The following is a 53,965-nucleotide window of genomic DNA, read 5'->3' on the forward strand; positions in this document are numbered from 1 at the left end:
CCCCCATTGATCATTCGGATCAAGAAGGACGCTACTCCTGCCCATGAGCCACCGTCAGTCGGGGTGCCCGGCCCACCGCTTGCCCTGGTGGGGGTGGGTGGCGGTGACCACGGCGAACGTCCGATGACCGTCGCGAGCAGCTGCCGGCATCGGTGGCCGGCTACACCCGCCAGTCCGCGGGCCCGCCTGCGGCCACCGGCTCCGACGGCCCGCCGGGGCGCTGCCGGCGGCGGCCGGCCCAGAACGGGAGGGAGACCAGCAGCGCGACCAGTGCGGTGCCGACGCCCGCCGCCCAGTGGAGGGGGGTGTCCGCGTCGAGGGGTTCCCAGATCGGGGCCTGCCGGTCGGACGGGTCGGCGGTCACCGTCAGCTGGCGGCCGACATGGAGGTTGCAGGCGTCGAGCGGGTGGCGGATGGCGGTGCCGTCGGGTCGGCTCACCTCGCAGGTGGGGAGGTGGGTGCCGTTGCGCGGGTGGACGGCGGTGACGGTGACGGTGATCTGCTGCCCGTGGTCGGCCAGTGACCCGGTCCGGACCGCCGCCATCCCGGCGAAGCTCAGCCAGAGCGCCAGCCCGCCGGCGACGAACGCCGCCACCCCTCCCCGGGGGGTGCGGTAGTTCAGCGCGACCACCAGGATCAGCGCGGTCGGCGTGACGGCGTGCAGCAGCTCGACGGCCTCCGAGCCGCCGAACAGGTAGGTCAGCACACCGATCGGCGCCGCGCAGCAGAGCAGGGTGAGCAGCGCGTACAGCGACCCGCGCCAGGGCCGGCCGGTACCGGTCTTCTCGTTCATCGCGTCCTTCGTGTCGATCTTGACGCGGGGACCCTACCGGCGGCGCGGCCGGGCTGTCAGCCGAGATACGCGGGGGCGACGGCGGAGCGCACCAGGACGGCGGGGGCGCCGGTGCCGTCGGCGGGGACGGTCCACAGGTCGGAGCCGTAGTCGCCGGGGAGCGAGTACATCAGCGTGTGCCCGTCGGACCAGAGTGCCTGGTCGTCGATGTTGCGCTGCTCGACGGTCGCGGTCTCGGTCATGGTGGCGAGGTCGAGCACGTACAGCCGCCAGGGCGCGGCCGGGTCGGCGCCGGCCACCCGCTTCTTGTAGGCGACCCGGGTGCCGTCCGGGGAGAGTGACGGGCATTCGACGTTCTGGTGCAGGGTGGTCAGGGTGCGGGCGGCGAGGTCGCCCTGGACCAGGTAGGTCTGGCCACCGGTGGCGACCGTCGCGTAGAAGCGGTTGTCGTCGGTGGCGAAGGTGACGCCCCAGACGTTGAGGTCGGACGCCTGGACGGGGTGGCCGTCCTTCAGTACCTGGAAGGTCTCCAGGTTGTCGTAGAACTGCCAGTTGCGGGTGTCGACGATCGCGGTGCGGGTGGAGAAGTCGGTGCCCGCGTAGGAGTCGCCGCTGACGAACACCGTCCAGCCGGCCAGGTGTCCGGACGGGGAGACCCGGGCGCGGGTGGGGATGCCGGGCGCGGGGAAGCGCTTGATCTCGTGCAACGAGGCGTCCAGCACGGACGCGTGGTAGGTGTCGTCGAGCGCGCCGTGTTCGGCCTGCAGGCAGATGCCGGTGCCGGCGGCGGCGTGGAAGCGCAGGCATTTCACACCGGACGCGGTGCGGGCGCCGTCCGGGTGGTCGGCGGGCACGGCGGCGACCTCGTCGCGGTGCGGGCCCCAGGCCAGGTTGCGCAGCAGCAGTTGACGGCCCGCCGACTCCAGCGTCACCGCCCCCTCGCGCACTGGTGGCCCGCCGGCCTGCTCCTGGTTGCGCCGGTCCGCCCGGCCGGCGGCGTACCGGACGGCGAACGTCCCGATGCCGGCGAGCAGCACCACGGCGGCCACCAGCACCACCAGCTTCCGCCGCAACTGGGCGTCCCCGACCGGGGGTTCGGGCGCCTCGGAGTCCGGGTCGACGGCAACGGGAGCGGTCATGCGAGGTGCCCTCCGGACGGGGGTTCGGGAACGGCGGTCGGACGGAGCAGGCGGGTGGCGGCAACGGCCGCGACGGCGAGGGCCAGGGCGGTGCCGGTGAGGGCGGCGCGCGGGCCCCACAGCGTCCAGGCGGCGCCGAAGGCAAGCGAGCAGACGAAGCGGGCGAGCGCCTGGCCGGTGCCGACCAGGGCCTGCCCGGCGCCCTGCTGCCCGTCGGGGACGGTCGCGGCGGTGGCGGCGGCGAGCACCCCGTCGGTGGCGGCGTAGAAGGTGCCGTGCAGCAGCAGGACCAGCACGGCGGCGCTCGCGCCGCGCAGCGGGGAGAGCACCACGCCGTACCCGGCGAGCAGCACGGCGTGGCCGGCCAGGAACAGGGTGCGGCGGCCGATCCGGTCGGCGATCATGCCGAGCGGGACGGCGAGGGTGAGGAAGACGGCGGCGGTGCCGAGCGGCAGCAGCGGGAACAGGTGGGCGGGCAGGCCGAGTCGGCGTTGCAGCAGCAGGTACAGGAAGGAGTCGCTGACGGTGGTGAGGCCGAGCAGTACGGCGGCCAGGGTGAGCCGGCGCAGCGCGGGGCGTCGCAGCAGCGCGAGCGCGTCCCGCAGGGTGGGGCGCGCCCCCGACTCGACAACAGCAGTGGTGGCCCGTCCCGGCACGAACAGCACCAGCAGCAGCACGCCGAGCACCGCGACGCAGCCGGAGACGGTGAACACCGCGCTGTAGCCGGCGCGTTCGGCCCGGTCGTCGGCGATCCGCAGCACCGCGAAGGCGAGCAGCGGGCCGAGCAGTGCGCCGGTGGTGTCCATCGCGCGGTGCACGCCGAACGCCCGGCCGCGGTGCTCGGGCGCGGTGGCCAGCGAGATCATCGCGTCCCGGGGTGCGGTGCGCAGCCCCTTGCCGGTGCGGTCGATGGCGAGGACGCCGCCGATCAGCGGCACGGTGTGGACGAGCAGCAGCAGTGGCTTGCACAGCGCGGACAGGCCGTAGCCGATCCCGGCGACGAGCTTGTGGCCGCGCGGGCTGCGGTCGGCGAGGTGGCCGCCGAGCAGCCGGACCAGCGCGCCGACGCCGTTGTTGATGCCGTCGAGCAGGCCGAAGCCGAGCGGGGACAGGCCGAGCGCGGCGACCACGTACAGCGGCAGGACGGCGCTGACCATCTCGGAGGAGACGTCGGTGACCAGGCTGACCGCGCCGAGCGCGAGCACGGTGCCGGGGACGGCGGCGCGCCGCCCCGGGCGGGTGCCCGGGGCGGCGGCCGTCTTGGTGGAGCGGGCGTCCGCGAGGTACATCCGGCGTCAGTTCCAGATGCCGGTGATGTCGGAGGCGGAGGCGGCGTTGCCCGCGTGGGCGCTCAGGCCGGCCAGGTCCTCCAGGGTGCGCAGCACGTTGTAGTGGTTGTAGGTGGTGGCGCTGGTGGAGCCGGGGATGACGTGCTGGCCGTAGACCACGGTGGGGATGCGGTTGCCGGACAGGCTGTTGTCCTCGTCGAAGGTGACCACCAGCAGGCTGTTGTGGGTCTGCGCCCAGGTGGCGTACGCGCTGAGGTTGTTCTTGATCCAGGTGTCGCCGGTGGAGACCGAGCAGTCGTGCATGTCGCTGCACAAGTTCGGCACCACGAAGGAGACCTTCGGCAGCGTGGTGTAGTCGGTGGGGAACTGGGCGAACGTGTAGGCGGTGTTGGTCGGCACGTTGGAGAAGCCGAACCACGGGTTGTGCTTCTGCGCGTACTTGCCGCTGGAGCAGACCGTGGAGCCCTGGCTGGGCAGGGTCTCGTTGTAGGAGCCCCAGCTCTTTCCGGCGGCGATCAGCTCGGAGGCCAGGTTGGGCGCGGTCATCGAGCCGACCTTGACGCAACTGTCGTCGGTGCGGCCCTGGTTGGAGCCGGAGAACAGCATGTAGTAGTTCGGCTCGGACGGGTGGGTCAGGCCGTAGGACTGGGTGAGGTTGGCGCCGCCGGCCACCAGCGTGCCGTTCAGGTACGGGGCGCTGGAGCTGCCGATCACCTGGCTGTAGGCGTGGTTCTCCATCACCACCACGATGACGTGGTCGGGCGCGGGCAGCGCGGCGGCCTGCGCGGTGGATCCGGTGGCGGCCCACAGGCCGAGCGAGGCGGCGGCCAGGGCGACGGTGCTTCCGATCGCGGTCAGGCGGCGCTTGGTGCGGCGGCTGAGCGGTGCGGCAGTCATGGCGAGGTCCCTCCGGGGCAAGGAACGTGCGGGACAGGGCTGTTGGAGCACGCTTGGTGGAACACGCGTTGGAGCTCGGAGCTCGGAGCTCGGAGCTCGGAGCTTGGAGCTTGGAGCGCCGGAAACGCTAGGGGTGAGCGGTGACCGGCACGCCTTTTGACAGGTTAAGAACAAGCGAACGCTTGGTCGGCCCACAAGCCCGCACGGGCACTTTTCGGCCAGCGGAGAAGCGGCGCGGCTCACACCTGTCCCGATTGACCCGCCTCGGACCGACATGGTGGGATCTTTCCGGCCCGGCGCGCACGACCGGCGCGGTGAACAAGCAGGTGAACGAGCAGGTGAACGAGCAACGGGAGGGCCGGGCGTGACAGCCACTCCCCGTGTCGTACTCGGGCTCGGGCTGCGCCGCGGCACCCCCGCCGCCGAACTGCTCCGCACCGCCGACGCGGCGCTCGCCGCCTGCGGCCTCGACCGCTCTGCCGTCGCCCTGGTCGCCACCTTGGAGAGCAAGCTCGCCGAGCCCGGACTGTGCGCCGCCGCAAGGGAGTTGGACGTCCCCGTGGTCGGCCACCCGGCCGCCGCGCTGGCCGCCGTCCCGGTGACCGGCTCCGCCCGGGTGGCCGCCGCGGTCGGCACCCCGAGCGTCGCGGAGGCCGCCGCGCTGACCTCGGCCGGGCCCGGCGGCCGCCTGCTCGCGCCGCGCACCGCGACCGCGACCGCCACCGCGGCCCTCGCCGTACCCGCCCAGGAGGCCACCAGGTGAACACCGAGCCCGATCTGCGCCATCACGGCGACGCCGAAGTCCGCTCCGCCGGCCTGGTCGACCTCGCGGTGAACGTCCGCACCGGCACCCCGCCGCCCTGGCTGCGCGCGCACCTCGCCGCCACCCTCGACACCCTGGCCGCCTACCCGGACGGCACCGCGGCCCGCTCCGCCGTCGCCGCCCGGCACGGCCGCCCCGTCGCCGAGGTGCTGCTCACTTCCGGCGCGGCAGAGGCGTTCGTGCTGCTCGCCCGGGTGCTGCGGCCGCGCCACGCGGTGGTGGTGCACCCGCAGTTCACCGAACCGGAGGCGGCGCTGCGGGACGCCGGGCACACCGTCCACCGCGTCCTCCTCACGCCGAAGCAGGGCTTCCGCCTGCTGCCCGGGGCCGTTCCCGAGGACGCCGACCTGGTGGTGATCGGCAACCCCACCAACCCCACCTCCATCCTGCACCCGGCCACCGACCTGGCCGAACTCGCCCGGCCCGGGCGGACCCTGGTGCTCGACGAGGCGTTCATGGACACCGACCCGGGCGAGACCCAGACCCTCGCCGGGGCCCGCGGCCTGCCCGGCCGGGTGGTGGTGCTGCGCAGCCTCACCAAGACCTGGGGCCTGGCCGGCCTGCGAATCGGCTACCTGCTCGCCCCCGCCGACCTGGTCACGGAACTCGCCGCCGCCCAGCCGCTGTGGCCGGTCTCCACGCCCGCGCTCGCCGCCGCCGAACTCTGCTCCGCCCCCGCCGCCCTCGCCGAGGCCGACGCCGCCGCCCGCGCCACCGCCCTGGACCGCGAGCACCTGCTGAAGGGCCTCGCCGCACTCCCGGACGTCCGGGTGCACGGCGACCCCGCCGCCTCCTTCGTCCTCATCCAGCTCCCGGACGCCGCCGCCGTCCGCGACCGCCTGCGCACCGCCGGCTTCGCCGTCCGCCGCGGCGACACCTTCCCCGGCCTCGGCCCCGACTGGCTGCGCCTGGCCGTCCGCGACCGGGACACCACCGACCGCTTCCTCACCGCCCTGGCGGCCGCGATCTCCCGCTGACGGTCAGTGCACCTCCACCCGGTCGCCGACCTCCACGGTGCCCGGGGTGAGCACCTGCGCGTACACCCCCAGGCACGGCAACGGGCCCATGCCGGGCAGCGGTTCGACCCGGTTCAGCCGGGCCGGGCGACGCAGCGCCTCCGGGTCGGCGGGCAGCTCGCCGTGCGCGAGGGTCGGGACGGCGCAGCGCGGGCTGGCGGCGATCAGCCGCAGCCGCAGGTCCGGGCCGACGGTGAGCTCGCGGCCGACCCAGGCGTTCTCGTCGAACGGCTCCCCGTCCGTCTCCAGGACCAGATTGGGCCGGTAACGGACCGCCGGCGTGCCCGCCAGGCTGGCGGTGGTGATCAGGTGCAGCGGCGCGAAGTCGAAGAAGCTGCCGGGGGCGGCGGCCTTGCCGAAGTCCTGGACGGTGTACTCCACTTCGGCCTCGATACCGTCCGCCAGCACCTGCTCGGGCACCGAGCGCAGCAGCACGGAGCCGGCCGGCCGCTCGGTGATCAGCCGGACGGGGCGGCCCAGCAGCGCGCTGATCCCGGCCTCGTCCAGCTCGCCGCCGTCGGGGCCGGTGATCCGTACCCCGTCGTCCTTGGTCTCGGCACTCATCGTCAGCAACTGCCGCCAGGCACGCGGCTGTTTGGCGCTGGCGATCCGGCCGGTGGTGACGTCCAGCAGGGCGCGGCGGCGGTCGCCCTCGATGCCGCGTTCGTCGATCCGGGCCCGGACGATCTCCTCGCCGAGCATCGACTTCACGGGGTGGCGGTACAGCGCGGCGACCTTCAACGGGTGATCTCCTCGGCCCAGTCGGTGAGTTGTACGAAGTCCTCGGGCCGCAGCCCGTACCGGTGATCGATCTTCAGGGTGAGGGCCGGCCCGGGATGACGGTCGGCGATCCACGCCGCGTCCTGTGGCTCGATCTCGTCGTCCACCCAGGCGAACGGCCGCCCCGCCGCCCAGGCCACCAACTGCCGGGTCTTCCAGTGCAAGCCGTCCGGATCGCCGCGGTGCATCGACTCCCAGTCGACGTACGGCAGTTGCGGCAGCCCGAGCAGCGGCGACAGGTGCTCGTTCGCCTCCGCCCGCCACGTGGTCGCCCACACCAGGCGGTACGGCAGCGCCAACAGGGACGGGCCGTGGCCGGGATGCAACCACACCCGCAGCGGCTTCGGATTGCGCACGCCCATCTCGCGCTGCCGCTGCCGCCAGGACTGCGACTCCACCCGGTGCGTCAGGTACCCCTCGGGCCGCCGGTACGGACTCCCGACGTACGGCGCGATCGGTCCGTCGACGTCCAGCATCAACAAGGGACGGTCCGTCATGCGTTCCTCCTCGGCGGCCGATGCCGGATTCTCCCCCACCCGCACACCCTCCGGCCAGCGCTTTTGCCCTTGGGGCGGCACGGCCCGGCGACCTTCAGCGGCCGAGCTCCCCGGCCCAGGCGGTGAGTCGGGCGAAGTGCTCGGGCCGCAGCCCGGACCGGTGGTCGATCTTCATCGTCAGTGCCTCGCCGGGGTGATTGGCGGCGATCCACTCGGTGTCCTGGGGTCCGATCTCGTCATCGACCCAGACGAAAGGCCGCTGGTCGGCCCAGCAGACCAGTTGCCGGGTCTTCCAGTGCAGGCCGTCGGGGTCCTTGTGGTGCATCGACTCCCAGCTCACGTAGGGCAGTTGCGGCAGGCCGAGGAGCGGCGCCAGGTGCTCGTCCGCCTCCGCCTGCCAGGCGGTGGCCCACACCAGGTCGTACGGCAGGGCGAGCAGGGACGGACCGTGGGCGGGGTTCAGCCAGACCCGCAAGGGCTTCGGGTCGGTCACGCCCTTGTCGAGCTGCCGCTGCCGCCAGGTCTGCGACGGCACCCGGTGCGTCCGGTAGCCCCAGGGGCGGAAGAAGCGGTCGAACGGGGCGATCGGCCCGTCGACATCCAGCATCAGCAGCGGACGGTCTGTCATGTGCTCCCCCTCGGTCGGCCCGTGCCGGATTCTCTCCCGCACCCGGGCCGTCCGACCACCGCTTCGGACCAAGAGGGCCGGGTCCCAGGGCACCCGCAGTCAGGAATGCTGCTCCGCCTGCCAGTTGCGGGCGGCGGCGATGCGGCGGGTGGCGCTGGGGTGGGTGGCGAGGAGGAGTTCCAGGGCGCGTGGCGGGTTGGGGTCGGAGACGTTGGCGACCGCGAGGCGGCGTTGCATGGCGATGAACTGCTCGGTGTCGCCGGTGAGTTCAAGGGCGTGGCGGTCGGCGCGGGTCTCGATCCGGCGGCTGACCGCGCACTGGGCGGGGAGGCTGAGCGCGCCGAGCAGGGCGGCGAGGGCCGCGAACAGGGGCAGCGAACGCGGGTCCTGCGGGGTGGCGGCGCCCGCCGCGTCCAGCAGGGGCTGCCAGGCCAGCAGCGCGGCCAGCACCGGCACCACGACGGCCGCGCCGAGCGCACCGAGCACGGTGCCGGTGGCGACGTCGCGGTGCTTGACGTGGCCGAGTTCATGCGCGGCGACGAGTTCGACCTCGCGTGCCTCGGCGGTCTCCAGCAGGGTGTCGTAGACCACGATCCGCCGGGTCGGGCCGAAGCCGGACACGTACGCGTTCAGCGCGGTGGTGCGGCGGGACGCGTCGGCGACCAGCACGTCGCGCACCGCGATGGCGTCGCGGTGGGCCAACTCCAGCAGAGCGGTGCGCAGTTCGCCGTCCGGCATCGGGGAGAAACGGTTGAACAGCGGCTCGAACACCAGCGGGTGCAGGAACGACATCGCCACCGTCAGCAGCGCCGCGGCCAGCGCGCCCGGTACCCACCAGCCCGTCGGCGAGTGCCCGATCAGCGCGTACAGGCCGAGCGCAAGCGGCAGGAACAGTGCCAGCGTCACCGCCGTCCCGCGCGCCGCGTCCACCGCCCAGCCCTTCCAGCCCTGGGTGACCAGGCCGAAACCGGCGCGGGCGGTACGGACCTTGGCCGAGAACGGCAGCGTCACGGCCCGTCCGAGCAGCACCAGCGCGGCGCTCCCGCCGAGCACCTCGGCCGCCCAGCTGCCACCGAACCAGCCGCCGACCGCCGTCACCAGCCCCGCCCCGGCCGCCGTGAACCCGAGCACGGCCGACAGCGCCAGCGAGGCGAGCTGCCCGCCGAGCGCCCACGGCAGCTGCGCCCGCCGCAACGCCCGGCCGCGAGCCACCTCCTGCGGGGTGAAGTCACCGGACGGAACGGGGGTCGGTGTGTCGGCCATGCCCCCAGCGTAGTGACCGGGCGCGCCGTCGGACCCCTGCGCCCGGCGCCTGCCACCCGCCGAGCGGCCCGGCCGACCGTCAGGCCGCCGGCGCCGCCAGCGCCGCCAGCGCCGCCGCGAGCCACCCGAACACGGGCGTCAGCGGCGGCGGCACCGGCCAACCGTTGATCCGGGCGAGCAGCTCCCAGTAGCGCTCGACCCGGGGGTCGCCCGCCACCTCCAGCCTGGTAAGCAGCCAGGTCCGCAGCGCGGCGTCGTCCGGCCGTTCGAAAACCTCCGCGTAGCGGGCCGTCAGCCCGGCCACCACCCGCGCGGCCTGCGCCGAGCCCGGTTCGACGCCGGACTCCAGCGCCGCGCCGACCGCCTCCCGGACGTGCTCGGTCAGCTCGTGGTGCAGCCCGGTGGTGTCGCCGGCGGCGCGTTCCGTGGCCTGGTAGGCGGCCATCCGCCGCAGCGAGGCGCGGAACTCCTCGTCCCGGGTCAGTTCGGCGAGCTCCACCCACGCGGTCACCTGCGCGGCGCTGGGTTCTTCCGGCAGCTCAGGCACCGCCGTCCGGAGCAGTTCCACCAGTTCGGGGTTGGCGTCCACCGCGCCGAACGTGTCGTCGACGAACTCCTCGATCATGCGGCGGCGTTCCTCGTCGGGCAGCCTCGCCAGTCGGTGCATCAACGCGATCTCCTCTCCTTCGCTTCCCTGTTCGGCGACCGCGCGGAGCACGGCCCGGCGCAGTCGCAGGGCGCGGATCTGCACGTCCAGGGCGTCGGCGTGGGCCCGCGCCACCTCGCCGACCGTGGTCTCCCGGTCCAGCACCCGGCGGATCGTGCCCAGGTCGAGCCCCAACTCGCGCAGTGTGCGGACCAGTTCGAGCCTCGCCACGGCCCGCGCCCCGTACCGCCGGTACCCGGCCGCGCTGCGGTCGGTGGACGGCACCAGCCCGATGTCCGAGTAGAACCTGATGGTCTTCACCGTCAGCCCGCACCGCCGCGCCAGTGCCCCGATCGTCACGAGCTCCTCGCCGTCCATGACCCCAACTCTGCGGTCTCCCCCCACAGGAGACTCAAGCCGAATATCCCGTCGGCCGGAACGGGCGGTCCGGCCTACGATGGCCCGATGGTGGGCGAAGAGAGTCTGCGGACTGCACTGGACTTCCGTCGCGGGTTCGCCCGCCGGCAGGCCGACGAAGTAACCGAACTGCCGGGCGGGTTCGCGGTGTTGAGCGAGCGATACCGGTACTCGCACGAGCACAACCAGCTGATCCTGGACGCCCCGCCGAGCGGGGTGGACGCGGCGGGCCTGGCCGAGGAGGTGCTCGGGCACCTGGAGCACCGGCGGATCGCGGTGTTCGACGACGCGTCCGCGCAGGCGCTGGCCCCGGGCCTGGTCGCGGCGGGGTACCGGCACGAGGTCGAGCTGGTGATGGTCCACCAGGGCCCGGTGCCCGCTCCCGGCGGCGCCGAACAGGTCGAACTGGCGGAGCTGGCGCCGATGCTGGAGCGCCAGTGGCGCTGCTGGCTGCCGTCGGCCCCGGACGATTCGATCGCGCAGCTGGTGTCGCGGCGCACGGCCCGCGAGGCCGGCGCGGAGCGGGTGCTGACCCTGGCCGCGCAGGACGAGGACGGCGAGTTCGGCTCCTGGGCGGACCTGTACCAGGACGCGGCGGGCACCGCGCAGGTCGAGGATCTGGCGACGGCGGAGCACCATCAGCGCCGCGGCCTCGCGGACCGGGTGCTGACCACCGCCCTGCACCTGGCCGCCGAGCAGGCCCCAGACGGCCTGCGCTTCCTGGTCGCGGACGCCGAGGACTGGCCGCAGGCGTGGTACGCCCGGCGCGGATTCGTGCCGGTGGGCCGCACCCACGGCTTCGTCAAGATGTGACCGAAAAACACGACGGCGCCCGCCGAACCCCCGAGCAAGGGTTCAGCGGGCGCCGTTGCGTGACGCGTGGCGGATCAGACCTGGCCGGCCTTCTCCAGGGCCTCGCAGCAGGTGTTGATCATCAGGCGGGTGACCACGTACGGGTCGACGTTCGCGTTCGGGCGGCGGTCCTCGATGTAGCCCTTCTGCTCCACCTCGACCTGCCACGGGATGCGGACCGACGCGCCGCGGTCGGAGACGCCGTACGAGTAGACGTTCCACGGGGCGGTCTCGTGCTTGCCGGTCAGGCGGGACTGGATGTCGTCACCGTACTGGTTGACGTGCTCCAGCACCTTCTCCTGGGAGGCGCCGAGCGACTCGCAGGCGGTGATGATGGCGTCGTAGCCCTCGCGCATCGCCTTGGTGGAGAAGTTGGTGTGCGCACCCGCGCCGTTCCAGTCGCCACGGGCCGGCTTGGCGTCCAGGGTGGCGTCGATGCCGAACTCCTCGGCGGTGCGGTAGAGCAGGTAGCGGGCGATCCACATGTCGTCGGAGACGGTCAGCGCGTCGACCGGGCCGATCTGGAACTCCCACTGGCCGGGCATGACCTCGGCGTTGATGCCGCAGATCGCCAGGCCGGCGTCGATGCAGCGGTCGAGGTGCAGCTCGACGATCTCGCGGCCGAAGACCTCCTCGGCACCCACGCCGCAGTAGTAGCCGCCCTGCGGGGCCGGGTAACCGCCCTCGGGGAAGCCGAGCGGGCGGGAGCCCTTGAAGAAGGTGTACTCCTGCTCGATGCCGAAGATCGACTCCTGGGCGGCGTACTTCTCGGCGACCTCGCGCAGCAGGGCGCGGTTGTTGGAGGCGTGGGCGGTGCCGTTGGTCTCCAGCACCTCGCACAGCACCAGGATGTTGTCGCCGCCGCGGATCGGGTCCGGGACGACGCGCACCGGGTCGAGCACGCGGTCCGAGGCGTGGCCCTCGGCCTGGTTGGTGGAGGAGCCGTCGAAGCCCCAGGTGGGGATCTTGTCCGCGTTCGGCAGGACCCGAGTCTTGGAGCGCAGCTTCGCAGTCGGCTTGGTGCCGTCGATCCAGATGTACTCGGCCTTGATTGCCATCGCGGTGAACCTCACTGCTCGGGTGGTGGGTGCCTGCGTAGCCTCGCAAGCCGCCGTTTCCCGGTTGTTCCTCCTATGTAACGCCCATGTGAACCAACGGACCGCAGCGGTGTGCTCACCCTCCGAGAGGCGCCGGAGCGTGAGCACACCGCCGGGGTTCAGCGCTGGCGGGCGTGCGCGGCGCGCTTGCGGCGGGTCATCCAGACCGCGGCCCCGCCGGCGACCAGCAGGGTGACGCCGGCGGCGGCCATCGCGGTGGTGCCGGTCGAGCCGGTGTACGCCAGCTCCTCACCGGCCTCCTTCGGCGCCGTACGGTTCTGCGCGGTCCCGGCCGCGGAGCCGGACGGGCTCGGCGCGCCGGAGGTGGCGGCGGCGGGCGTGACGGCCGCCACCGGCTTCTCGCAGGACACCCCGGCGACCGTGACCTTGCCGTCCACCTTGGCGACGTTCAGGTTCAGCGGGTTGATCGACACCTGCACCTCCAGCGCGGAGGCGGCGGCGGTGCTGCTGGTGACGGTCTTCTTGGAGAACTCGACGTCCACCGAACCGATCGCCGGAACGTCCACGTGGGTGGGCGAGTTGAGGCCCACCGTCACCGACTTCCCGAGCACCGTCAGCTTCACCGGGGCGGTCACCTTGGCGGTCGGCTGGCCGTCCACCGGGCAGGTCACCTCGGCGCTCATCGCGTCCAGCCCGAGCAGCGTGGTCAGCGGCAGACCGGGGACGTGCACGTCCGCGCCGACCAGCTGCACCGAGGCGGTGGCCAGCTTGTCGTCCACCTTGGTCACGGACTTGCCGACCTGGGCCTTCACCAGGTTCACCGGCTTTCCGTTGTCCACGCCGTCGACCGCGGCGGTGAGCATCGCCCCGTCCCGCTGGGCCGGCGACTCCACCTTGTTCAGGGCCACCTCGACCGGCACCTTCACCGCGTTCAACAGCTCGACGTTCAGGGCGAGTTCGGCCGTCACGGCACTCGCCTTCCCGGGCTTGGCCGGCGTACTGCCGTCGGCCGCGTAGGCCGGCAGCGGCAACGCGAGCGCGAGCGCGGACACGGCCAGGGTGGACACGGCAACCGTGCGCAGAACAGACATGACAGGAACCCCCACACATGGTGAACGGCAGAGCGCACCCGCGACCTCACCCGGCACACCGGCACGGGGAGGGGGCTCGCGCTCTCGACTGCCGCCAGTCTTCTCGAACCGTGCGTCACCCCAGCAACACGGAGCGTCAGTTCACTCCTTCGAGTGAGGTTGACGATCCGGACTGACCGTTTCCGGAGAGATTCCGGCACGCATCGGAGCCTTCCCAGCGGGGCGGGTCGCAGGGCAGAGTGACCAACCATGACGGTGGGAATCATCATCTTGGCGGTACCGCTGGGCTGTTGGCTGCTCGCGGCACCGAAGGGGTGGGTCAGGCCGGTGATCGCGGCAGTGCTCGCGGCGGCGACGCTGACAGCAGCGGCCGGAATGCTGAACTGGCTTCCCCAGCAGGTGCGTTGGACGGGCCTGGTGGGCGCCGGGTGCGTCCTGGCCGTGGTGCCGCTGGTGGGTCTGGCCCTGGTGTGGCCCGTGCACAAGGGCGAGAGCGGCGACCGCCGGGGGTTCGCGGCCGCGCTGATGGTGGGCTGCGCGCTGCTGATGGGGGCGGCGAGCTGGCTGTTCGGCTCGTTCCTGCACGACAACGGGCGTCCCGCCGAGATCCCGGCCGCCTCGGAGCTGGCCCCGCTGCCCGCCGGGCTCCTGATCACCTCCGAGCGCTCCGGCTGCGGCAGCGGATCCGCGGACTTCTGCGAGCACGGCCTGGACGTGGGCGGCACCTCCGGCCAGAACGCCGGCCAGGTCCTCGACCAGGTCCGCGGCCACCTGACGGCCTCCGGCTGGCCGCTCGCCACCGACAGCCGCGGCGGCTGGTCGGCCTGCCGGACCCACGGCTCGCTGCTCGACGCCTACCAGGTGTGCGTCTTCGTGGCCGGCACCGACACCGGCGCCACCGTCACCCTCGGCACCACCTCCAAGTGGTGACCCGCCACCCCTCAACCGTCCCAGCGCCGCAGCCGCAGCAGGCCGAGCGCCAGCGCGGGACGGGTGGCGGAGACGTGGTTGGCGATGCCCGCCTTGACGGCGATCAGGCCCACGCTGCGGGTGACCACGTCGTGGATCTCCCGGGCGATCCGCAGCCGCTCCTCGCGCCCGGCCCGCGCCCCGGCCTGCTCGATGGTCCGGCGCATGCCCTCGGCACCACCGACAACTGGTGACCCGTCAGCCGTCCCAGCGCCGCAGCCGCAGCAGGCCGAGGGCCAGCGCCGCGACCGTCCAGGCCAGCAGCACCAGCAGGCCCCGGAGCTGGTCGTGGGAGCCGACCGTGAGCAGTTCCGCCCCGGCCCGGTCCGGCAGGTAGCGGGCGAGCTCCCTGGTCGCGCCGAGCAGCGACAGCAGGTGCGAGCCGGCCAGCACCATGGGCAGCAGGACGACCAGCGGCACGACGGCATTGCGCGCCGCCGCGGCGAGGCCGGCCGCGAACAGGCTCATCAGCACCAGGTAGCCGACCGCGCCGACCAGCGCGGCGGGGACGCCGTCGGCGCCCGGGCCCGCACCGTGCGGGCCGAGCGCGTACTGGGTGACCAGGTACCCGGCCACCGTCACGGGGGCGCCGACCGCGAGGGCCGCCAGGGCCGTCGCGACGGTCTTCGCCAGGTAGAGCCGGCCCCGGTCGGGCACCGCCAGCAGCGAGGTCCGCAGCATGCCCGAGCCGTACTCGCCGGCCACCGCCAGCACCGCGAAGACGATCAGGGCGAGCTGCCCGTACCCGATGCCGTCCAGGCCGGTCTGCTCCGGGGTGAAGTCGGCGCGCAGCAGCGGGCTGTGCGACTCCAGCGCGGAGCGGGCGGAGGCGCCGTCGAGGGCGCCGATCGCCAGGCTGACGGGGGCGAACAGGAGCAGGGAGAGGAAGGTGCCGCGCACCCTGCGCAGCTTGACGAGTTCGCCCCGCAGGGCGGCCAGGGTCTCAGGCACGGGCGGTGTTCCTCTCGGCGAGCAGGGCGAGGAAGGTTTCCTCCAACGAGTCGGTCCGGGTGGCCAGTTCGTCGAGCGGCAGGCCGCGGGCGGCGGCCAGTCGGCCGATCTCGGCCGCGGGCAACCCGGTGACCTGAAGGCTGCTGTCCGCAGCGCATTGCACGGTGGCGCCGGCCCGCTGCAACTCGGCTGCCAGAAGCGCCGGTTCGGGGGTTCGGACCTGAACGTGGGCGCGGGCGTGCCGGGCCAGGAACTCCTCCAGCGTGGCGTCCGCGACCAGTCGGCCGCGATCGACCACGACCAGCCGGTCCGCGACCATCGACATCTCCGCCATCAGGTGGCTGGACACGAACACGGTGCGCCCCTCGGCGGCCATCGTCCGCAGCAACTCCCGCAGCCAGCGGATGCCTTCCGCGTCGAGGCCGTTGACCGGCTCGTCCAGCACCAGCACCGGCGGGTCGCCGAGCAGCGCCGCGGCCAGCCCCAGGCGCTGGGACATGCCGAGGGACAGTGCTCCGACCCGCTTGCCGGCCGCCGCGCCGAGGCCCGTCAGGTCGAGCATCCGGCCGACCCGTTCGGGCGCGATGCCGTTGCTCCGGGCCAGCCAGCGCAGGTGGTCGCGGGCGGTGAGGCCGCGGTGCGCGCCGCCGCCCTCCAGCAGGGCGCCCACCTGCCGTGCTGGGAAGGGCAGTTGACGGTAGGGCAGGCCGTTGATCAGGGCGCTGCCGCCGTCCGGGCGGGTCAGGCCGAGGATCATTCGCATGGTGGTGGTCTTCCCGGCGCCGTTCGGGCCGAGGAACCCGGTCACGGCACCGGGCCGGGCGGCGAAGGTCAGCCCCTCCAGGGCGGTGTGCGGGCCGTACCGCTTGGTCAGGTCGTTGACGTCGATCACGCCGTCCAGTCTCGGCGGGCCACGCCGGCGCCACATCGGGCCACGGTCCGGTCCCGCCCGCGCCGGGCCGCCGCCCGAACCCCTACCTGGGGATGAGTTCTCGTCAGTACGGCAGCACCGCGCGGACGGTCCAGCCGCCGCCGTCGCCGGGCCCGGCCGTGAGGGTGCCGCCGTGGGCGCGGGCCCGCTCGCGCATGCCGGGCAGGCCGAGGCCGCCGCCAGGCACCGGCCCGGCCGACCGGCCGTCGGACGGCCCGTCGTCGGACGGCCCGTCGTCGGCCACCTCGACGGTCAGCTCGCCGTCGGCCGCGACCACCCGGACCCGGCAGCGGGTGGGGGCGGCGTGCTTGGCGGCGTTGGTCAGCGCCTCCTGCACGATGCGGTACCCGGCGAGCGCGACCCCGCCCGGCGGCTCCACCGCGCACTGCGTCGTCAACTCGGCTCGCACCCCGGCCAGTTCGGCGGCGCGGACCAGCTCGGGCAGGTCGGCCAGACCCCGGGCCGGCCGCAGGTCGCCCCCGTCGTGGCCGTCCTCGCCGCGCAGCACGACGAGCGTCGCGCGCAGGTCGCTCAGCGCCTTGCGGCTGATCTCCTCGATGGCCGTGAGCGCGAGCCCGGCCTCCTCCGGGCGGGTGGCGGCGAGGTGGTTGGCGATGCCCGCCTTGACGGCGATCAGGCCCACGCTGTGGGTGACCACGTCGTGGATGTCCCGGGCGATCCGCAGCCGCTCCTCGCGCCTGGCCCGCTCCCCGGCCTGCTCGATCGTCCGGCGCACGCCCTCCCGGCGTTCCCGCACGGCGAGGCCCGCCGCCCAGGTGGCGCCGAGCACCAGCACGCCGAAGAGCACCTGCACGGCCTGCGTCCCGCCCGGGTAGTGCGGGCTGCCGCCGACGGTCAGCAGGGCCACGCCCGCCACGCTCGTCCCGCCGATCACCGCCGCGCTCCGCCCGAACGGCGGCGGACCGGTCAGCAGCGCGACCGGGTACGCGGCGAAGGCGGCGGCCAGGAACGCGGTCGGCGCCAGGCCCAGCGGCACCGAGGCCACGGCCACCGCGAGCACCGTGAGGAACACCGGCCACGGCCAGATCCGTCGGACCACCAACGGAACCGCCGCGGCAGCCGCCCACAGCATCCACCCGGGCACACCGTCCCCGACCTGCCGCCGCAACGGGGACAACGCCGGCAGCAACGCCAACCCCAGCGCGACGGCGGCGTCGATCGCGATCAACTGCCGTACCACGTAAGCCTTTCGGAATGCGGACACCATGCCGCCGACACTAACTCGCGGCCGGCGTCAGAGCTGCGGCATGCCGGGCTCGGCGACCCCCGCCTCGTAGGCGATGATCACCAGCTGGGCGCGGTCCCGGGCGCTCAACTTGGCCAGCAGGCTGCCGACATGGGATTTCACTGTGGGCAGGCTGACCACCAGCCGCCCGGCGATCTCCTGGTTGGAGAGCCCGTTGGCGATCTGCACCAGCACCTCGTGCTCGCGGCGGGTCAGCCCGACCAGCCGCGGCTCGGGCCTGGCGGGTCCGGCGCTCCAGGACAGGTCGGCGATCAGGCGCCTGGTCACGGTCGGCGACAGGACGCCCTCCCCCGCCGCGACGGTCCGGATCCCGGCCACCAGGTCGGCCGGCGTGGCGTCCTTCAGCAGGAAGCCGCTCGCCCCCGCCCGGAGCGCCGGATACACGTACTCGTCCAGGTCGAACATGGTCAGCGCCAGCACGCGAACACCCGCCAGTTCGGGGTCGGAGCAGATCTCCCGGGTGGCGGCGATGCCGTCGAGCGCGGGCATCCGGAGGTCCATCAGCACGATGTCCGGCCGCAGTTCGCGCGCGAGCCGGACGGCGTCCGCCCCGTCGGCGGCCTCCGCCACCGTCGTCATGCCGGGCGTGGAATCCACCAGCAGCCGGAAGCTGCCGCGCAGCAGCGCCTGGTCGTCCGCGATCAGCACCCGAATCGTGTCCGCCATGGCCCCACCCTATGCGCCACCCGCCGCCACCCGGCCGGGAGTTCGGACTGCGGGCGGCAACGCCGGACACTTCGCCGCCGCGCTACGTAGTCACGGGCGGGGAGACGTGATCAAGTGCCTGTTCACTCCAGATGATCTTGCCGGTTTCGGTGTAGCGCGTGCCCCATCGGTCGGCGAGTTGGGCGACGAGGAAGAGTCCGCGTCCGCCCTCGTCGGTGGTGGCGGCGTAGCGCAGGTGGGGTGCGGTGCTGGTACCGTCGGAGACCTCGCAGACCAGGGCGGCGTCGCGGATCAGGCGCACGTGGATGGGTGGGGCGCCGTAGCGGACGGCGTTGGTGACCAGTTCGCTGAGGATGAGTTCGGTGGCGAAGGCTTCTTCCTCGATGCCCCAGGCGTCGAGTTGGTCGTTGACCGCCGCGCGCACGTGGGCGACTGCGGCGGGGTCCTGGGGGACGTCCCATTCGGCGATGCTGCTGGGGCTGAGGGTGCGGGTGCGGGCGACCAGGAGGGTGACGTCGTCGTTCTGACGGGCGGGCGGCAGGCGGCGCAGGATGGCGGTGCAGGTCTCCTCCGGGGTGCGGTGCGGGTGGGCGACGGTCTCGCGCAGCAGTTGGAGGCCGCTGTCGATGTCCTGCTCGCGACTCTCGATGAGTCCGTCGGTGTAGAGGACCAGGAGGCTGCCCGGTGGCAGATCGATCCGGGCGGTCTCGTAAGGCAGAGCGGTCAGGCCGAGAGGGTGCCCCTGGGGGATGTCCGGGTAGTAGGCGCTGCCGTCGGGGTGGACGACGACGGGCGGCGGATGGCCGGCGGTGGCCAGCGTGCAGTGACCGGCGGTGGGGTCGTAAATGGCGTACAGGCAGGTGGCGCCGGTGATGGTGTCCTCTGCGTCGGCGGTTTCCCGGTCGATGCGTTGGACGAGTTCGTCGAGGTGGCCGAGGAGTTCGTCCGGGGGGATGTCGAGAGCGGAGAAGTTGTGCACGGCGGTACGCAGGCGGCCCATCGTCGCGGCGGCGTGGATCCCGTGTCCGACGACGTCACCGACGACGAGGGCGGCCCGGGTGCCGGGCAAGGGAATCACGTCGTACCAGTCGCCGCCGGCCCCTTCCTGGGCGGGCAGGTAGCGGTGGGCGACCTCCAGGGCGGCTTGCGGCAGCAATTCGCCGGGCAGCAGGCGGCGTTGGAGGGTGGCGGCGAGCGTGTGCTCGCGGGTGTACCGGCGGGCGTTGTCGATGCACAGGGCGGCGTGCGCGGTGAGATCCTCGGCGACGGAGCGGTCGTCCTCCTCGAAGGGTGCCGTGGTGTCGGCGCGCCAGAACTCGGCCACCCCGAGCATGATGCCGCGGGCCAGCAGCGGGGCCGCGATCATCGAGTGCACGCCGTGGTCCAGCAGGGCGCGGGCGGCGGGCGGGTCCACGTCCTGCCACGCGGCGTCGTCGGCGAGACGGGGTGCGAGCCTGGCGCGTCCGGTGCCCAGGCTCCGGCCCTGGGGAGTGGCCCAGCCGAAGGCGATGGTGCGGCCGATCGGGAAGAAGGGGGCGTCGTCACGGATGCCGCCGATCGCCACGCGGACCACCTCACGGCAGTCCCGCTCGGTGGGCTCTTCGCCCGATACGACTCCGGGGGCCAGGTCGACGGTGACGAAGTCGGCGAACCGGGGCACGACTGCCTCGGTGAGCTCCTCGGCGGTGCGGGTCACGTCCAGGGTCGTCCCGATGGCGGTGCTGGCCTCGTGCACCAGGCGCAGGCGACCGCGTGCCTGCTCCGCCCGTCCCGACAGGCTGCGCAGTTCGGTGGTGTCACGCAGGGTGGCCACGCTGCCGGGCGGGCCGTCAACCTGGCCGGTCGGCCGAATGTTCACCGCCAGCAGCCGCTCTCCGGCTGCCACCACCTCGTCGCTGACCGTGGTGCCACCGGCCAGCAGGTCCGCCGTCGGCGACTCCAGACCCAGCTCCGGCACCAAGCGGCCCTCGCAGTCGGGCGGCAGATCCAGCAGGCGCCGCGCTTCGTCGTTGGCGAGCACCACCCGGCCCTCACCGTCGACGATCACGACGCCCTCGCGTACCGCGTGCAGCACCGCGTCGTGGTGCTCGTACATCCGGGTCATCTCGGCCGGCCCCAGGCCCCGGGTCTGCCGGTTGAGCCTCCGGCTGATCAAGGCCGTCCCCAGCACCGACACCGCCAGCGCACCGGCAGCCCCGATGGTGAGGACGCGCACGCGCATGCCGACGACACCGTTGATGTCGCTGATGTGAGTGCTCGCGGCCACCCACCCGACGAACCGGCCGTTGTCGTAGACCGGGACCCGGGCGACCATCTGCTTCCCACCGGCGCTGGTGTGCACGATTGCGAAGTTCGGATGGTCGCGGGACAGGGTGGGCACGATGTTGGGCTCCACCATCGTGCCGACCCGGTACGGGTAGCGGTCGGTCACGCGGACGTACTGCGCGTTGATGACCTGGATGCCCGTGTCGCCCAAGGCTTGCGACGCTGCCAGGGCCTTGGGCTCGAGGATCGCCGACGGGTTGCTGGTGGCCAGTGCGGGCACCACCCCGGCCGAGTTGGCGAAGGTCTGCGCGACGGCCATCGCCCGGCTCCGGGCCCTCTCGTTGATGTCGTCGTGTGCCTGGACCAGCAGCTCCGCCAGGGCGGTCACGACCAGCAGCAGCACCACCACCAGCTGCATCACGAACACCCGGCCCGCGAGGCTGCGCGGGACGAGGAACGCCGCGCGCCGTCGCCGGCCGGAACCGCCCCGATCAGCCGCAGAGCCTGACGACCGCGGTTCTGCAGCCGCCTCTCTGCCACGCGACAGGGCGGCTCGCCAGGTACCGAACCGCGCCATACCCCACACCTACACCCGTGGTGAAGACCGGGCCAGCCGGAAGCTGCCGCGCAGCAGCGCCTGGTCGTCCGCGCTCAGCACCACCCGAATCGTGTCGGCCATGGCCCCACCCTGCGCGCCACCCGCCGCCACCCGGCCGGGAGTTCGGGTTGCGGACGGCGACGCTGAACACTTCGCCGCCACGGTACGTACTCACGGGTGGGGAGACGTGAAGCCGTCCGGCTTCACGTGAGCGTTTCCACCGAAGGAGGAGAAATGCTGCGCATCGTGGCGACAGGGCTCCTCACCGGTCTGCTCTGCCTCGGCGGCGCGGCCACCGCGATGGCCGCCGCCAACCCGAGCGGGACCGGACCCCCGAACCAGTCCTGCCAGAGCTTCGAGACCCCCGGCACCGGCGCCGGGGCCCCCGGACACTCCGGCACCTCCCCCGGCTCGGTCTTCAACGAGCCCGGATTCGGCAGCACCAACGGCGGCACCGGCGGAGCGGCCTACAACAACGCGGGCGCCCCGTCCCAGTACGACGTCGCCTGCTTCCAGGTCGCCCAGCACTGACCCCACCGGCCCGGGCCCCGAACCCGGGCCACCCATGTGCCCCCGGACAGTTACGGCAGGCGCCAGTCCACGGGCTGCCCGCCCTGCCGGACCAGCAGGTCGTTGGCGCGGCTGAACGGCCGCGAGCCGAAGAAGCCGCTGGACGCGGAGTACGGGCTGGGGTGCGACGACTCGATGCTCGGCACCTGCCCGAGCCACGGGCGCAGTTCGCGGGCGTCGCGGCCCCAGAGGATGGCCACCAGCGGGCCGCCTCGGTTGGCGAGGGCCTTGATGGCCTGCTCGGTGACGGCCTCCCAGCCCTTGCCGCGGTGGCCGTTGGTCTTGCGGGTCTGGGTGGTCAGCGCCCGGTTGAGCAGCAGGACGCCCTGGTTCGCCCACGGCGTCAGGTCTCCGTTGGACGGCGGCGGGAAGCCGAGGTCGTTGCCGTACTCCTGGTAGATGTTGACCAGGCTCGCCGGTATCGGACGCACCTCCGGCGCGACCGAGAAGCTCAGGCCGACGGCGTGGCCCGGCGTCGGGTACGGGTCCTGACCGACGATCAGCACCCGGACGTCCGCGAACGGCTGCTGAAAGGCCCGCAGCACCTGCGGGCCCGGCGGCAAGTAGGTACGCCCGGCGGCGAGTTCGCCGCGCAGGAAGTCGCCCATCGCGGCGACCTGCGGGGCGACCGGCGCGAGGGCCTGGGCCCAGCCGGGTTCAACGATTTCGTGCAAGGGTCGAGCAGCCATGACGAAAGCCTATCGGCCGCACTGACAACGCCAGTTCACGAGGTCGACGGCCGCACCCAGCGCGGGGCCTCGTCGTCCGGCCGGTCGGGGCTGCCGAAGTGGAACGGGACGCCGAGCTCCGCCGCGACGCCGCGCCCGATCCGCTCGGCGGCGACCGCGATGTGCGGGCGGCCGTCGATCCGGTCGTCGGAGCCGAGGTAGCGGGCGGCGTTGCTCCCGTACACGGTCACCAGCCGGTGGTCGCGGCTCCCGCCGACCGCGACCAGGTCGACGAACCAGTTCTGGACGGTGTCCCCGTCCCAGACCGCCTCGACCGCCAGCACCCGCTCGCCGACCTCCCCGGCCCGCCGCACCACCGCCGCCGGATCGAGGGGAACGTTCGCGGGGTTCGCGACCCGGTCACCGTAGTGCTCGCAGCGCGCCCCGACGATCGCCTGGGCCTGGTGCAGCCCGATCCCGTGGCTGACCCGCCCCGCGTCCAGCAGGATCTTCATCGCCCAGACCAGCCGGAACTGCAGCACCAACCCGTCCACCTGCGCGCGGACCTCGGCAGGCAGCGTCTCGAACCACGCGAGGGCCTGCTCGTCCGTCATCCGCTCCACGTCACACCACCGCGCCGTTGAGCACGATGTGCCGCGGTGCCCCCAGCACCCGCAGGTCCGCGCGCGGGTCCGCGTCGTAGATCACCAGGTCGGCGGGGGCGCCCTCGGTGAGGCCGGGGCGGCCGAGCCACTCGCGGGCGGACCAGGTGGCGGCGGCGAGGGCCTCGGTGGGGGTAAGGCCGGCCTTGGTCAGCTCCAGTGCTTCCTCGCCGACCAGGCCGTGGGCGAGCGAGCCGCCCGCGTCGGTGCCGACGTAGATCGGGATGCCGGCGTCGTGGGCCGCGCCCACCGTCGCGTAGCGGTTCTCGTGCAGGCGCCGCATGTGCGCGGACCACTGCGGGAACTTGGTCTCGCCGCCGTCCGCGAGGCCCGGGAAGGTGGCGATGTTGACCAGGGTGGGGACGATCGCCACGCCGCGTTCGACGAAGGCGGGGATCAACTCCTCGGTGAGGCCGGTGGCGTGCTCGATGCAGTCGATGCCTGCGGCCAACAGGTCGGGCAGCGATTCGGTGGCGAAGCAGTGCGCGGTGACCCGGGCGCCCTCGGCGTGCGCGGCGGCGATCGCCTCGCTGAGCGCGTCGCCGGGCCAGCAGGCGGCGAGGTCGCCGACGCCGCGGTCGATCCAGTCGCCGACCAGCTTGACCCAGCCGTCGCCGCGCCGGGCCTCGGCGGTGACGTACGCGGCAAGGTCGCCGGGTTCGATCTCGTGCGCGTAGTTGCGGATGTAGCGGCGGGTGCGGGCGATGTGCCGCCCGGCCCGGATGATCTTCGGCAGGTCGGCGCGGTCGTCTATCCACCTGGTGTCGGCGGCGGAGCCGGCGTCGCGGATCAGCAGGGTGCCGGCGTCCCGGTCGGTGAGGGCCTGCTTCTCGCTGGTGGCCCGGTCGACGGCGCCGTGCGCGTCCAGTCCGACGTGGCAGTGGGCGTCGACCAGGCCGGGCAGCGCCCAGCCGGTGAGGGTGGCGGCGGGTTCGGCGGCGGGCCGCGCGAAGGTCACCCGGCCGTCCACCGCCCAGAGTTCGTCCCGGACGTCCTCCGGCCCGACCAGTACCCGGCCCTTGATGTGCAGCACCCCACCGTCTGTCATGCCTGGCACTGTACTCGGCAGCCGTGCGGGCGCACGGGGCGATCTGCGGCACACTGTTCGACGGCGACCCCCTCGTCGCCCCGGCGAAACCCCGTTGCCCGAAAGGCCTCCCCGCATGCTGCTCGACCTTCCCCCGATGACCGCCGACCGGTTCGCCGCGATCGAGGACAAGGTGGCGGCGCTGCTGCACACCGAGGCCGACGTGATCGTCACCCAGGGCGAGGCGCTGCTGCCGCTGGAGGCGGCGATCAAGGGCGCGGCGCACCCGGGTTCGACCGCGCTGAACGTGATCACCGGCCCCTACGGCCAGACCTTCGGCGGCTGGCTGCGCGACGCGGGCGCCAAGGTCGTCGACCTGGCCGCGCCGTTCGACGCCGCCGTCACCGCCGAGCAGGTCGCGGACGCGCTGCGCGCCAACCCGGAGATCGACTTCGTCTCGCTGGTGCACGCCGAGGCCGCCACCGGCAACACCAACCCGGTCGCCGAGATCGCCGCCGTGGTGCGCGAGCACGGCGCGCTGCTGATGCTGGACGCGGTGGCCTCGGTGGCCGCCGAGCCGCTGCTGACCGACGCCTGGGGCATCGACCTGTGCGTGATCGGCGGCCAGAAGGCGATGGGCGGCCCGGCCGGCGTCTCGGCCGTCTCGGTCAGCGAGCGGGCCTGGCAGCGGATCGAGGCCAACCCGGCCGCGCCGCGCCGCTCCTACCTCTCGCTGCTCGACTGGAAGGCCCGCTGGACCGACGCCGGCCGCACCCAACTGCCCCACGCCCCCGCCCAGTTGGAGATGCTCGCACTCGAGGAGTGCCTGGACGCGATCACCGCCGAGACCCTCGACGCAGTCATCGCCCGCCACCGCGCCGCAGCCGCCGCCACCCGCGCGGGCGCCACCGCCCTCGGCACCCTCACCCCGTACGTCCGCCTCGCCGAGCACGCCGCCCCGGTCGCCACCACCCTGCGCACCGCCGACGGCCTCGACGCCACCGAACTCGCCGCCGAACTCCGCCGCCACGCCCCCCAGTTGCCCGTCCAGGCCGGCGGCGGCGCCCTCGCCACCACCATGCTCCGCCTCAACCACTACGGCCCGGCCGCCACCGCCGAAACGGTCATCGCCACCCTGGAAGCCCTCGCCCAGGCCACCGACGTCTCGGCCGCGGCAGCGGTGGCGGCAGCCACCGAGGCCTGGGAGCAGGCGATCTGACGCTGCGCCACAGCCTGCGGCGGCGGTCCGGGACGACGAGGGAGCACGGATGTACATCACCAGAGTCCAGCTCAGGAACGTGAAGGGCTTCACCGGGAAGCGCGCCGTGGACCTGCCGCTGGCGGGCGGCAGCGGCTGGACCGTGCTGGCCGGACGCAACGGCTCGGGCAAGTCCACCGTGCTCCAGGCGATCGCCCTGGCCGTGAGCGGCCCGAGCGTCGCCCAGGCCCTGGTGCCGGACTTCACCGGGTGGGTGACCACCGGGGCCAGGCAGGGGGCGGTGGACATCGAGGTGACCCACAAATCGCCGCTGGACAGCTTCGCGGGAGCAGGCAAGACCCCGCAGGGACCCATCTCGCTGGGACTGCGCTGGACACCTCCGCCCGCCGACGCCGATCACCCCGCCCGCCCCGCCCTGAGCGCCTTCCCCAGCACGACGAAGAGCGGCTCCCGGGGCCCCTGGGCGGAGAACTCGTTCGGCTGGTTCTGCGCCGGCTACGGCCCGTTCCGGCGACTCACCGGTGGGTCCAGCGAGGCCCAGCGCCTGATGATCAATCAGGGGCCTCGAGGTCGCCTGGCCACGCTGTTCCACGAGGACGCCTCGCTGGCCGAAGGCGTGGCCTGGCTCATCGACCTGCGGCTGCGGGCGTACGAGGAGGAGGACCGGCCAGGCGGAGCGGCGGCACTGCTCGCAAAGGTGCTCGGCCTGCTCCAGGACGGGCTGCTGCCGGACCAGTACCAGATCCAGCGGGTGACGGCCGACGGGCTGTGGGTCCGCGAGCACGGCCGGAACGGACGGGGCTTCCCGCTGCGGGAGATGAGCGACGGCTATCGAACGGTGGTGGCGCTGGTGCTCGACATCGTGCGCCAACTCCACAGCACCTACGGCACCCTGCTCTCCCAGCCGATCCCCGGCGGAGGCATCGCGGTCCACCTGCCCGGCGTGGTGCTGATCGACGAAGTGGACGCGCACCTCCACGTCACCTGGCAGCGCAAGATCGGCGACTGGCTGCGGCAGCACTTCCCGGCGATCCAGTTCATCGTCACCAGCCACAGCCCCTACATCTGCCAGGCCGCCGACCCGGGCAGCCTGATCCGCCTCCCGGGCGTCGACGAGCAGCACCCCGCAGTGGTCGTCGACGATGACCTCTACCACCGGGTCGTCTACGGCAGCGGCGACGACGCCGTGCTCTCGGAACTGTTCGGCCTGGAGACGCCCTACTCGAACCGCGCCGAAGGGCAACGCCGGCGGCTGGTCGCGCTGGAGCGCAAGGTGTACGCCGAAACGGCCTCCGCCGAGGAGATCGCCGAGTACCAGGAACTCGGCGAGCGACTCACGAGCTCACTGAGCAGCAGGGTGGCCGAGGTGTCCGCCAGGCTGGAGCCGGACCGGTGATCCCGCTCCCCCGCACACCCCTGCCGGCCGAGTCCGCGCAGTTGCTGACCAAGTGGACCGGACGCGTGGCGGCGGCCGGCGGCGACTCGAAAACGGCCCGCGACCACTGGAAGCGGGCCGCGGCACCCAAGCAGCACATCCACCGAACCCTGGAACCGATGGCCCGCGGCAACCTCCGGTGCATGTACTGCGACGACAGCCGGGGCACCGGCATCGACCACTTCCAACCGATCGACAGCGCCCCGCTGCGGGCGTTCGACTGGCCGAACCACCTCTTCGCCTGCTCCTTCTGCAACAGCAACGCCAAGCGGGACGCGTACCCGGTCGACACAGACGGCACCTGCCTGTTGATCGACCCGACCGCCGAGGACCCCGCCGACCACCTGGTGCTGTTCCTGAGGAGCGGCGAGTACGAACCGGTCGTCGGGTCCCGGAAAGGCCGGCGCACGATCGAGGTGTTCGGCCTCAACCGGGGCGACCTGGTCAAGGGCCGCCTGGACGCCTTCCACCGCGCCTGCTCCAACATCCGCGACTGGTTCACCCTGGTCCAGGACGGCGACCCGCACGCGGACGATGTGGCGCGGGCCCTGCTGGACTCCCCGTTCGTCGACGTCGTCCACGCGATGACCCGGCTGAAGCCGACGCTCGCACCGACCGTCGTCGGGCAGCGGACGGTGGCCGCGCTCGACGCCTGGCGGCTGGCACACCGCCTCTGACTCGGTGTTCGAGTCAGAGCGCCGCCGGGAGCTCGTCGCAGATCGCGTCCAGGGCCTCCTCGTCCACCGCGCGCACGGCCAGCCACGCCCCATCCTGAATCATCAGCAGGGCGTCCGGACGCGCGAAGAACCGGGTGTCCACGCCGGGTGCGTGCACGCGCGGCAGCTCCGTCCAGCCGGTCAGGTCGTTCGGGTCGACCTCGGCGCCGTCCACGAACGCGCTGTCGTCGAACAGCGGCTCGGCCAGCAGGATGCCCAGGCACTCGGCGGAGAAGCCGGCCGTCCACGGGGTGAGCTCCACCTGCACGGACGGTGCGACGTCCGGCCAGGCGACGGTCGGCGGGTCGTCCTGGTCGAGGGCGGCGAGCGGGATGCCCCAGTAGGCGCAGGACTGGTTCTCCACGCGATAGACCAGGCAGTCCTGGTCGAGGTAGAGCTTGTCCGGTGGCAGCAGGGTGTCCTGGTTGCTGGTCAGGTCGGGCCGGTTGCCGATCAGCCGGTATGCCTCGCGCAGCGCGGCGGGCAGGCGCAGCCCCAACCGGGCCTCTGCGGCGTCGAGTTCGGCATCGGTACAGCCGCTGTCCGGGATCAGCGGGGCACCCCAGAAGGCGGCCAGGTCGGCGATCAGCCGCCAGGCGGCGGCGCGGTCGGCGAGGGCGGCGGGCAGCTCACGGGCAAGGTCCAGCGTCATGCCTCGCACGCTAGCGGCCCCCACGGACAGGGTTCGGCTTCCGGTGGCCGACCGTTCACCGCCTGGGCAACCGGTGTACGCAAGCGCGGACTTGGCTGAGCAGCCACGCGAAGTTGTCTGTACAACCGGAGGCTGCTCCCATGCCCGTCCCCAACCCCTTCTGGCTGCGCGACAACTGTCCGTGCACCGAGTGCCGCAACCCGCGCAGCGGGCAGAAGCGGTTCCAGATCGGCGACCTGCCGGACGGCCTGACCGCCGCCGAGGCGCACCGGGACGAGAGCGGGCTGAGCGTGGTGTGGTCCGACGGCCACCGCTCGCACTACCCGACCGGCTGGGACGCGCCCGAGGACGCGGCCGGCGACCACCGCACCGAGCACGGCAAGCGCCTGTGGCAGGCCGCCGACTTCGCCCGCGGCCTGCCCGAGGCCGACTGGTCGAGCTACCTGTCCGACCCGGAGGAGAGGACCGCCGTCCTCTCCGCCGTCCGCCGCTCCGGCTTCGCGGTGCTCCGCGGCGTCCCGGTGGAGGAGCGTCAAGTCCTCGCCGTGGCAAGGACGTTCGGGTATGTGCGGGACACCAACTACGGCGAGCTGTTCGACGTCCGGGTGGAGCCCGACGCGGTGAACTTCGCGTTCACCGACGCCGCCATCGCCCCGCACACCGACAACCCGTACCGCGACCCCGTCCCCACCCTCCAGCTGCTGCACTGCCTGCGCAACGAGGCCGCCGGCGGCGACTCGGGCCTGGTGGACGGCTTCCGCGCCGCCGCGCTGCTGCGCGAGGAGGACCCGGAGGCGTTCGCGCTGCTCGCCCGCACCCCGGTGCCGTTCCGCTACCGGGACCGCACCGCCGACCTGGCCGCCGAGCTGCCGATGATCGGGCTCGACCCGCGCGGCGCGATCCGCGAGATCCGCTTCAACAACCGCTCCATCGACACCCTGCGGACGCTCGACGGCGCGGAGCTCGACGCCTTCTACGCCGCGTACCGGCGCTTCGCGGCGATCACCCTCCGCCCGGAACTCCAGCTCGAGTTCCGGCTCGGCCCGGGCGACTGCCTGATCTTCGACAACACCCGCCTGCTGCACGCCCGCACCGCCTTCGAACAGGCCGGCGGCCGCCACCTCCAGGGCTGCTACGCCGACCTCGACTCGCTCTCCTCGACCCTCTCCGTGCTGCGCCGCAACGTCGCCGCGCTCGACGAACTGGAGGCCCTGTTCGCGGGCGAGGGCGCCGGCGAGTACCTCGGCGAGGCCGTCACCATGGCCGAACACATGCTCCAGGCGGGCCAGTTGGCCCGGACGGCCGGCGCCCCGCCCGCGCTGGTCGCCGCCGCGCTGCTCCACGACATCGGCCACTTCCGCGGCAGCGGCCTGAAGCTGATGGCCGGCACCGACAACCGCCACGGCGACACCGCCGCCGGCTGGCTCTCCCGGTACTTCCCCACCGCCGTCACCGAGCCCGTCCGCCTGCACGTCCCCGCCAAGCGCTACCTCTGCACCGCCGAACCCGACTACTTCGCCAAGCTCTCCCCCGCCTCCGTCCACACCCTCGGCCTCCAGGGCGGCCCGATGACGCCCACCGAGGCCGAGGAGTTCGCCGCCGGCCCGTTCGCCACCGACGCCGTGACCGTCCGCCGCTGGGACGAGGCCGCGAAGGACCCCGCGGTCGGCACCCCGGCGTTCGCCGAATTCCGGCCGCTGCTCCTGGAGTTGATGAGCTGACAGACTGTGTCAACCCTGACCATCGTCAGGGGTGCCGGTTGACTTTCGGGCCGGGCCACACGGGCACCCCGGCTCGTACCGTCCGGACCATGACGTACACGCACAGGAAATCCGGGACGGGGGCCAGGCCCGTCCTCGCCGCGGCCGTGCTCAGCGCGGGGGCCGGGGCGGTGGTACTGCTGGCGCCGAAGCAAGGCGGAACGGAACCGGCGCGGTGGTCGGCCGACGGTTACCGCCGGGTGGCGGAGGCCGTCGGCGACGCCCCGCACGCGGTGGCCGCGCTGCTGGAGCCGGCCACCGAGGCCGGGCTGCTGGTGCTGGGGCTGCTGCTGACGTACTGCTGGTGGACGGCCCGGGCCCGCCGGGCCGCCCGGGTGGTCGCGGGGGTGGCGCTGGTCGGGCTCGGCACGGTGCTGGCCTACGGGACGAGCGAGGTGCTGAAGGTGCTCCTCGACGAGGAGCGGCCCTGCCGGGCACTGACCGGGCTGCCCGGCACGGCGGTCGGCGACTGCCCGCCGCCCGGTGACTGGTCGTTCCCCAGCAACCACGCCACCCTGGCGGTCGCGCTGGCGACGGGGCTGGTCCTGCTGCGCCCGCGCTGGGCGCTGCTGGCCGTCCCCGTCGGCGGGGCCACGGCCGCGCTGCGGGTGGCTGCCGGGGTGCACTACCCGCACGACGTGCTCGCCGGCGCCGCCCTCGGCGGAACGGTCACGGCGGCCGTGGTCCTCGCCCTGCGGCCGGCGGCCACCCGCGCCGTGTCGGCCCTGACCGGGGTGCCGGTGCTCGGGTGGCTGCTGTCCGCCCCGCCCGCCTCAGTCCCGCGGACCGCCCGCGCAGTTCGCGCCGAGGGTCAGCCCGGCCTCGTGCGCGAGGACGGCGGCCGCCGCCCGGTTGGCCACCCCCAACCGCGCCAGGATGGAGCTCACATGGGCCTTCACGGTGCCTTCGACCACGCCCAGCCGGCGGGCGATCCGGCCGTTGGACAGTCCGGCCGCGATCAGCGTCAGCACGTCCCGTTCCCGGACGGTCAGGGCGGCCACCTGTTCCCGGGCTCCGGCACGCCGGTCGGCGGGGCCACCGGCCCCGGTGGCGGCCAGGTGGGCGACCACCCGGGCGGCCACCTTCGGTGAGAGGTAGGCCGCCCCGGCGGCCACCGCGTGCACCCCGGCGAGCAGTTCCTCGGGCTCGCCGGACTTGATCAGGAAGCCGTTCGCGCCCCCGCTGAGCGCGCGCAGGATGTAGTCGTCCTCGCCGAAGGTGGTCAGCATCAGCACCCCGGTGGCCAGGCCGCTGCGACGGATCTCGGCGGCGGCCGCGATGCCGTCCGTCCCCGGCATCCGGATGTCCAACACGGCGACGTCCGGCCGGTGACGCCGGACCAGCTCGACGGCCTCCCGGCCGTCCCCGGCCTCGGCGACGATCTCGATGCCTGGGTCGGTGGTGAGCACGGCGCGCAGCCCCGCGCGGATCATCGGCTCGTCGTCGGCGAGCAGCACCCGGATCGGTGCGGGTGTCATCAGCAACTCCTGTCGGTCGTTCAGCACGTATGGGGAATGGTCAGGAGACGAGCACGTCGCGCGAGACCAGCCGGGAGTCCTGGAAGCACAGCCGGTACGCGTCGCCCGCCCGGTCCACGAACAGCTGGGCGGTGATGGCGTAGTGCACGCACGAAACGCCCTCCCCCGGCGGCGGCGCGGGCGTCGACGACCCGTTCGGCGGCCGGTACGGCAACCGGTGGCCCGGCAGCACCCGCTCGACCGAGGCCTGGTCCTGCCCCACCTGGAGGGTGGCGTACACCTCCGGGTCCAGCACCGACAGGCTGACCACGTACAGCGTCCACGCTCGCAGCGCCACGGTCAGCAGCACGGCCGTCACCAGCGGGACGAGCACCACGGCAGCCAGCGTCCGGCCGACCCTGCGCCGGGCGCGCCGCAGTTCACGCACCGGCGACGGCGGGGCGGCGGGCCCCGGCGGAACGGGCCCGGCGGGACGGCGCGGCAGCTCGGCCACCACCTCGAACCCGCCGTCCGTTCCCGGACCGTGCGCGAAGCTCCCACCCGCGAGCCGGACCCGCTCCGCCAGCCCGACCAGGCCACGCCCACCGCCCGCCGCCGGCACTCCCGGGGCGACGGGCGCCGGGCCGTTGGCCACCCTGACCCGGGCACCCTCGGACGCGTACGCCACCTCCACGGTGACGCCCGCCCCCGGGGCGTGCTTGGCCGCGTTGGTCAGCGCCTCCTGCACCACCCGGTACGCAGCGTGCTCGGTGGCGCGCGGAAACCCGTCCGGCTCACCGGTGATCTCCGAACGGACGGCCAGGCCGGCCGCGGCCGCCTCCGCCACCAGGTGCGGAATGTCCGCGTCGGCCGGTCCGCGACCCGCGTCGCCCTCGTCCCGCAGGATCCCGATCACCTCGCCCAGCCGATCGACGGCAGCGGCCGCACCCGCCCGGATCTCCTGGGCCGCCTCCCGGTGGGGCTCCGCAAGGTCGGGGGCGAGCTTCAACACCCCGGCGCGCAGAGCGATCAGGCTGAGATCGTGCCCGAGGGCATCGTGCATGTCCTGCGCGATCCGGGCCCGCTCCCGCAACCGCGCCTGCTCGGCAACCAACTGCTGCTCCCGCTCCAGCCGCTCCGCCCGCTCCCACCCGGCCCGCACCAACTCCTGCGATTGCCGCCAGAACCGGCCCAGCAACCACGGCCCCATCCCCGTGCACACGGCGAGCACGACGAACCGCAGCCCCAACAGGATCCAGGCCGGCACCGACCCGACCACCAGCACCCCGCCCGCCACCAGCACGGCGAACACCACCGCCGCCGACCGCACCCGTTCCGTCCGCAGCCCCGCCAGGAACGAGAACCCGACCGCCGGCAGCACCCACCACAGGCTCGTGACGCCCAGCCCGACACACCCCGCCGCCACCACCGGCAGCGCCGCCCCACTCATCCGCATGCCCACGACCCTACGGGGGCCGCCCCCACCTGCGAATCTGCCGAAAGTCATGCCTGCGGCCACGGAAGTCGACGGGCTAACGCTCCCGGGGCCGCAGCTCGAACCACACCGTCCGCCCACCCGCCCGGGGCTCGGCCCCCCAGCGGTCGGCGAGCCGGGCCACCATCAGCAGGCCGCGTTCGGCGTTCTCGTCGAGCGGGTCGGCCGCCTTCAGGACGGGCAGTTGGTGGTGGTCGTCGGTGATCTCGACCAGCAGCCGGTCGGTGCACACCAGCCGCACACCGACCGGTCGCCTGGACACCCGCACGGCGTCGGCGACCAGTTCACCGGCCAGCAGTTCGGCGAGGTCGAGGTCGATCTCCAGCCCCCATTCGACGATCCGGTCCCGGACGAGTCCCCGGGCGTACCTCGCCGCCCGGGTGCGCTGCGGCAGTACGTGGATCGCCACCCGTTCCAGGGGGATGCCGTCGAGTCCCACCACCAACAGCGCAAGGTCGTCCCGGCGGGCCGTCAAAGACAGTTCCGCCAGCAGCTTCTCGCAGACCAACTCCGGTTCGGAATCCGGCCCGATCAACTCGGCGCAGCGCTCGGCGAATTCCTCGAACCCTTCGTAGTCACGCAGCGGGAGCAGACTGTCCGAGCCGAGCACCAGCATCGAGCCGTCCGGCACGTCCACGGCGACGGCAGTGAACGGCAGGCCCCCGGTGCCGATCGGGAGGCCGGGCGGCACGGCGAGCCACTCGACGGTGCCGTCGGGATGGCGCAGCAGCGGCGGCGCGTGGCCGGCCGAGGCCACCTCGCAGCGGCGGGCGATCGGGTCGTACACCAGGTAGAGGCAGGTCGCCAGCTGAGCGACGCCGAGGCGCAGGACCAAGTCGTCGAGGTGCCGTAGCAGTTGTGCGGGCGGTACGTCGAGCAGGGTGAAGGCCTGCACCCCCGCCCGGAGCCGGCTCATCGTCTGGGCGGCTTCCAGGCCGTGGCCCATCACGTCGCCGACCACCAGGGCGACCCGGTTGCCGGTCAGTTGGACGACGTCGAACCAGTCGCCGCCCGCCCCGGCCCTGCGGTCGCCGGGCAGGTAGCGGTGGGCGGTCCGCACACCGGCGATCCGCGGTGGGCGGGACGGGATCATCGAACGCTGGAGGGCCTCCGCCAGCCGTGCCTCCGCCTGGTGCAGCCGCGCGCTGTCCAGCAGTAGCGCCCCGCGTTCGGCGAGTCCGCGCAGCAGCGGAACGTCGGCGGACTCGAACGGCACCCGGCCGGACGTCCGCAACAGTTGCAGCACCCCGAACACCCGCCCCCGGACCGTCAGCGGGAGGGCCAGCACCGACGATTCCGGGCCGGGTTCGTGACCCTCGTCCACCAGCGTGAGGACGGGTTCGCCGTCCTGCAGGGCGCGCCCGACCGGGGTGCCGGGCCCGATGCTCAGCACCGCGCCCATCCGCGGCGAGACCCCGAGCAGGCCGTCGCTGTCCCCGGCGTGACCGGCCAGCCGAAACCTGCTGTTGCGCCGCGGCAGTTCGTCCTCCGCGAGGGTGTCGACGAACTCGGTCCGCAGGTAGACCGTGGCCAGGTCGGCCCAGCCCGGCACGAACACCTCGCACAGCTCGGTGATCGTGGTGTCCCGGTCCACGGTGGTGCCAACCCTGCGGCCGAACTCCCGCGTCAGCACCGCCGCCGGCGACTCCAGTTCCGCCCGGTACTTGAACTCCCGTTCGTGGCGCGCCCGTTGGGTGACCAGCGCAGCCTCGGCGGCCAGCAGCCGGGCCTCCAGGCGGACGCACTGCTCCTCCGCGTCGTGCCGCAACTCCTGGGCGCGCGCCAGCTCCGCCCGCAGCAGATCCAACTCCCGTTTCAATGCGCGCAGTTCCTCGCGCGCATGCTCGGTGTCCGGCCCGTCCGCCCACCGCTCCAGCTCCCCCGGCCCGGTCCCGTACCGCGCCGCGGCCCGGTCCGCCTCCAGCTGCCGGTAGCGCTGTTCGGCCTGCTGTGCCTGCGCCTCCGTCGCCGCCAGCGAGGCCAGCAGGTGCCGTTCCCGCACGTCCGCCAACTGCAACTCGCGTTCCGCGGCGCCCAGTCGGTCGCGCAGTTCCTCGACCTCGTGCCGGGAGGCGTTGCGCACCCGCAACGCCTCCATCCGCAGCCGGTGGACGTGTTCCTGCACCTCGGAAGTGACCGACTCCCCTGTGGTCTCGGCGACTTGACGCAGCAGCTCGTCCACGAAGTCCTTCGGAGCGATCCGCACCCCGCTGAAGTACCGCGAGACAGTGCCCTTGTCGTAGTTGCAGCGAGCGGCGTAGCGGGTGAGCGAGATCCCCAGGGCCTGGAACAGCTGCCCCAGGAAGGCCGTGAAGGCAGCGACTTCCGGCTCGCCGCCCTGCGGTTCGAGCGTCACGGGCTCCCCTCCCCGGCCGTTGCCGGGAAGTGGCAACCCGTTGCGCCTGGTGCAACCCTCGGCCTGCGTCGAAGACTAGGAGAAACCCTCAACCCCCCGCAGCGAAAGGCGCATTGATGTTCACCGCAGTCGTCCGACAGCTGGCCGCCTGCCAGCGCGCAGTGGTCGTGGCCCTGGCCCTGCTTCCCATGATCCTGGTGACCGTGGCCTGCCTGCCCGCCGTCCTGCTCCTGCCCGCTTTCCCGGGCGGAATACGCCGCCTCACGGCCCTGCTCACCCTGCTCCGCCGCTGGACGGACACCGTCCTGTCCCGGAGCTAGTACCGGTGGTCCGTCCGGCCGTCAGGGACGGTCGGTTCAGGCCGCGTTGATGCTGTGCAGGATGTCCGTCCCGGCAGCCTGCCGGGCGGGCCAGAGGCCGGCGATGGTGCCCACCGCGCCGGCGCAGACCAGGAACAGGAGCAGCTCCCCGAACGGCAGCACGGTGCTGATGCCGGGCAGCGGGACGGACAGGGTGCTGACCGCGGCCTTGGCCAGGTAGCTGCCGAGGGCCATGCCGACCACGGCGCCGAAGACCGAGACGACCGCCGATTCGAGTCGGACCATCCGCTTGATGCCGGCCCGGTCCAGGCCGAGTGCGCGCAGCAGGCCGATCTCGCGCTTGCGTTCGAAGACGGACATCGCCATGGTGTTGACCACGCCGAGGGCCGCGACCAGCACGGACATGCCGAGCATGACGTACAGCAGGCTCATCGTGGCGTTCACGGTGGAGCTGTAGTCGTCCGCCATGGCCTGCTTGTCGCGGATCACGATCACCGGGTTGTTCCCGGTGGCGGTGGCGATGGCCTGCTTGAGTTCCCGGGTCGGCCCGTTGGTGCCCTTGACCAGTGCCTGGACGATGAAGGGCTGCGGGTTGTGCGCGGCGATCACGGAGTTGGCGAGCAGGACCGGGGAGAGCAGCTGGTTGTTCTCGAAGACGCCGCCGACGGTCAGCGCGCTCTCCGTCCCGTCGGGGTTGCTCATCTTGACGGTCGAGCCGGCCTCGAGGCCCTCGCTCTTCGCCAGGCCGGCGTCGATCAGCAGCCGGCCCTGCTTCAGGGTGTCGGCGGAGCCGGCCGTCATGGACAGCTTGACCAGCTGGTCGAAGGTGTCCGCGTCCAGGCCCTCGACGGTGTGCGGGTTGCCGTTCACCTTGGCGTTCACCGAGGTGACGGCGCTGACCGAGGTCACGCCCGGCACCTTGGCGATGTCCGCGGGGACCTGGGCGGACAGTCCTCGGCCGTTGGTCATGGCGACGGCGAGGTCGGCCTTGACCGCGCCGTCCACGGATCGGGCGGTCACGTCGGTCACCGAGGCGCCGACCACGGTCATCGCGGTGACCAGGGTGAGGCCGATGGCAATCGCGCCGGCGGTGGCCGCGGTGCGGCGCGGGCTGCGTACCGCGTTCAGTGCGGCCAGCTTGCCGGGGGTGCCGAACAGCCGGACCAGGACCGGGCGGGCCAGGCCGATCGCCGGACGGGAGAGCAGCGGCAGCAGGATCAGGATCCCGATCGCGGCGAGCGGCGCACCCCACCGAATGAACTGCTGCTTGCTGTGGTCGGACACGATGCCGAGCGTGATCAGCCCGAGGCCGAGGGCGGTGATCAGCCCGCCGATGCTGTTGCGGATCAGCAGGCTCCTCGGGGTGGCAGGCCGGTCGCCGCTGCTCATCGCGGCCACCGGCGCGATCCGGGAGGCCCGGACGGCGGGCAGCAGGGCGGAGACCACGGTGACCAGCACGCCGACGGCCAGCACGGTGACGGCGGTGCCCGGTGAGACGACCACCGAGCCGGTGGGCATGCCCCGGTTGACCGACTTCAGGCCCCACTGGAGGCCGGCGCCGACGCCGATGCCGACCAGCAGGCCGCCCGCCGCGGAGACCAGGCCGATCAGCGCGGCCTCGGCCAGCACCGACCCGGTGACCTGGGACCGAGCGGCACCGATCGCGCGCAGCAGCGCCAATTCCTTGGTCCGCTGGGCGATCAGCATGGTGAAGGTGTTGGCGATGATGAAGATGCCGACGAAGAGCGAAACCGCGGCGAAAGCGAGGAGGACCTGCCCCAGGCTGTGGGTGCGGCGGGAGATCATCTCGGACTGGGCGGTCCGCAGCTGCTCGGCGGTCTGCACGGTGAACCGCTTGCTGTACGCCACCACCGGCGTGATCTGCTCGCGCAGCGCCTGGGCGGAGACGCCGGGCTCGGCGGTGACCTCGATGCTGCTGAACTGGCCGGGCGTCAGCAGCGCCTGCTGCGCGGAGGCGGTGTCCAGCAGGGTCAGCGAGCCGCCGCCGGCGACCATCGGGTCGGTGGTGGTGAAGATTCCGGTCAGCCGGGTGTCCACGGCCGGGCCGTTGGTGGCGATCCGCACGGTGTCGCCGACCTGGTAACCGCCGGACTCGGCGGTCTTCCGGTCGAGGGCGATCTCGCCGGTGGCGCGCGGGCCGCGGCCCTGGACCATCGGGTAGCGCGGGTCGTTGCCGGAGGCGTCCGGCACGAAGTTCGCGGACCTGGCGCTCCACGCCGGGCCGATCAGCTTGTTCTGCTTGTCGGCGACGCCAGTGAAGTCACTGACCACCGCCCGGGTCTTCGCCACCCCGGGGAGCGCCGCGACCTTGGCGACGGTCTCCTCGTTCAGCTGGGCCGAGCTCCGCTGGCCGCGGAAGCCGCCAGAGGCCGACGCCGCCGGGTCGGAGACCATCACCGACAGGTCGTCGAAGCTGGTCGAGTAGCTGTTCCGGGTGGCCTGGTCGACGGTGTCGGAGAAGACCATGCTGCCGGCCACGAAGGCGGTCCCGAGCATGATGGCCAGCGCTGTCATCAGCAGTCGGCCCTTGTGGGCCAGCAGATTGCGCAGTGCGGTGCGGTACATGGGAGCTCTGTCCTGACCGAGGCGGGCGGCCGGGAAGCGGCCCGGACGGCGACAACTCCATCTTGCGGCTCCGGACCTGACGGTGCGTCAGCCCACTGACGTACCGTGCGGGCGTACGCGGCAGCGTCCGGTCCACCCCCGGGACGACGCCCTGGGGGTGAGCCCACCGCCACCCGGAACGCGACGGTCGCCGCGACGCGTGCGAGCGGCCGCGCCACCAGCGCGAGGCGCCCGCGCCCGCGCCAGGACGAGGCCGCCGCGCCGGCTCGCTAGGCCAGCGCCGCCGTCAGGTCGATCTCCACCAACTGCCCGCGGTAGCCCAGCGCGGCGACGCCGAGCAGCGTGCTGGCGGTGGCGAACGCGGGGGCGAGCGGGCCGTCCTGCAGGTGCTTCCAGGCGGCCCCCAGCTCCTCGCTCCGGTCGCTGACGACGTAGATCACCGAGCGGACCACCCGCTCGGGGCCGACGCCGGCGGCGGCCAGGGCGACGAGCGAGTTGGCCACCACCTGGTCGATCTGGGCGAACAGGTCGCCCTCCCCGACCAGAAGCTCGTCGCGGTCGAGCGGGCACTGCCCGGCCAGGTGCGCGGTGCGGCCGGTCTCGGTGATGGTGATGTGGGCGTAGCCGGCGGTGGGGTGGAGTTCGGCGGGGCTGATGCGGGTGATGTCGGTCATCCGCCGATAGTGCCCCGCGAGCGGAGCCGCAGGCATCCGAATATCAGTCGTTCTCCCGCGCGTGCCGCGAAAGTGCCGACGAGGCAAGGGAGTTGTGGATGGAGAAGGCCACCGTCCCGGGCAGGTACCGGTCCTGCGACCATTCCACCGGCGTGCCGGTCGGGTCCGTGGTGCGGCGCTTCTCGCGCAGCAGCGGGCTGCCCCGCCGGCAGCCGAGCAGCCGGGCGTCGTCGGCGTTGGCGCCGACCACGTCGATGGTGTGGTCGGCGTCGCTGAACAGGATGCCGTGTTCGCGCAGCGGTTCGGTGTGCGAGACGGCGTCGGGGGGCAGTTGGGCGACGAGTTCGCCGACCCGGGGCGGGTAGACGGTGCGTTCGACCATGACGGGGGTGCCGGAGAGGGTGCGCAGGCGGAGCATCGCGTAGACCTCGGTGCCGGGTTCGAGGCGCAGTTGTTCGCGTTCGGCGGCGTCGGCGGGGCGGCGGACGATGGATTCCAGTCGGCCGCCGGGTTCTTCGCCCATGGAGCGGGCCCAGTGGGTGAAGGAGAGCAGTTCGGAGAAGGACTGCACGCGGGCGCTGCCGAGGACGACCCGGCGGGTGCCGCGGCGGGAGGTGACCAGTCCGTCGGCGCGCAGCAGGGCGAGGGCCTGCCGGACGGTGCCGCGGGAGACGCCGTACTGCTCGGCGAGGGCGCCCTCCGCCGGCAGTCGTCCGGCGTCGCCGAACGAGCCGGAGGTGATCGCTTCGCGCAGGTCGGCGGCCACCTTGCGGTAGAGCGAGCCGGCGGCGCTGTCCTGGTCGGATGCCACGTGCGTCGATTTCCCTTGCCTGGTAAGGAGATTGGGCCGTGTCCGCGCTGTGATCGCGCGTACACCATTGACTGTAACCGCTGTCACCGCAGCGTCCGGCGCCGGGCGCGACCGTTCCGACAGCCGCCCCCTGCGCTGGGCCGTCCGTTCACTTTCCCGTCACCGGCCTCGGGCGTACTTACCTCGGGCGACGGAAGTTGGCTGGCCAACTTGGCCAGGACCCGACACGTGTCACTACCCGACACATCCCGCGCCGCGCACCGAACACCTCTTGTGATCTCTGCAGCTCCACTTCCTTCAGGAGACCCTCCCGTGACCGTGCACCGCCACCGCGCCGCCGCCCTCGCGGCCGTGCTGACCGCTGCCGCGCTCTCCCTCTCCGCCTGCGGCTCCGCCGGCCAGGCCGCCAAGTCCGGTGACGCCAAGGGCGGTTCGGGCAACGCCAAGACCGCCACCTCGCTGGCCGACTTCGGTGGCATGGACGGCCTGGTGGCCGCCGCGAAGAAGGAGGGCAAGCTGCACGTCATCACCCTGCCTCGCGACTGGGCCAACTACGGCAAGCTGATGGACGACTTCAAGGCGAAGTACGGCATCGAGATCGAGGACGAGAACCCGGACGGCTCCAGCCAGGACGAGATCAACGCGGTCAAGTCCCGCAAGGGCCAGGACCGCGCGCCCGACACCCTGGACCTGGGTTCGGCGTTCGCGCTGTCCGCCGCCAAGGAGGGCATCCTCGCCCCGTACAAGGTCGCGTCGTTCGACAAGATCCCGGACACCATGAAGGACGCGGCCGGCCTGCGGGTCAACGACTACGGCGGCTACGTCTCGATCGGTTGCGACGCCAAGAAGGTCGCCAACTGCCCGAAGACCTTCGCCGACCTGCTCAAGCCCGAGTACAAGGGCCAGGTCGCGCTGAACGGCAACCCGACCAAGTCCGGTTCGGCGTTCGGCGGCGTGTACGCGGCGGCGCTGGCCAACGGCGGTTCGCTGGACAACGTCCAGCCCGGCATCGACTTCTTCGCCAAGCTGAAGCAGTCCGGCAACTTCAACCCGGTCGAGTCCACCCCGGCGACCGTCGAGAAGGGCGAGACCCCGATCTCGATCGACTGGTCGTACCTGAACGCCGGCTACACCGACGAGTTCAAGGGCAAGGGCGTCGACTGGCAGGTGTCGATCCCCTCGGACGGCTCCTACGCCCAGTTCTACAACCAGGCCATCAACAAGGACGCCCCGCACCCGGCGGCCGCCCGCCTGTGGATGGAGTACCTGTACTCCGCCGAGGGCCAGAACGGCTTCATGGGCGGCTACGCCACCCCGGCGCTGTTCGACGCGATGAAGAAGGACGGCACCCTGGACGCCGCCGCGGCGGCCAAGCTGCCGCTCGTCGAGAAGCCGTTCACCACCTTCCCCAGCTCGGAGCAGATCGACGCGGCCAAGAAGGTCGTGACCGAGAACTGGGCCAAGGCGATCGCGGGCTGATCACCGACATGACCACGGCTCCCACCCCGGTGCCGGCCCCGGCCGCCGCTGACCTCAGCGGCGGCCCGGTGGCCACCGACACCGCCATCACCTCCCCTGCCCCCACCCCGCTGAACTCCACCCCTGGGGCCGCCGGACGCCGCCTGCTGCGCGGCAAGTCCTGGCTGGCCACCGTCCCGCTGCTGGCCTTCTTCCTGATCGGCTTCGGCCTGCCGGCCATCGCCATCGTCACGGGCGCGTTCACCGTCTCCAGCGACGCGGAGACCGGCGCGGGCTCGTTCACCACCGCGAACCTCACCGACTCGGTGCAGGGCGCCTACTGGACGGCGCTGGTCTCCAGCGTGAAACTGTCCGCGCTCACCGCCCTGATCGCCACCGCGGTCGGCGTGCCGATCGCCCAGGCGGTGCTCACCTCCCGGTTCCGGGTGCTGCGCGAAGCGGTGCTGACCGCCTCCGGCGTGCTCGCCAACTTCGGCGGCCTGCCGCTGGCGTTCGCCTTCGTCGCCACCCTCGGCAACGCCGGCGAGCTGACCAAGATGTTCCACCTGACCGACCACGGCTGGTCGCTGTACAGCTTCACCGGCCTGACGGTCGCCTACCTGTACTTCCTGGTTCCGCTGATGGTGCTCACCATCACCCCCGCGCTGGAGGGCCTGCGGGTCCAGTGGCGCGAGGCCGCCCAGAACAACCGGGCCACCAGCCTCCAGTACTGGCGGCACGTCGCCCTGCCGATCCTGTTCCCGTCGCTGCTCGGCGGTTTCGTGCTGCTGTTCGGCTCGGCGTTCGCCGCGTACGCCACCGCCGCCGCGATGGTCGGCGCCACCGTGCCGCTGATCAGCCGCCAGATCGCCGACGCGCTGTCCGGCAACGTGCTGACCGGCCAGGGCAACCTGGCGCTGGCGCTCAGCCTGGACATGATCATCGTCGCCGTCCTGGTGATGGCCGTCTACCTGCCCCTCCAGCGCCGGAGTGCCCGATGGCTCAGCTGATCTCCCGTCTGCGGGTCTGGCGCGGGGCGGTCCTGCTGCTGGCCGGCCTGTACTTCCTGATCCCGATGGCCGCGTCGGTGTGGTTCTCCATCGACAACCGGGGCGGCATCACCTTCGACGCCTACACCGGCCTGCTGTCCGCCCCCGGCTTCACCGACAGCCTGCTGCTCACCCTGGAGCTCGCCGCCGTCACCGTGGTGGTGCTGCTGCTCCTGCTGGTGCCCGCGATGATCGCCGTCCGGCTCGGCTCGCCGAAACTCCGCCCGGTGCTCGAAATCGTCTGCACCCTGCCGCTGGTGGTGCCGCCGGTCGCGCTGACCGCCGGCCTGATCGGCGTGCTCCGCTGGGGCCCGGACTACCTGATGGAAACCCCGTTCTTCCAGACCTTCGTGTTCATCCAGCAGCCGGAGTTCCCGCTGGTCCTGGTGATCGCGTACGTGCTGATGGCGCTGCCGCTGGCCTACCGCGCCCTGGACTCCGGCCTGCGCGCCGTGGACGTCCGCACCCTGGTCGAGGCCGCCCGGAACTGCGGCGCGAGCTGGCCGCGGGCCGTCGTCCAGGTGATCCTGCCGAACCTGCGCGGCGCGCTGCTGAACGCCTCCTTCCTCACCCTGGCCATGGTCCTCGGCGAGTTCACCACCGCCTCGATCCTCGGCTACCAGCCCTTCGCCGTGTGGATCTACTCGGTCGGCAACAGCCAGGGCCAGATGTCCGTCGCGGTGTCCGTGCTCAGCCTGCTGATCACCTGGGTGCTGCTGCTCCTGCTGGCCGCCGCCGGCCGCGAGCGCCGCCACAAGACCGCCACCGCCTCCTGAGCCTCCCCGGAGACCACCACCCATGAGCACCGCCACCGCCGCCCCCACCGCAGCCACCGGCACCAGCGCCACCGTCGAATTCCGCTCGCTGCGGCGGCAGTTCGGCGCCACCACCGCCCTCGACGGCCTCGACCTCACGGTCAACCCGGGCGAACTCCTCGCCCTGCTCGGCCCGTCCGGCTGCGGCAAGACCACCGCGCTGCGCATCCTTGCCGGGTTCGAGACCCACGACTCCGGCGAGGTCCTGGTCGACGGCGAGGACATCACCCGGATCCCCGCCCACAAGCGCGACGCCGGCATGGTGTTCCAGTCCTACAGCCTCTTCCCGCACCTCACCGCCGCCGACAACGTCGCCTTCGGCCTCCGCATGCGCGGCGCCGCCAAGGCCGAACGCCGCAAGCGCGCCCACGAGTTGCTCGAACTCGTCGGCCTGCCGCAGCGCGCCGACCACTACCCGCACCAGATGTCCGGCGGCCAGCAGCAGCGCATCGCCCTCGCCCGCGCGCTCGCCCTCCAGCCGCGCGTCCTGCTCCTGGACGAGCCGCTGTCCGCCCTCGACGCCAAGGTCCGCCTCTCGCTGCGCGAGGAGATCCGCCGCCTCCAGCAGGAACTCGGCATCACCACCCTGTTCGTGACCCACGACCAGGAAGAGGCCCTCTCGATGGCCGACCGGGTCGCCGTCCTGCGCGCCGGCCGGCTCGAGCAGTGCGCGACGCCCTCCGAGCTGTACTCCCGGCCGGCCACCGCGTTCGTCGCCGAGTTCGTCGGCACCATGAGCCGCATCCCGTGCGTGCGCACCGCCGACGGCCAGGTCGAGGTGCTCGGCCGCCGCCACCCCGTCGACGGCACCCTCCCCGCCGACGGCGACCTGCACGTCCTGGTCCGCCCCGAGAACGTCCAGCTCACCCCCGCGACGGACGGCCCCGCCCAGGTCATTGCCGCCTCCTTCCTCGGCGCCGTCACCCGCCTCACCGTCCGCCTCCCCGACGGCACCGAAATCAAGTCCGACCTCCCCACCGAAACCGCCGCCACCCTCCCCCTCGGCACCCACGCCACCCTCACCCTCCCCACCCGCCCCGTCCTCGTCGACCGGGCGTCCTGACGCCCCGCCGGGGAATCGCTGCCCTCCGGGCAGGAAGCCCAGCACTCCGAAGTCCCGCGCCGCGAAGGTCAGCGCCGCGAAGGTCAGCGCCGCTGAAATCCCGCGCCCCGCAGGGGCGCGGGGAACTGCGCGAGACGGAAGGCACCAACTCAAAACCCGCTCGCCGACGGCCACTTGCCGCCCCGTAGCGCCCTCTCCGTTCCTCGCCCCCAAGAGTTCCGCGCCCCGCAGGGGCGCGTGGAACTGCGCGAAGCGGAAGGCAACGAGCCGCAGCCGCTCGCCGACAACCACCTGCCGCCCCGCACCGCGTCACCTCGCACCGCGACACGTCGCGTTGCCCGATGAGCCACGTAAGGTACCGCCATGCCTGCAACCCACCCCGCCGCCGTCCTGTTCGACATGGACGGCACCCTGGTCGACACCGAGCACCTCTGGTGGCAGGCTGCGGCCGAACTCGCCGCCGAGCTCGACCTCACCCTCACCGACGCCGACCTGCCGGACGTCCTGGGCCAGGCCGTCGAGCACACCGCCGCCCACCTGCACCGCACCAGCCACACCGCCCGCGCCGAGTCCGACCTCGTCGAGCACCTGAACAACACCTTCGCCGCCAAGGTCGAGGCCGAGATCGTGCCCCGCCCGGGCGCCCTCGCCCTGCTCGCCGCGCTCCAGGAGGCCCGGATCCCGGCCGCCCTGGTCTCCGCGTCCCCGCGCCGCGTCGTCGATCTCGTGCTGAGCGCTCTCGGCCCGCACTGGTTCGCCACCACTCTCGCCGCCGAGGACACCCCCCGCACCAAGCCCGCCCCGGACCCGTACCTGGCCGCCGCCGACCGTCTCGGCCTTGACCCGGCCGCCTGCGTCGCCGTCGAGGACACCCCGACCGGTGTCGCCTCCGCGCACGCCGCCGGCTGCGCCGTCCTCGCGGTGCCGTCCACCGTCCCGATCCCGGCCGGCGACGGCATCACCGTGCTGGACAGCCTGGAGCGCGCGGACCTCGCGCTCCTCGGCTCCCTCACCGTCGCCCCGGCGTCCTGATGCCGTATCTGCTGCTCGCCCTCGCGATAGCCAGCGAGGTCTGCGCCACCAGCCTGCTCAAGCTCACCGACGGCTTCTCCCGCCTGTGGCCGAGCCTCGCCGTCGCCGTCGGCTACGTGCTGTCGTTCTACCTGCTGGGCCGCGCCCTCAAGCACATACCGGTCTCCGTCGCGTACGCGGTCTGGTCCGGCGCGGGCACGGCCGCGGTCGCGGCCATCGGCGCCACCTTCTTCGGCGAGTCGCTGGGCCGTCTCCAGTGGTGCGGCATCGCCCTGGTGATCGCCGGCGTGATCCTGCTCAACCTGCGTTCCAGCCACTGACCGCCGCACCACCGCTCCCCGAGCACCCCCGCACCACCGCTCCCCGAGCGCCCCCGCACCACCCGACCAACCCGCGGTCCACCCGCTGACCTGCACAGAAACCGAGTTGACCGCCCCGCCGTCACTCGGCCAGCATCCCCTCATGCCCCTGCAAGCCACCCTCGCCCGCGCCGACGCCGATCTGGCTGCCGGCCGCGTCCCGATGGCCCGGCAGCGGCTGCGCAGCCTGATCGCGGACCACCCGACCGACCTGACGGCGCGCCACCGGCCGGCCGCCGTGTACCGCCTGCACCTCGAGCCGGCCGAGGCGGGGCGCCAGAACTTCCTGGACGAGTCCGCCGACCCGGCGGAGACCGCGGCATTCGAGGCCCGCCACCCGGATCCGCTGCGCCGGATGATCGCCCTCTGCCGGCGCGCCCCCGAGGACCACGCCCCGACCGGGACGGCCCGCGCCCGCCTTACCGCCCTCCGCGAGCCCGCCCTCCGCGAGCCCGCCCTCCGCGAGTCCGCCGCCGGCGGCGACGGCGGCCCGGTCACCTGGACCGATCCGTACATCGCCCCGGAGGACCGGGTCCCCGGGCCCGAACCCCGCGGCTTCCTGCTCCCCACCTGCCTGATCACCGCCGCCGCCCTCCTCTCCCCGGCCGTGATCGGCACGATCACCACCGTCCGCCGGTTCCTGTGAAAGCGTCCACCAAATGACCGAATCCACCCTGGCCAGAGCCGAGAAGGACGCCCGCGAGGGCCGCCCCGACCTGGCCCGCCAACGTCTGCTCGGCCTGCTGACGAGCCGCCCGACCGACCTGGCGCTCCGCCACCACCTCGCCGAGCACTACCGCCGGATCGGCCACCTCGACGAGTCGGGCCGGTGGAACTACCTGGACGAATCGCTCACCACGGACGAACTCCTCGCCTTCGAACGCCGCTTCCGCGCCCCGTCCCGCCGGCTGGCCGTCCTGCGCTGGCCCGACCCCGAGCACAACCCGCCGCCGACCCCGCTCGCCCGCCGCCGACTCGCCGCCCTCCATCACCAGGCCACCGGCACCCCACCCACCTGGCCCGACCACCCGGACGACGCGGCAACGACGAACCCGCCCCCGCCCCCGGTCCCGCCCCAACAGCCGTCACCGCGGCCCAAGTTCGCGCCACCCCCGCCCGGAATGCCGATGTACGTCGCCGCCTTCCGCCTGACGCTGCTCGTCGCCGCCGGCGCGGCCCTGATCGCGCTGGTCCTGCACCAACTCAGTTGACCAGCCGCCCCCGGGCGGCAATGATCCGGGCCGTGAGCATCGAGTCCACCCTGGCCAAGGTCGACACCGACCTGCGCGAGCACCGGGACGACTTGGCCCGGCGGCGGCTGCGCGGCCTGGTGTCGAGCTACCCGACCGACCTGACGATCCGCCGCCGTTTCGCCAAGGCGTACCACGACTGGATGCACGCGGCCCAGGTCGGCCGGTGGAACTTCCTGGACGACGCGCTGACCTGGCCCGAACTCGAAGCGTTCGAACGGCAGTTCCGCGACCCGGCCCGCCGTCTCAAGCTGCTGGTCTGGCCCGATCCCGAGCGCAACCCGCCGTCGACACCGACGGCCCGCCGCCGACTCGCCATCCTGCACCGCGAGGCAACCGGCCGTCTCCCCGCCTGGTCGGACCTTCCGGACGACGGCCGGGAGGAAATCCTTCCGGTCCCGTCCGCGCCGCCGGCCTCGGACGAGCAGCTCCGCGAGCTCCGCCGCCGCCTCGCAGCCGGACACCTGCCCTCCACCGAACGCTGAACCCGCCTACGCCGCCCGCTACTTGAGCGAGTCCCGCAGCGCGTCCACCCGGTTCGCGGAGGCGGTGAACGCGTCCCGGTCCAGGCCCCCGGAGTCCAGCGCGCCCGCCAGGGCCGTCGCGGCCTGGTCGCCCTGGTTGACGTCGCGGGCGGAGCACAGGATCAGGTCGACTCCGGCGTCCGCGACGGCGAGCGCACGCTTGCCGGTGCCGCCGACGGGGTCGAGTGCCTTGGCCTCCAGCGCGTCGGTGACGGTGACGCCCTGGAAGTGGAGGCGGTCGCGGAGTTCGTCGCGGACGATGGTGCCGGACATCCCGGCGGGGGTGCCGGGGTCGAGGGCCGGATAGATCGCCCAGGAGAGCATCACCAGTTTGACGTTGGCGGCGACCGCGTCCTGGTAGGGGCGTTCGTCGACGGTGCGCAGCTGGTCCGCCGAGACGTTCAGGGTGACGGGTTCCTCGTCGGTGTTGGCTCCGGCGGGGGCGCTGCCGAGGCCGGGGAAGTGCTTGGCGGTGGCGGCGACGCCGGCGCCCTGCTGGGCCTTGATGAACGCGGAGCCGAGCTTGCCCACGACCGCGGGGTCGGTGCTGTACGAGCGCTGGGCGCTGTCGGCGAAGTCGCCGGGGGTGCGGAAGACGTCGAGGACGGGCGCCAGGTTGAGGTTGAGTCCGAAGCCGGAGAGCGTCGCGGCGGCCTGGCCGCCGGTCGCGGTGGCGGCGGCGGTGGGGTTGGCGGCCCGGCCGACGTCCTTCGCGGACTGGGCGGGACCGCCGGGCAGTCGCCGGACCAGGCCGCCTTCCTGGTCGGTCATCAGCAGCAGCGGCCGGGGGTGCGGGGCCTGCTGCTCGGCCTGCCGGAGCTGGCTGACGGCGGTGCGCAGCACGGACGGGTCGTTGCCGACGTTCTCGGCGAAGAAGATCACTCCGGCCACCCGGCCTTCGCGGATGCGTTGCAGCAGCGCGGCGGGCGGGGTGGTGCCGGGGTAGGAGTAGACGATCCGCTGCCCGGCGAGGTCGGCGGCGGCCGCCGACGGCTGGGCGGTCGGCGAGGCGGTCGGCGACGGCGAGGCGGTCGGCGAGAGCGACGGCGACGGGCTGGTGGGCTGCGCGTTCGTGGTCGGCTCGGCGCTGCCGGTCGCGGGGCTCGGGGACGGACTCTTGGCGGGCGATCCGCAGCCGGCGGCCAGCGCCAGTCCGAGCGTGAGCAGGCCGACCGACCTCAGTGAGAGCGACATACCGTCAGATAAGCACGCGAACAACCATCGGGCCATCCCACGCGCGCCCTCGGGCTGGCCCACCCGCGCCCCGGGGCGTCACCGCCCCGGGGCCACTGAACAGCACGTCAGCCGAGCAGCACGCCAGCCGTACAGCACCTCAGCCGTACAGCACCTCAGCCGAGCAGCACGCCAGCCGTACAGCACCTCAGCCGAGCAGCACCCCCGGCAGCTCGGCGATCGAGCCGAGCACATGGGTGGCGCCGTCGGCGCGCAGCCGGGCCTCGTCGTGGGCGCCGGTGAGCACGCCGGCCACCACGGACGCGCCGGCCCGGGTGCCGGTGAGCATGTCGTAGCCGGTGTCGCCGGCCACCGCGATCTGCCGGACCGAGTCGGTGCGGGTGCGCAGCAGCGCGGTGAGCACCATGTCAGGGTAGGGGCGGCCGCGGCCCGCGTCGGCGGGGCACAGCGTCAGGTCGGCGACGGACTCCCAGCCGAGCGCAGCCAGGATGCGGTCCTGGGTGGTGCGGGAGAAGCCGGTGGTGAGGACGACCTTCCGTCCCTGCCCGCGCAGTTCGGCGATCGCCTCGGCAGCGCCGGGCAGCGCCTCGCAGCGGCCTTCGTCGACCAGGCTGTCGTAGCCGGCCTCGAAGGCCAGGTTGGCGGCCTGGGCGCGGTCCTCGTCGCCGAACAGGTGACGGAAGACCGAGATCTTGGACTCGCCCATGGTGGCGCGGACGTGCGCCAGCATGCCGGCGTGCTCGGGGCTGCCGGGTTCGACGCCCTGGGAGCGGGCGGCGGCGGCGAAGGCGAGCTCCACCAGGCCGTCGTCGGCGACGGTGGTGCCGGCCATGTCGAGCACCACCAGAGTCACATCGTGCGTGGTCATGTTCTGCCTATGCGATCGAAGGTGTCAGAGGCCGGCGAGGTCGGCGGTGGTCTCGGCGATGGCGGGCGAGCAGGTCATGCCGCGGCCGCCGGGGCCGGTGACCAGCCAGGTGCCCTCGGTGATCTGCTGGCGGTGCACCACCCGGGTGGTGTCCAGGCACTGGGCGTAGACGCCGGCCCAGCGGCGGCGGATCTTCGGCAGCGGGCGGCCGAGCAGCGTCTCGGCGACCTCGGCGACGTGCTCGTAGGGGTCCTCGACCACGTCGAAGCCGAACGGCTGGTCGTACTCGTGGGTGTCGCCGATGGTGAGGCCGCCGTCCTTGCGCTGGACCATCAGCAGCTGCATCTTGTGCTCGGCGGCGACCGGCGGCTGCGGCTGGCCGGCGCGCAGCGCGTCCAGCTCGGGGCCGATGAAGGCGGGGTAGTAGCGGAACGAGTCGCCGTCGGCGACCGAGGTGGTGAGCGTCTCGCCCAGCGGGTCGGTCTGCATCATCTGCAGGCGCACCCGGCGCACCGGCAGGTCGGGGGCGAGTTCGCGGACCAGGCCGCCGAGCCAGGCGCCGGTGCACAGGATGACCTGGTCGCCCTGGTGCAGCTGCCCGTGGTCGTCGCGGACGGCGGCGGTGCCGACCACCTCGCGGACCTCGCGTCCGGGCAGGAAGGTGTAGCGGCCGGTGGCCTCCAGCGCGGCGCGCAGCGCGGGCTGGGCGACCCGGGATTCGACGGCGCCGTCCCGGGTGCAGTGCAGGCCGCCGAGGAAGTCGCCGCGCAGCGCCGGGTTGAGGGCCCGGACCTGGTCGGCGTCGAGCAGCCGGTAGCCGCGGGCGGCGGCGTCGGGCAGGTTCACGGCGGCTTCGGCGACGGTGAGTTCGGCCTCGGTGCGGGCCAGCGTGAGCGAGCCGTTGGGGCGGAACCAGAGGCCGGGGACGCGGGCGCCGATCTGCTCCCAGAGTTCGCGGGCGCGCAGCGCGACCTCGAGTTCCTCACCGGCGGCGCGTCCGCTGACCCAGACCAGTCCGAAGTTGCGGACGGACGCGCCGCGTGCCTCGGCCTCGCGCTCGATGTGGACGACCTCGTGGCCGCGCTCGACGGCCTGCCAGGCGTGCATGGTGCCCAGCACGCCGGCTCCTACGACGATTACCTTCATGCGGACAGGCTCGGGCGCCGAGGTGGCCGCAGGTCGTCCGGCTCCCGTCGGACAGGTGAACCGCCCGCAAGAGTTGTCCATACAACCTGCGAGAGGTCAGGCGGCTCCGGCTCCGAACAACCTGCGAGAGGTCAGGCGGCTCCGGCTCCGAGAACGGGGCCCAGCGGGCCGGTTCGCAGGCGGGAGACCAGCGGTGCGGCCCGTCCGGCGAGCGCCGCCAGCGGGAGCGCCACCACGATGCCGACCACCGCGGCCACCGCCACGTCGTGCGGGTAGTGCGCGCCGACCCAGACCCGGGAGGCGCCCATCAGCACGGCGGCGACCAGGCCGATCCAGCCGAGCCGGCGGTCGGCGTACCAGAGCGCGGTGGCGGCGGCGAACGCGATCACCGTGTGGTTGCTGGGGAACGACCAGTCGCCGGGCGCCGGGCAGGCCTCGAGGGTGAAGCTGCCGGGAATCTGCTGGCAGGGCCGGTTCTCCTCGACGATCCCCTTGAAGACCGAGTTGACCAGGTACGCGCCGACCACGATCAGCGGCGAGGCCAGCACCCGGGCCATCACCACCGAGTCGGCGGCCCGGGCCCGCCACCAGCCCCACACCATCAGCAGCGCGAACACCGCGAGGCCGTACGCGGACCATTCCTTGGTCAGCTGGTCGAACCAGTGCGGGGCGGACTCGGCCCACCCGGTGACCCGGGTGTAGAGGCTGCCGTCGATGCCGCTGCCGTCGTAGGCGAGCAGGCGGGCGGAGGGATGAACGTTCGGAGTCACAGGGACAACATGTACCAGAACGGACGCGGCGTGCGGCGTGCTCGCGGTTCCGAGGAGCAGTGACTGGGGCAAGGCTGGCGGACCTCCCGTTACCTTGGGGGGGTCCGGTTCCGGGCACCCCCTTGGCGTCTACAGTGGTGTAGACGTCGATCGACAGGACTGTAGACGAACGCCGGAGGTTCGCGCGACATGACGGACACGACCGCCCGTCGGCCGGCGGGAGAGCTCGAAGCCCAGGTGCTCGCCGTCCTCTGGGCCGCCGGCACCCCGCTCACGCCGCAGCAGGTGCAGGACGCGCTCGACGCCGACCTGGCCCGCACCACCATCGCCACCATCCTGGCCAGGCTGCACGAGAAGGGCACCGTCGCCCGCACCAAGGCGGGCCGGGCCTTCGCCTACACCCCGACCGTCCAGGACGCCGACGGCCTCGCCGCCCGCCGGATGCGCACCGAACTCGAACGCGGCCGCGACCGCTCCACCGTGCTCGCCCGGTTCGTCTCCGACCTGTCCGGCGAGGACGAACGGCTGCTCCGCGAACTGCTCGGGGAGCAACCGTGACCTGGGCCGTCTGGATCCCGCTGCTGCTGCCGCTGCTCGCCGCCCCGCTGGCCCGCCGGCTCACCGAGCAGCTCGCCCCGCGCGCCGCCGCACTCACCCTGGCCAGCACCGCCGTCGTCCTCGGCACCGCCGCGCTGGGCTCGCTCGGCCTGCTCACCGTCACCGGCCTGCTGCACCTGCCGTACATCGGCGCGCTCGCCCACTTCTCCCCCGCCCACGGCCTGCCCGACGCACTCTCCGGCACGCAGTGGGCGCCCGCCGCGGCCGCCGCCGCGCTCGCCCTGCTGGTGATCGGCGCACTCGCCGCCCGCACCGCCCACCACCAGCTGGCCGACCTGCGCCGCGCCCGCCGCGCCACCGGCGGGGCGCCCACCGGCCTGCGCGACCGGCTGCGCCGCACCGGCCCGGCCGCGCTCACCGTCCTCGACGACGACCGCGCCGACGCCTACGCGCTGCCCGGCCGCCCGCCCCGGATCGTCGCAACCACCGGCATGCTGGCCGCGCTCAGCGCCCCCGAGCGGGCCGCGCTGCTCGCCCACGAGCGCGCCCACCTGGCCGGCCGCCACCACCTGCTGCTGGCCGCCGCCGAGTACGCCGCCGCCTGCCACCCCGCGCTGCGGCCGCTGCGCGGCTCGCTCGGCTACCACCTGGAGCGCTGGGCCGACGAGTGCGCCGCCGCCGAGGTCGGCGACCGGGCGCTCATCGCCCGGGCGATCGGCCGCGCCGCACTCGCCGCCGCCCGCGCCCCGGCCGCCCCGCGCCCCCGGCTCGCGCCCGCCGCCGCCGGTGGCCCGGTGCCCCGCCGGGTCCGCGCCCTGCTCACCCCCGGCCCCCCGCGCCACCGCCGCGCCTCCCGCGCCCTGGCCGCGCTCGCGCTGGCCGGCTGCCTGGCCGGCACCGCCGTCACCATCGCGGAGGCCGGCCACGACCTCCACCGGGCCGTCGAAACCGCCCAGGGCGAGCGCCCCGCACAGCACCGCTGACCGGGCGGAACCGGCCAGTGTGCACCGGCAGCCGCCGCGTGCACGAGATCATTTCCCCGGTTCGGCGTGTCCACGCCGAACCGGCCTACGCTGACAGCCGACGTCGACACGGGGGGTACGCATGCAGCACGGCAGCAGAGGCGTCCGGCCCCCGACCCGCGTGCACCTCCCCGCCCGCGCATACGAACGGATCATGGCGGGCGAGCGGCCCGCCCCCGACGACGACCACCCCGTCCGACCGGAGATCGAGGACTCCTGGGCCCGCCTGCGCCGCCTCGGCCTGGACCCGGAACGCCCCCGCGAGACCCACCGGCTGCCGCCCGCCGAACTGGAGGAACTGCGCCGCGCCACCGGCCTGGCCGCCGTCCTGCCGGTGCTGCGCTCCACCCTGTTCGCGCCCGGCGACTCCACCCCGCTGGTGCTCGCGGTCTCCGACCCCAAGGCCCGGGTCCTGTGGATGGACGGCGAGCAGCGGCTGCGCCGCGCGGTGGACTCGATCGGCTTCGAGCAGGGCGCGCTGTGGGCCGAGGAGGAGGTCGGCACCAACGCCATCGGCCTGGCCGCCCGCACCGGCCGGCCCGCCAAGGTGCACTCCGCCGAGCACTACCTGCGCAGCCACCAGAACTGGAGCTGCTACGGCGTGCCGATCCGCGACCCGCGCACCGGCCGCCCGGCCGGCGTGGTCGACCTGAGCGGCCCCGCCGCCGGCGACCACCACTACCTGCGGCAGCTCGCGCTGACCGCCGCCCGCCTCGCCGAGACCGAACTGCGCGCCGCCCACCTGGAGGCCCTGCACCACCTGCGCACCGTCGCGGTACCGCTGCTGGCCCGCTTCGGCGGCCCCGCGCTGGTGGTCGACCCGGCCGGCTGGACGGCCGCCGCGGTCGGCGTCCCCGCCTCGCCCCGGCTGGCGCTGCCCGCCGAGAACTGGGAGGGCGGCGGGGTGCGCTGGGTACCGACCCTCGGCGAGTGCGTGGTGGAGCCGCTGGCCGACGGCTGGCTGATCCGCCCGTCCGCGCCGCGGCCCGCCGAGGACGCCGAGCACCCCGGCGCCGGCCTGATCGAACTCGACCTGCGCCGCACCGACCGTCCCGAGCTGCGGGTGAACGGCAGCGCCGGCAGCTGGTCGCACACCCCGAGCCCGCGGCACACCGAACTGCTCCTGCTGCTGGCCCTGCACCGGGACGGCCTGAGCGCCGCCGAACTCGCCGAGGAACTGTTCGCCGACGCCGCCCGCACCGTCACCGTCCGCGCCGAACTCTCCCGCCTGCGACGGCACTTGGGCCCGCTGCTGGAGGCCCGCCCGTACCGGCTGGCGAACTGCGCCCAGGTGACGGTGCTCGGCCCCGACGACCCGTACGACCTGCTGCCCGGCTCGGCCGCCCCGGCCGTACGGGCACTGCGGGCCGACCTGGCACACGGCGTACTGCGACTGCCCGGAGCGGCTCAGCCCTCGGCCAGCAGCTTCGCCAACTCCTCGTCGTCGGGCAGCAGTTCGGCCTCCTGGCCGTCCGGGACGATCCGGTAGCTGTGCTCCAGCCAGTCCTTCACCTGCGGCCGGGGCACCTCCAACAGCGCACTGCCGTGCGGGGACTCCAGCGCCAGGTGCAGGGTGAGCCCGTGGCACGGGCAGTGAGTGGGCCACAACTTGA

56 protein-coding genes and 1 pseudogene (2 of these 57 running past the window's edge) are annotated in these 53,965 nt (G+C 73.4%); 23 read left to right on the forward strand and 34 right to left on the reverse strand.

The annotated features are described in order from the left end of the window. The 5 genes from ACFYS8_RS28630 to ACFYS8_RS28650 form a co-directional block, all read right to left on the reverse strand. Positions 1 to 14: the 5' portion of a DUF3592 domain-containing protein gene (locus ACFYS8_RS28630; protein ID WP_387646227.1), read on the reverse strand. Its footprint begins 616 nt before the window's first position; the window shows 14 of its 630 coding nt (coding positions 1-14); the start codon lies at positions 12 to 14; the stop codon falls past the left edge of the window. Positions 15 to 160: 146 nt separating this feature from the next. Further along, entirely contained in the window at positions 161 to 793 is a 633-nt protein-coding gene (locus ACFYS8_RS28635) for a hypothetical protein (RefSeq protein WP_387646229.1), read from the reverse strand. Between the two features lie 56 nt (positions 794 to 849). Further along, positions 850 to 1,932, reverse strand: a complete 1,083-nt coding sequence (locus tag ACFYS8_RS28640) for a TolB family protein (RefSeq protein WP_387646232.1) — start codon at positions 1,930 to 1,932, stop codon at positions 850 to 852. After that, positions 1,929 to 3,221, reverse strand: coding sequence for an MFS transporter (locus tag ACFYS8_RS28645; RefSeq protein ID WP_387646235.1), 1,293 nt, complete (start codon positions 3,219 to 3,221; stop codon positions 1,929 to 1,931). The genes ACFYS8_RS28640 and ACFYS8_RS28645 overlap by 4 nt, the downstream gene beginning before the upstream one ends. Before the next feature lie 6 nt (positions 3,222 to 3,227). After that, on the reverse strand, positions 3,228 to 4,118 hold the full coding sequence (locus ACFYS8_RS28650) for an alkaline phosphatase family protein (protein WP_387646238.1): 891 nt from the start codon (positions 4,116 to 4,118) through the stop codon (positions 3,228 to 3,230). Between the two features lie 364 nt (positions 4,119 to 4,482). Between ACFYS8_RS28650 and ACFYS8_RS28655 the strand changes: the two genes are divergently transcribed. Both ACFYS8_RS28655 and cobC read left to right on the forward strand, forming a co-directional pair. Further along, positions 4,483 to 4,881, forward strand: a complete 399-nt coding sequence (locus tag ACFYS8_RS28655; RefSeq protein ID WP_387646241.1) for a cobalamin biosynthesis protein — start codon at positions 4,483 to 4,485, stop codon at positions 4,879 to 4,881. After that, positions 4,878 to 5,918 carry an Rv2231c family pyridoxal phosphate-dependent protein CobC gene (gene cobC / locus ACFYS8_RS28660; RefSeq protein ID WP_387646244.1) on the forward strand — a complete coding sequence of 347 codons (1,041 nt, stop codon included), beginning with the start codon at positions 4,878 to 4,880 and terminating at the stop codon, positions 5,916 to 5,918. The genes ACFYS8_RS28655 and cobC overlap by 4 nt, the downstream gene beginning before the upstream one ends. Before the next feature lie 3 nt (positions 5,919 to 5,921). Here cobC and ACFYS8_RS28665 read toward each other — a convergent pair whose 3' ends face one another. The 5 genes from ACFYS8_RS28665 to ACFYS8_RS28685 form a co-directional block, all read right to left on the reverse strand. Next, positions 5,922 to 6,698: an MOSC domain-containing protein gene (locus tag ACFYS8_RS28665; protein WP_387646246.1), complete on the reverse strand. Its 777-nt coding sequence runs from the start codon at positions 6,696 to 6,698 to the stop codon at positions 5,922 to 5,924. Next, positions 6,695 to 7,234 (reverse strand): hypothetical protein, encoded by a 540-nt coding sequence (locus ACFYS8_RS28670; RefSeq protein WP_387646251.1) that lies wholly within the window; start codon positions 7,232 to 7,234, stop codon positions 6,695 to 6,697. The genes ACFYS8_RS28665 and ACFYS8_RS28670 overlap by 4 nt, the downstream gene beginning before the upstream one ends. A gap of 94 nt (positions 7,235 to 7,328) precedes the next feature. After that, positions 7,329 to 7,862 carry a hypothetical protein gene (locus ACFYS8_RS28675; RefSeq protein ID WP_387646253.1) on the reverse strand — a complete coding sequence of 178 codons (534 nt, stop codon included), beginning with the start codon at positions 7,860 to 7,862 and terminating at the stop codon, positions 7,329 to 7,331. Positions 7,863 to 7,961: 99 nt separating this feature from the next. Then, on the reverse strand, positions 7,962 to 9,125 hold the full coding sequence (locus ACFYS8_RS28680) for a M48 family metallopeptidase (RefSeq protein ID WP_387646256.1): 1,164 nt from the start codon (positions 9,123 to 9,125) through the stop codon (positions 7,962 to 7,964). Between the two features lie 79 nt (positions 9,126 to 9,204). Further along, positions 9,205 to 10,149: a MerR family transcriptional regulator gene (locus tag ACFYS8_RS28685; RefSeq protein ID WP_387646257.1), complete on the reverse strand. Its 945-nt coding sequence runs from the start codon at positions 10,147 to 10,149 to the stop codon at positions 9,205 to 9,207. 87 nt (positions 10,150 to 10,236) lie between these two features. On the opposite strand from ACFYS8_RS28685, the gene ACFYS8_RS28690 reads away from it, so the two are divergent. Further along, positions 10,237 to 11,001, forward strand: a complete 765-nt coding sequence (locus ACFYS8_RS28690; protein WP_387646260.1) for a GNAT family N-acetyltransferase — start codon at positions 10,237 to 10,239, stop codon at positions 10,999 to 11,001. Between the two features lie 74 nt (positions 11,002 to 11,075). Here ACFYS8_RS28690 and glnII read toward each other — a convergent pair whose 3' ends face one another. Together glnII and ACFYS8_RS28700 are read right to left on the reverse strand one after the other, a co-directional pair. Then, complete coding sequence (gene glnII / locus ACFYS8_RS28695) at positions 11,076 to 12,098, reverse strand: glutamine synthetase GlnII (RefSeq protein ID WP_387646263.1); 1,023 nt, start codon at positions 12,096 to 12,098, stop codon at positions 11,076 to 11,078. Between the two features lie 158 nt (positions 12,099 to 12,256). Beyond that, positions 12,257 to 13,189, reverse strand: coding sequence for an SCO1860 family LAETG-anchored protein (locus ACFYS8_RS28700; RefSeq protein ID WP_387646265.1), 933 nt, complete (start codon positions 13,187 to 13,189; stop codon positions 12,257 to 12,259). 249 nt (positions 13,190 to 13,438) lie between these two features. Between ACFYS8_RS28700 and ACFYS8_RS28705 the strand changes: the two genes are divergently transcribed. Continuing rightward, positions 13,439 to 14,119 carry a hypothetical protein gene (locus tag ACFYS8_RS28705; protein WP_387646267.1) on the forward strand — a complete coding sequence of 227 codons (681 nt, stop codon included), beginning with the start codon at positions 13,439 to 13,441 and terminating at the stop codon, positions 14,117 to 14,119. A gap of 11 nt (positions 14,120 to 14,130) precedes the next feature. Here ACFYS8_RS28705 and ACFYS8_RS28710 read toward each other — a convergent pair whose 3' ends face one another. The 6 genes from ACFYS8_RS28710 to ACFYS8_RS28735 form a co-directional block, all read right to left on the reverse strand. Continuing rightward, positions 14,131 to 14,325: a histidine kinase gene (locus tag ACFYS8_RS28710; protein ID WP_387646270.1), complete on the reverse strand. Its 195-nt coding sequence runs from the start codon at positions 14,323 to 14,325 to the stop codon at positions 14,131 to 14,133. Between the two features lie 31 nt (positions 14,326 to 14,356). After that, positions 14,357 to 15,109: an ABC transporter permease gene (locus ACFYS8_RS28715; RefSeq protein WP_387646272.1), complete on the reverse strand. Its 753-nt coding sequence runs from the start codon at positions 15,107 to 15,109 to the stop codon at positions 14,357 to 14,359. Further along, a complete protein-coding gene (locus ACFYS8_RS28720; RefSeq protein ID WP_387646275.1) occupies positions 15,102 to 16,001 on the reverse strand; it encodes an ABC transporter ATP-binding protein in 900 nt (299 codons plus the stop codon). The genes ACFYS8_RS28715 and ACFYS8_RS28720 overlap by 8 nt, the downstream gene beginning before the upstream one ends. 103 nt (positions 16,002 to 16,104) lie before the next feature. Then, positions 16,105 to 17,268: a sensor histidine kinase gene (locus ACFYS8_RS28725; protein ID WP_387646278.1), complete on the reverse strand. Its 1,164-nt coding sequence runs from the start codon at positions 17,266 to 17,268 to the stop codon at positions 16,105 to 16,107. A gap of 27 nt (positions 17,269 to 17,295) precedes the next feature. Beyond that, positions 17,296 to 17,973 (reverse strand): response regulator, encoded by a 678-nt coding sequence (locus tag ACFYS8_RS28730; RefSeq protein ID WP_387646280.1) that lies wholly within the window; start codon positions 17,971 to 17,973, stop codon positions 17,296 to 17,298. Between the two features lie 82 nt (positions 17,974 to 18,055). Further along, complete coding sequence (locus ACFYS8_RS28735; protein WP_387646662.1) at positions 18,056 to 20,656, reverse strand: SpoIIE family protein phosphatase; 2,601 nt, start codon at positions 20,654 to 20,656, stop codon at positions 18,056 to 18,058. Between the two features lie 414 nt (positions 20,657 to 21,070). Here ACFYS8_RS28735 and ACFYS8_RS28740 point away from each other — a divergent pair, with 414 nt between their 5' ends. Then, the gene (locus ACFYS8_RS28740) at positions 21,071 to 21,367 is read left to right on the forward strand and encodes a hypothetical protein (protein WP_380485970.1); all 297 of its coding nucleotides are present in this window, start codon (positions 21,071 to 21,073) and stop codon (positions 21,365 to 21,367) included. 50 nt (positions 21,368 to 21,417) lie between these two features. On the opposite strand, the gene ACFYS8_RS28745 is transcribed toward ACFYS8_RS28740, so the two are convergent. Genes ACFYS8_RS28745 through ACFYS8_RS28755 form a run of 3 tightly spaced genes read right to left on the reverse strand, consistent with a single transcriptional unit; the run spans position 21,418 to position 23,784 of the window. Then, complete coding sequence (locus ACFYS8_RS28745; RefSeq protein WP_387646283.1) at positions 21,418 to 22,095, reverse strand: uracil-DNA glycosylase; 678 nt, start codon at positions 22,093 to 22,095, stop codon at positions 21,418 to 21,420. 35 nt (positions 22,096 to 22,130) lie between these two features. Then, complete coding sequence (locus ACFYS8_RS28750; protein ID WP_387646285.1) at positions 22,131 to 22,688, reverse strand: hypothetical protein; 558 nt, start codon at positions 22,686 to 22,688, stop codon at positions 22,131 to 22,133. 10 nt (positions 22,689 to 22,698) lie between these two features. Further along, positions 22,699 to 23,784, reverse strand: coding sequence for an amidohydrolase family protein (locus ACFYS8_RS28755; protein ID WP_387646287.1), 1,086 nt, complete (start codon positions 23,782 to 23,784; stop codon positions 22,699 to 22,701). Between the two features lie 115 nt (positions 23,785 to 23,899). Between ACFYS8_RS28755 and ACFYS8_RS28760 the strand changes: the two genes are divergently transcribed. From ACFYS8_RS28760 to ACFYS8_RS28770, 3 genes are read left to right on the forward strand one after another with little or no spacing between them, the layout of a single operon-like run. Then, positions 23,900 to 24,982 (forward strand): pyridoxal-phosphate-dependent aminotransferase family protein, encoded by a 1,083-nt coding sequence (locus tag ACFYS8_RS28760; protein ID WP_387646290.1) that lies wholly within the window; start codon positions 23,900 to 23,902, stop codon positions 24,980 to 24,982. 49 nt (positions 24,983 to 25,031) lie between these two features. Next, the gene (locus tag ACFYS8_RS28765) at positions 25,032 to 26,378 is read left to right on the forward strand and encodes an AAA family ATPase (protein WP_387646293.1); all 1,347 of its coding nucleotides are present in this window, start codon (positions 25,032 to 25,034) and stop codon (positions 26,376 to 26,378) included. Then, positions 26,375 to 27,094, forward strand: coding sequence for a hypothetical protein (locus ACFYS8_RS28770; protein WP_387646296.1), 720 nt, complete (start codon positions 26,375 to 26,377; stop codon positions 27,092 to 27,094). Before ACFYS8_RS28765 ends, ACFYS8_RS28770 begins: the two co-directional genes overlap by 4 nt. 13 nt (positions 27,095 to 27,107) lie before the next feature. On the opposite strand, the gene ACFYS8_RS28775 is transcribed toward ACFYS8_RS28770, so the two are convergent. Next, positions 27,108 to 27,785, reverse strand: coding sequence for an SMI1/KNR4 family protein (locus tag ACFYS8_RS28775; RefSeq protein ID WP_387646299.1), 678 nt, complete (start codon positions 27,783 to 27,785; stop codon positions 27,108 to 27,110). 140 nt (positions 27,786 to 27,925) lie between these two features. Here ACFYS8_RS28775 and ACFYS8_RS28780 point away from each other — a divergent pair, with 140 nt between their 5' ends. Continuing rightward, a complete protein-coding gene (locus tag ACFYS8_RS28780) occupies positions 27,926 to 29,506 on the forward strand; it encodes a TauD/TfdA family dioxygenase (protein WP_387646302.1) in 1,581 nt (526 codons plus the stop codon). A 229-nt stretch (positions 29,507 to 29,735) separates the two neighbouring features. Here the strand turns inward: ACFYS8_RS28780 and ACFYS8_RS28785 are convergent, their stop codons facing one another. Then, complete coding sequence (locus ACFYS8_RS28785) at positions 29,736 to 29,915, reverse strand: hypothetical protein (RefSeq protein WP_387646683.1); 180 nt, start codon at positions 29,913 to 29,915, stop codon at positions 29,736 to 29,738. A 34-nt stretch (positions 29,916 to 29,949) separates the two neighbouring features. Here ACFYS8_RS28785 and ACFYS8_RS28790 point away from each other — a divergent pair. Beyond that, positions 29,950 to 30,177: pseudogene (locus tag ACFYS8_RS28790) on the forward strand (phosphatase PAP2 family protein); the annotation flags it as partial. Positions 30,178 to 30,318: 141 nt separating this feature from the next. Here the strand turns inward: ACFYS8_RS28790 and ACFYS8_RS28795 are convergent. The 3 genes from ACFYS8_RS28795 to ACFYS8_RS28805 all read right to left on the reverse strand — a co-directional run bounded on the left by ACFYS8_RS28795 (position 30,319) and on the right by ACFYS8_RS28805 (position 34,853). Further along, positions 30,319 to 31,023, reverse strand: a complete 705-nt coding sequence (locus ACFYS8_RS28795; protein WP_387646665.1) for a response regulator — start codon at positions 31,021 to 31,023, stop codon at positions 30,319 to 30,321. A gap of 40 nt (positions 31,024 to 31,063) precedes the next feature. Next, complete coding sequence (locus ACFYS8_RS28800) at positions 31,064 to 32,458, reverse strand: sensor histidine kinase (RefSeq protein WP_387646305.1); 1,395 nt, start codon at positions 32,456 to 32,458, stop codon at positions 31,064 to 31,066. Positions 32,459 to 32,534: 76 nt separating this feature from the next. After that, on the reverse strand, positions 32,535 to 34,853 hold the full coding sequence (locus tag ACFYS8_RS28805) for a SpoIIE family protein phosphatase (protein WP_387646307.1): 2,319 nt from the start codon (positions 34,851 to 34,853) through the stop codon (positions 32,535 to 32,537). A gap of 116 nt (positions 34,854 to 34,969) precedes the next feature. Between ACFYS8_RS28805 and ACFYS8_RS28810 the strand changes: the two genes are divergently transcribed. Continuing rightward, positions 34,970 to 35,173, forward strand: a complete 204-nt coding sequence (locus tag ACFYS8_RS28810; protein WP_387646310.1) for a hypothetical protein — start codon at positions 34,970 to 34,972, stop codon at positions 35,171 to 35,173. A gap of 36 nt (positions 35,174 to 35,209) precedes the next feature. Here ACFYS8_RS28810 and ACFYS8_RS28815 read toward each other — a convergent pair whose 3' ends face one another. The 3 genes from ACFYS8_RS28815 to ACFYS8_RS28825 all read right to left on the reverse strand — a co-directional run bounded on the left by ACFYS8_RS28815 (position 35,210) and on the right by ACFYS8_RS28825 (position 39,244). Then, positions 35,210 to 37,759, reverse strand: a complete 2,550-nt coding sequence (locus ACFYS8_RS28815) for an ABC transporter permease (RefSeq protein ID WP_387646313.1) — start codon at positions 37,757 to 37,759, stop codon at positions 35,210 to 35,212. Between the two features lie 269 nt (positions 37,760 to 38,028). Next, positions 38,029 to 38,433 (reverse strand): RidA family protein, encoded by a 405-nt coding sequence (locus tag ACFYS8_RS28820; protein WP_387646315.1) that lies wholly within the window; start codon positions 38,431 to 38,433, stop codon positions 38,029 to 38,031. Positions 38,434 to 38,476: 43 nt separating this feature from the next. Beyond that, positions 38,477 to 39,244 (reverse strand): GntR family transcriptional regulator, encoded by a 768-nt coding sequence (locus tag ACFYS8_RS28825; protein ID WP_387646318.1) that lies wholly within the window; start codon positions 39,242 to 39,244, stop codon positions 38,477 to 38,479. Between the two features lie 312 nt (positions 39,245 to 39,556). Here ACFYS8_RS28825 and ACFYS8_RS28830 point away from each other — a divergent pair, with 312 nt between their 5' ends. From ACFYS8_RS28830 to ACFYS8_RS28870, 9 genes are all read left to right on the forward strand, one after another. Then, positions 39,557 to 40,723 carry an ABC transporter substrate-binding protein gene (locus ACFYS8_RS28830; protein ID WP_387646320.1) on the forward strand — a complete coding sequence of 389 codons (1,167 nt, stop codon included), beginning with the start codon at positions 39,557 to 39,559 and terminating at the stop codon, positions 40,721 to 40,723. Between the two features lie 8 nt (positions 40,724 to 40,731). Continuing rightward, positions 40,732 to 41,712: an ABC transporter permease gene (locus ACFYS8_RS28835; protein WP_387646323.1), complete on the forward strand. Its 981-nt coding sequence runs from the start codon at positions 40,732 to 40,734 to the stop codon at positions 41,710 to 41,712. Continuing rightward, the gene (locus ACFYS8_RS28840; RefSeq protein WP_387646325.1) at positions 41,700 to 42,527 is read left to right on the forward strand and encodes an ABC transporter permease; all 828 of its coding nucleotides are present in this window, start codon (positions 41,700 to 41,702) and stop codon (positions 42,525 to 42,527) included. Before ACFYS8_RS28835 ends, ACFYS8_RS28840 begins: the two co-directional genes overlap by 13 nt. 22 nt (positions 42,528 to 42,549) lie before the next feature. Further along, entirely contained in the window at positions 42,550 to 43,629 is a 1,080-nt protein-coding gene (locus ACFYS8_RS28845; protein ID WP_387646327.1) for an ABC transporter ATP-binding protein, read from the forward strand. A 363-nt stretch (positions 43,630 to 43,992) separates the two neighbouring features. Continuing rightward, positions 43,993 to 44,661, forward strand: a complete 669-nt coding sequence (locus ACFYS8_RS28850; RefSeq protein ID WP_387646329.1) for an HAD family hydrolase — start codon at positions 43,993 to 43,995, stop codon at positions 44,659 to 44,661. Next, the gene (locus ACFYS8_RS28855) at positions 44,661 to 44,981 is read left to right on the forward strand and encodes a DMT family transporter (RefSeq protein ID WP_387646332.1); all 321 of its coding nucleotides are present in this window, start codon (positions 44,661 to 44,663) and stop codon (positions 44,979 to 44,981) included. The genes ACFYS8_RS28850 and ACFYS8_RS28855 overlap by 1 nt, the downstream gene beginning before the upstream one ends. A 142-nt stretch (positions 44,982 to 45,123) precedes the next feature. Continuing rightward, complete coding sequence (locus tag ACFYS8_RS28860) at positions 45,124 to 45,666, forward strand: DUF6584 family protein (RefSeq protein WP_387646334.1); 543 nt, start codon at positions 45,124 to 45,126, stop codon at positions 45,664 to 45,666. Between the two features lie 13 nt (positions 45,667 to 45,679). Beyond that, positions 45,680 to 46,231: a DUF6584 family protein gene (locus tag ACFYS8_RS28865; protein WP_387646337.1), complete on the forward strand. Its 552-nt coding sequence runs from the start codon at positions 45,680 to 45,682 to the stop codon at positions 46,229 to 46,231. A gap of 32 nt (positions 46,232 to 46,263) precedes the next feature. After that, entirely contained in the window at positions 46,264 to 46,755 is a 492-nt protein-coding gene (locus ACFYS8_RS28870) for a DUF6584 family protein (RefSeq protein WP_387646339.1), read from the forward strand. Positions 46,756 to 46,773: 18 nt separating this feature from the next. Here ACFYS8_RS28870 and ACFYS8_RS28875 read toward each other — a convergent pair whose 3' ends face one another. From ACFYS8_RS28875 to ACFYS8_RS28890, 4 genes are all read right to left on the reverse strand, one after another. Continuing rightward, on the reverse strand, positions 46,774 to 47,988 hold the full coding sequence (locus ACFYS8_RS28875; RefSeq protein WP_387646341.1) for a glycoside hydrolase family 3 N-terminal domain-containing protein: 1,215 nt from the start codon (positions 47,986 to 47,988) through the stop codon (positions 46,774 to 46,776). A gap of 187 nt (positions 47,989 to 48,175) precedes the next feature. Beyond that, the gene (locus tag ACFYS8_RS28880; protein WP_387646344.1) at positions 48,176 to 48,856 is read right to left on the reverse strand and encodes a phosphonatase-like hydrolase; all 681 of its coding nucleotides are present in this window, start codon (positions 48,854 to 48,856) and stop codon (positions 48,176 to 48,178) included. A 24-nt stretch (positions 48,857 to 48,880) separates the two neighbouring features. After that, on the reverse strand, positions 48,881 to 50,002 hold the full coding sequence (locus ACFYS8_RS28885; protein WP_387646345.1) for a TIGR03364 family FAD-dependent oxidoreductase: 1,122 nt from the start codon (positions 50,000 to 50,002) through the stop codon (positions 48,881 to 48,883). A gap of 131 nt (positions 50,003 to 50,133) precedes the next feature. After that, positions 50,134 to 50,772 (reverse strand): phosphatase PAP2 family protein, encoded by a 639-nt coding sequence (locus ACFYS8_RS28890; RefSeq protein WP_387646347.1) that lies wholly within the window; start codon positions 50,770 to 50,772, stop codon positions 50,134 to 50,136. 189 nt (positions 50,773 to 50,961) lie between these two features. Here ACFYS8_RS28890 and ACFYS8_RS28895 point away from each other — a divergent pair, with 189 nt between their 5' ends. The 3 genes from ACFYS8_RS28895 to ACFYS8_RS28905 all read left to right on the forward strand — a co-directional run bounded on the left by ACFYS8_RS28895 (position 50,962) and on the right by ACFYS8_RS28905 (position 53,841). Then, positions 50,962 to 51,330, forward strand: coding sequence for a BlaI/MecI/CopY family transcriptional regulator (locus ACFYS8_RS28895; protein WP_387646350.1), 369 nt, complete (start codon positions 50,962 to 50,964; stop codon positions 51,328 to 51,330). Further along, positions 51,327 to 52,313, forward strand: a complete 987-nt coding sequence (locus ACFYS8_RS28900) for a M56 family metallopeptidase (RefSeq protein WP_387646352.1) — start codon at positions 51,327 to 51,329, stop codon at positions 52,311 to 52,313. The genes ACFYS8_RS28895 and ACFYS8_RS28900 overlap by 4 nt, the downstream gene beginning before the upstream one ends. A 193-nt stretch (positions 52,314 to 52,506) precedes the next feature. After that, positions 52,507 to 53,841 (forward strand): GAF domain-containing protein, encoded by a 1,335-nt coding sequence (locus ACFYS8_RS28905; RefSeq protein WP_387646354.1) that lies wholly within the window; start codon positions 52,507 to 52,509, stop codon positions 53,839 to 53,841. Here ACFYS8_RS28905 and ACFYS8_RS28910 read toward each other — a convergent pair. Next, positions 53,760 to 53,965 carry the final stretch of an SsgA family sporulation/cell division regulator gene (locus tag ACFYS8_RS28910; protein ID WP_387646357.1) on the reverse strand. Its footprint extends 292 nt past the window's final position, so 206 of the gene's 498 nt are visible here — the last part of the coding sequence; its start codon lies beyond the right edge, outside the window; its stop codon occupies positions 53,760 to 53,762. The genes ACFYS8_RS28905 and ACFYS8_RS28910 overlap by 82 nt on opposite strands.

The organism is Kitasatospora sp. NPDC004615 (assembly GCF_042873545.1).
Classification (GTDB): Bacteria; Actinomycetota; Actinomycetes; order Streptomycetales; family Streptomycetaceae; genus Kitasatospora.

Excerpts from the sequence above, each read along its gene's own strand:
- ACFYS8_RS28690 (WP_387646260.1), top strand. The coding sequence starts at position 10,237 with ATGGTGGGCGAAGAGAGTCTGCGGACTGCACTGGACTTCCGTCGCGGG.
- ACFYS8_RS28775 (WP_387646299.1), bottom strand. The coding sequence starts at position 27,785 with ATGACGCTGGACCTTGCCCGTGAGCTGCCCGCCGCCCTCGCCGACCGC.
- ACFYS8_RS28700 (WP_387646265.1), bottom strand. The coding sequence starts at position 13,189 with ATGTCTGTTCTGCGCACGGTTGCCGTGTCCACCCTGGCCGTGTCCGCG.
- ACFYS8_RS28800 (WP_387646305.1), bottom strand. The coding sequence starts at position 32,458 with ATGCGGATGAGTGGGGCGGCGCTGCCGGTGGTGGCGGCGGGGTGTGTC.
- ACFYS8_RS28795 (WP_387646665.1), bottom strand. The coding sequence starts at position 31,023 with ATGACACCCGCACCGATCCGGGTGCTGCTCGCCGACGACGAGCCGATG.
- ACFYS8_RS28735 (WP_387646662.1), bottom strand. The coding sequence starts at position 20,656 with ATGCAGCTGGTGGTGGTGCTGCTGCTGGTCGTGACCGCCCTGGCGGAG.
- ACFYS8_RS28670 (WP_387646251.1), bottom strand. The coding sequence starts at position 7,234 with ATGACGGACCGTCCCTTGTTGATGCTGGACGTCGACGGACCGATCGCG.
- ACFYS8_RS28750 (WP_387646285.1), bottom strand. The coding sequence starts at position 22,688 with ATGACGGACGAGCAGGCCCTCGCGTGGTTCGAGACGCTGCCTGCCGAG.
- ACFYS8_RS28645 (WP_387646235.1), bottom strand. The coding sequence starts at position 3,221 with ATGTACCTCGCGGACGCCCGCTCCACCAAGACGGCCGCCGCCCCGGGC.
- ACFYS8_RS28640 (WP_387646232.1), bottom strand. The coding sequence starts at position 1,932 with ATGACCGCTCCCGTTGCCGTCGACCCGGACTCCGAGGCGCCCGAACCC.
- ACFYS8_RS28730 (WP_387646280.1), bottom strand. The coding sequence starts at position 17,973 with ATGGCGGACACGATTCGGGTGCTGATCGCGGACGACCAGGCGCTGCTG.
- ACFYS8_RS28810 (WP_387646310.1), top strand. The coding sequence starts at position 34,970 with ATGTTCACCGCAGTCGTCCGACAGCTGGCCGCCTGCCAGCGCGCAGTG.
- ACFYS8_RS28680 (WP_387646256.1), bottom strand. The coding sequence starts at position 9,125 with ATGGCCGACACACCGACCCCCGTTCCGTCCGGTGACTTCACCCCGCAG.
- ACFYS8_RS28850 (WP_387646329.1), top strand. The coding sequence starts at position 43,993 with ATGCCTGCAACCCACCCCGCCGCCGTCCTGTTCGACATGGACGGCACC.
- ACFYS8_RS28865 (WP_387646337.1), top strand. The coding sequence starts at position 45,680 with ATGACCGAATCCACCCTGGCCAGAGCCGAGAAGGACGCCCGCGAGGGC.
- ACFYS8_RS28705 (WP_387646267.1), top strand. The coding sequence starts at position 13,439 with ATGACGGTGGGAATCATCATCTTGGCGGTACCGCTGGGCTGTTGGCTG.
- ACFYS8_RS28815 (WP_387646313.1), bottom strand. The coding sequence starts at position 37,759 with ATGTACCGCACCGCACTGCGCAATCTGCTGGCCCACAAGGGCCGACTG.
- ACFYS8_RS28710 (WP_387646270.1), bottom strand. The coding sequence starts at position 14,325 with ATGCGCCGGACCATCGAGCAGGCCGGGGCGCGGGCCGGGCGCGAGGAG.
- ACFYS8_RS28725 (WP_387646278.1), bottom strand. The coding sequence starts at position 17,268 with ATGGTGTCCGCATTCCGAAAGGCTTACGTGGTACGGCAGTTGATCGCG.
- ACFYS8_RS28780 (WP_387646302.1), top strand. The coding sequence starts at position 27,926 with ATGCCCGTCCCCAACCCCTTCTGGCTGCGCGACAACTGTCCGTGCACC.
- ACFYS8_RS28875 (WP_387646341.1), bottom strand. The coding sequence starts at position 47,988 with ATGTCGCTCTCACTGAGGTCGGTCGGCCTGCTCACGCTCGGACTGGCG.
- ACFYS8_RS28685 (WP_387646257.1), bottom strand. The coding sequence starts at position 10,149 with ATGGACGGCGAGGAGCTCGTGACGATCGGGGCACTGGCGCGGCGGTGC.
- ACFYS8_RS28635 (WP_387646229.1), bottom strand. The coding sequence starts at position 793 with ATGAACGAGAAGACCGGTACCGGCCGGCCCTGGCGCGGGTCGCTGTAC.
- glnII (WP_387646263.1), bottom strand. The coding sequence starts at position 12,098 with ATGGCAATCAAGGCCGAGTACATCTGGATCGACGGCACCAAGCCGACT.
- ACFYS8_RS28745 (WP_387646283.1), bottom strand. The coding sequence starts at position 22,095 with ATGGCTGCTCGACCCTTGCACGAAATCGTTGAACCCGGCTGGGCCCAG.
- ACFYS8_RS28835 (WP_387646323.1), top strand. The coding sequence starts at position 40,732 with ATGACCACGGCTCCCACCCCGGTGCCGGCCCCGGCCGCCGCTGACCTC.
- ACFYS8_RS28905 (WP_387646354.1), top strand. The coding sequence starts at position 52,507 with ATGGCGGGCGAGCGGCCCGCCCCCGACGACGACCACCCCGTCCGACCG.
- ACFYS8_RS28880 (WP_387646344.1), bottom strand. The coding sequence starts at position 48,856 with ATGACCACGCACGATGTGACTCTGGTGGTGCTCGACATGGCCGGCACC.
- ACFYS8_RS28895 (WP_387646350.1), top strand. The coding sequence starts at position 50,962 with ATGACGGACACGACCGCCCGTCGGCCGGCGGGAGAGCTCGAAGCCCAG.
- ACFYS8_RS28885 (WP_387646345.1), bottom strand. The coding sequence starts at position 50,002 with ATGAAGGTAATCGTCGTAGGAGCCGGCGTGCTGGGCACCATGCACGCC.
- ACFYS8_RS28845 (WP_387646327.1), top strand. The coding sequence starts at position 42,550 with ATGAGCACCGCCACCGCCGCCCCCACCGCAGCCACCGGCACCAGCGCC.
- ACFYS8_RS28760 (WP_387646290.1), top strand. The coding sequence starts at position 23,900 with ATGCTGCTCGACCTTCCCCCGATGACCGCCGACCGGTTCGCCGCGATC.
- ACFYS8_RS28855 (WP_387646332.1), top strand. The coding sequence starts at position 44,661 with ATGCCGTATCTGCTGCTCGCCCTCGCGATAGCCAGCGAGGTCTGCGCC.
- ACFYS8_RS28765 (WP_387646293.1), top strand. The coding sequence starts at position 25,032 with ATGTACATCACCAGAGTCCAGCTCAGGAACGTGAAGGGCTTCACCGGG.
- ACFYS8_RS28820 (WP_387646315.1), bottom strand. The coding sequence starts at position 38,433 with ATGACCGACATCACCCGCATCAGCCCCGCCGAACTCCACCCCACCGCC.
- ACFYS8_RS28675 (WP_387646253.1), bottom strand. The coding sequence starts at position 7,862 with ATGACAGACCGTCCGCTGCTGATGCTGGATGTCGACGGGCCGATCGCC.
- ACFYS8_RS28740 (WP_380485970.1), top strand. The coding sequence starts at position 21,071 with ATGCTGCGCATCGTGGCGACAGGGCTCCTCACCGGTCTGCTCTGCCTC.
- ACFYS8_RS28650 (WP_387646238.1), bottom strand. The coding sequence starts at position 4,118 with ATGACTGCCGCACCGCTCAGCCGCCGCACCAAGCGCCGCCTGACCGCG.
- ACFYS8_RS28755 (WP_387646287.1), bottom strand. The coding sequence starts at position 23,784 with ATGACAGACGGTGGGGTGCTGCACATCAAGGGCCGGGTACTGGTCGGG.
- ACFYS8_RS28840 (WP_387646325.1), top strand. The coding sequence starts at position 41,700 with ATGGCTCAGCTGATCTCCCGTCTGCGGGTCTGGCGCGGGGCGGTCCTG.
- ACFYS8_RS28860 (WP_387646334.1), top strand. The coding sequence starts at position 45,124 with ATGCCCCTGCAAGCCACCCTCGCCCGCGCCGACGCCGATCTGGCTGCC.